Annotated in this window: 45 protein-coding genes, 3 tRNA genes, 1 pseudogene and 1 riboswitch (2 of these 50 running past the window's edge); of the genes and pseudogenes, 20 read left to right on the forward strand and 29 right to left on the reverse strand. The window is 66.0% G+C overall.

Annotation, left to right across the window (positions count from 1 at the left end):
• Window positions 1-9, reverse strand: a riboswitch (TPP riboswitch) (it extends 92 nt beyond the left edge of the window).
• A gap of 119 nt (window positions 10-128) precedes the next feature.
• Window positions 129-3,461 (reverse strand): Rne/Rng family ribonuclease, encoded by a 3,333-nt coding sequence (locus ACQCSX_RS05960; protein ID WP_427018136.1) that lies wholly within the window; start codon window positions 3,459-3,461, stop codon window positions 129-131.
• 407 nt (window positions 3,462-3,868) lie between these two features.
• Here ACQCSX_RS05960 and ACQCSX_RS05965 point away from each other — a divergent pair, with 407 nt between their 5' ends.
• Window positions 3,869-4,558 (forward strand): vitamin K epoxide reductase family protein, encoded by a 690-nt coding sequence (locus ACQCSX_RS05965; protein ID WP_427018137.1) that lies wholly within the window; start codon window positions 3,869-3,871, stop codon window positions 4,556-4,558.
• A gap of 93 nt (window positions 4,559-4,651) precedes the next feature.
• Here the strand turns inward: ACQCSX_RS05965 and ndk are convergent, their stop codons facing one another.
• The 6 genes from ndk to ACQCSX_RS05995 all read right to left on the reverse strand — a co-directional run bounded on the left by ndk (window position 4,652) and on the right by ACQCSX_RS05995 (window position 11,667).
• Entirely contained in the window at window positions 4,652-5,068 is a 417-nt protein-coding gene (ndk, locus tag ACQCSX_RS05970; RefSeq protein ID WP_427018138.1) for a nucleoside-diphosphate kinase, read from the reverse strand.
• Between the two features lie 53 nt (window positions 5,069-5,121).
• On the reverse strand, window positions 5,122-5,559 hold the full coding sequence (locus tag ACQCSX_RS05975; protein WP_427018139.1) for a DUF4233 domain-containing protein: 438 nt from the start codon (window positions 5,557-5,559) through the stop codon (window positions 5,122-5,124).
• Window positions 5,559-6,941 (reverse strand): bifunctional folylpolyglutamate synthase/dihydrofolate synthase, encoded by a 1,383-nt coding sequence (locus ACQCSX_RS05980; protein WP_427018140.1) that lies wholly within the window; start codon window positions 6,939-6,941, stop codon window positions 5,559-5,561. The genes ACQCSX_RS05975 and ACQCSX_RS05980 overlap by 1 nt, the downstream gene beginning before the upstream one ends.
• Window positions 6,941-10,222 carry an isoleucine--tRNA ligase gene (gene ileS / locus ACQCSX_RS05985; RefSeq protein ID WP_427018141.1) on the reverse strand — a complete coding sequence of 1,094 codons (3,282 nt, stop codon included), beginning with the start codon at window positions 10,220-10,222 and terminating at the stop codon, window positions 6,941-6,943. Before ileS ends, ACQCSX_RS05980 begins: the two co-directional genes overlap by 1 nt.
• 308 nt (window positions 10,223-10,530) lie before the next feature.
• Entirely contained in the window at window positions 10,531-11,307 is a 777-nt protein-coding gene (locus ACQCSX_RS05990) for an SDR family oxidoreductase (RefSeq protein ID WP_427018142.1), read from the reverse strand.
• Between the two features lie 9 nt (window positions 11,308-11,316).
• Window positions 11,317-11,667, reverse strand: a complete 351-nt coding sequence (locus tag ACQCSX_RS05995; protein ID WP_427018143.1) for a DUF488 domain-containing protein — start codon at window positions 11,665-11,667, stop codon at window positions 11,317-11,319.
• Window positions 11,668-11,734: 67 nt separating this feature from the next.
• Between ACQCSX_RS05995 and valS the strand changes: the two genes are divergently transcribed.
• A complete protein-coding gene (gene valS, locus ACQCSX_RS06000; RefSeq protein ID WP_427018144.1) occupies window positions 11,735-14,356 on the forward strand; it encodes a valine--tRNA ligase in 2,622 nt (873 codons plus the stop codon).
• A 364-nt stretch (window positions 14,357-14,720) separates the two neighbouring features.
• Here valS and ACQCSX_RS06005 read toward each other — a convergent pair whose 3' ends face one another.
• The 6 genes from ACQCSX_RS06005 to ACQCSX_RS06030 all read right to left on the reverse strand — a co-directional run bounded on the left by ACQCSX_RS06005 (window position 14,721) and on the right by ACQCSX_RS06030 (window position 20,048).
• Window positions 14,721-15,356 (reverse strand): DsbA family protein, encoded by a 636-nt coding sequence (locus ACQCSX_RS06005; protein WP_427018145.1) that lies wholly within the window; start codon window positions 15,354-15,356, stop codon window positions 14,721-14,723.
• A 129-nt stretch (window positions 15,357-15,485) separates the two neighbouring features.
• Window positions 15,486-16,769 carry an ATP-dependent Clp protease ATP-binding subunit ClpX gene (clpX, locus tag ACQCSX_RS06010; RefSeq protein ID WP_427018146.1) on the reverse strand — a complete coding sequence of 428 codons (1,284 nt, stop codon included), beginning with the start codon at window positions 16,767-16,769 and terminating at the stop codon, window positions 15,486-15,488.
• Window positions 16,770-16,960: 191 nt separating this feature from the next.
• Window positions 16,961-17,620, reverse strand: a complete 660-nt coding sequence (locus tag ACQCSX_RS06015; RefSeq protein WP_427018980.1) for an ATP-dependent Clp protease proteolytic subunit — start codon at window positions 17,618-17,620, stop codon at window positions 16,961-16,963.
• A gap of 33 nt (window positions 17,621-17,653) precedes the next feature.
• A complete protein-coding gene (locus ACQCSX_RS06020) occupies window positions 17,654-18,250 on the reverse strand; it encodes an ATP-dependent Clp protease proteolytic subunit (RefSeq protein ID WP_427018981.1) in 597 nt (198 codons plus the stop codon).
• A gap of 277 nt (window positions 18,251-18,527) precedes the next feature.
• Window positions 18,528-19,886: a trigger factor gene (gene tig, locus ACQCSX_RS06025; protein WP_427018147.1), complete on the reverse strand. Its 1,359-nt coding sequence runs from the start codon at window positions 19,884-19,886 to the stop codon at window positions 18,528-18,530.
• An 89-nt stretch (window positions 19,887-19,975) separates the two neighbouring features.
• Window positions 19,976-20,048 (reverse strand) — tRNA-Pro (locus ACQCSX_RS06030).
• 170 nt (window positions 20,049-20,218) lie between these two features.
• Between ACQCSX_RS06030 and ACQCSX_RS06035 the strand changes: the two genes are divergently transcribed.
• Window positions 20,219-20,289 (forward strand) — tRNA-Gly (locus tag ACQCSX_RS06035).
• A gap of 163 nt (window positions 20,290-20,452) precedes the next feature.
• Here the strand turns inward: ACQCSX_RS06035 and ACQCSX_RS06040 are convergent.
• The 4 genes from ACQCSX_RS06040 to ACQCSX_RS06055 all read right to left on the reverse strand — a co-directional run bounded on the left by ACQCSX_RS06040 (window position 20,453) and on the right by ACQCSX_RS06055 (window position 23,928).
• Window positions 20,453-21,361, reverse strand: coding sequence for an Fpg/Nei family DNA glycosylase (locus tag ACQCSX_RS06040; protein ID WP_427018148.1), 909 nt, complete (start codon window positions 21,359-21,361; stop codon window positions 20,453-20,455).
• 3 nt (window positions 21,362-21,364) lie between these two features.
• Window positions 21,365-21,838 carry a ribose-5-phosphate isomerase gene (locus tag ACQCSX_RS06045; RefSeq protein ID WP_427018149.1) on the reverse strand — a complete coding sequence of 158 codons (474 nt, stop codon included), beginning with the start codon at window positions 21,836-21,838 and terminating at the stop codon, window positions 21,365-21,367.
• Between the two features lie 65 nt (window positions 21,839-21,903).
• The gene (locus ACQCSX_RS06050) at window positions 21,904-22,863 is read right to left on the reverse strand and encodes a hypothetical protein (RefSeq protein ID WP_427018150.1); all 960 of its coding nucleotides are present in this window, start codon (window positions 22,861-22,863) and stop codon (window positions 21,904-21,906) included.
• A gap of 12 nt (window positions 22,864-22,875) precedes the next feature.
• Entirely contained in the window at window positions 22,876-23,928 is a 1,053-nt protein-coding gene (locus tag ACQCSX_RS06055; protein ID WP_427018151.1) for a hypothetical protein, read from the reverse strand.
• A gap of 206 nt (window positions 23,929-24,134) precedes the next feature.
• On the opposite strand from ACQCSX_RS06055, the gene pepN reads away from it, so the two are divergent.
• From pepN to ACQCSX_RS06075, 4 genes are all read left to right on the forward strand, one after another.
• The gene (pepN, locus tag ACQCSX_RS06060) at window positions 24,135-26,696 is read left to right on the forward strand and encodes an aminopeptidase N (RefSeq protein ID WP_427018152.1); all 2,562 of its coding nucleotides are present in this window, start codon (window positions 24,135-24,137) and stop codon (window positions 26,694-26,696) included.
• Between the two features lie 83 nt (window positions 26,697-26,779).
• A complete protein-coding gene (locus ACQCSX_RS06065; protein WP_427018153.1) occupies window positions 26,780-27,250 on the forward strand; it encodes an OsmC family protein in 471 nt (156 codons plus the stop codon).
• 155 nt (window positions 27,251-27,405) lie between these two features.
• Window positions 27,406-28,029 (forward strand): mechanosensitive ion channel family protein, encoded by a 624-nt coding sequence (locus ACQCSX_RS06070; protein ID WP_427018982.1) that lies wholly within the window; start codon window positions 27,406-27,408, stop codon window positions 28,027-28,029.
• Window positions 28,030-28,034: 5 nt separating this feature from the next.
• Window positions 28,035-28,544 carry a globin gene (locus tag ACQCSX_RS06075; protein ID WP_427018154.1) on the forward strand — a complete coding sequence of 170 codons (510 nt, stop codon included), beginning with the start codon at window positions 28,035-28,037 and terminating at the stop codon, window positions 28,542-28,544.
• A gap of 74 nt (window positions 28,545-28,618) precedes the next feature.
• Here ACQCSX_RS06075 and ACQCSX_RS06080 read toward each other — a convergent pair whose 3' ends face one another.
• From ACQCSX_RS06080 to ACQCSX_RS06090, 3 genes are all read right to left on the reverse strand, one after another.
• Window positions 28,619-29,287 (reverse strand): hypothetical protein, encoded by a 669-nt coding sequence (locus ACQCSX_RS06080; protein ID WP_427018155.1) that lies wholly within the window; start codon window positions 29,285-29,287, stop codon window positions 28,619-28,621.
• Window positions 29,288-29,799: 512 nt separating this feature from the next.
• The gene (locus tag ACQCSX_RS06085; RefSeq protein ID WP_427018156.1) at window positions 29,800-30,471 is read right to left on the reverse strand and encodes a hypothetical protein; all 672 of its coding nucleotides are present in this window, start codon (window positions 30,469-30,471) and stop codon (window positions 29,800-29,802) included.
• Complete coding sequence (locus ACQCSX_RS06090; protein WP_427018157.1) at window positions 30,468-30,974, reverse strand: acyl-CoA thioesterase; 507 nt, start codon at window positions 30,972-30,974, stop codon at window positions 30,468-30,470. The genes ACQCSX_RS06085 and ACQCSX_RS06090 overlap by 4 nt, the downstream gene beginning before the upstream one ends.
• A 104-nt stretch (window positions 30,975-31,078) precedes the next feature.
• On the opposite strand from ACQCSX_RS06090, the gene ACQCSX_RS06095 reads away from it, so the two are divergent.
• From ACQCSX_RS06095 to ACQCSX_RS06110, 4 genes are all read left to right on the forward strand, one after another.
• Window positions 31,079-31,987 (forward strand): acyl-CoA thioesterase, encoded by a 909-nt coding sequence (locus tag ACQCSX_RS06095; RefSeq protein WP_427018158.1) that lies wholly within the window; start codon window positions 31,079-31,081, stop codon window positions 31,985-31,987.
• 96 nt (window positions 31,988-32,083) lie between these two features.
• Window positions 32,084-32,758 carry a DUF2278 family protein gene (locus ACQCSX_RS06100; RefSeq protein ID WP_427018159.1) on the forward strand — a complete coding sequence of 225 codons (675 nt, stop codon included), beginning with the start codon at window positions 32,084-32,086 and terminating at the stop codon, window positions 32,756-32,758.
• A 137-nt stretch (window positions 32,759-32,895) separates the two neighbouring features.
• Window positions 32,896-33,273 (forward strand): YciI family protein, encoded by a 378-nt coding sequence (locus tag ACQCSX_RS06105; protein WP_427018160.1) that lies wholly within the window; start codon window positions 32,896-32,898, stop codon window positions 33,271-33,273.
• A 162-nt stretch (window positions 33,274-33,435) separates the two neighbouring features.
• A complete protein-coding gene (locus tag ACQCSX_RS06110) occupies window positions 33,436-34,647 on the forward strand; it encodes an RNA polymerase sigma factor (protein WP_427018161.1) in 1,212 nt (403 codons plus the stop codon).
• A 195-nt stretch (window positions 34,648-34,842) separates the two neighbouring features.
• Here ACQCSX_RS06110 and ettA read toward each other — a convergent pair whose 3' ends face one another.
• From ettA to ssb, 3 genes are all read right to left on the reverse strand, one after another.
• Complete coding sequence (ettA, locus tag ACQCSX_RS06115; RefSeq protein WP_427018162.1) at window positions 34,843-36,525, reverse strand: energy-dependent translational throttle protein EttA; 1,683 nt, start codon at window positions 36,523-36,525, stop codon at window positions 34,843-34,845.
• 75 nt (window positions 36,526-36,600) lie between these two features.
• Window positions 36,601-37,140 carry a DUF6993 domain-containing protein gene (locus ACQCSX_RS06120; RefSeq protein WP_427018163.1) on the reverse strand — a complete coding sequence of 180 codons (540 nt, stop codon included), beginning with the start codon at window positions 37,138-37,140 and terminating at the stop codon, window positions 36,601-36,603.
• Window positions 37,141-37,158: 18 nt separating this feature from the next.
• Window positions 37,159-37,794: a single-stranded DNA-binding protein gene (gene ssb, locus ACQCSX_RS06125; RefSeq protein ID WP_427018164.1), complete on the reverse strand. Its 636-nt coding sequence runs from the start codon at window positions 37,792-37,794 to the stop codon at window positions 37,159-37,161.
• A gap of 269 nt (window positions 37,795-38,063) precedes the next feature.
• Here ssb and ACQCSX_RS06130 point away from each other — a divergent pair.
• A tRNA-Arg gene (locus ACQCSX_RS06130) sits at window positions 38,064-38,139 on the forward strand.
• A 286-nt stretch (window positions 38,140-38,425) separates the two neighbouring features.
• Here the strand turns inward: ACQCSX_RS06130 and ACQCSX_RS06135 are convergent.
• A complete protein-coding gene (locus ACQCSX_RS06135) occupies window positions 38,426-40,417 on the reverse strand; it encodes a putative transposase (RefSeq protein ID WP_427018165.1) in 1,992 nt (663 codons plus the stop codon).
• 682 nt (window positions 40,418-41,099) lie between these two features.
• Window positions 41,100-41,459, reverse strand: coding sequence for an alanine:cation symporter family protein (locus ACQCSX_RS06140; protein ID WP_427018166.1), 360 nt, complete (start codon window positions 41,457-41,459; stop codon window positions 41,100-41,102).
• 128 nt (window positions 41,460-41,587) lie between these two features.
• Between ACQCSX_RS06140 and ACQCSX_RS06145 the strand changes: the two genes are divergently transcribed.
• The gene (locus ACQCSX_RS06145; RefSeq protein WP_427015697.1) at window positions 41,588-43,030 is read left to right on the forward strand and encodes an IS1380 family transposase; all 1,443 of its coding nucleotides are present in this window, start codon (window positions 41,588-41,590) and stop codon (window positions 43,028-43,030) included.
• Between the two features lie 15 nt (window positions 43,031-43,045).
• On the opposite strand, the gene ACQCSX_RS06150 is transcribed toward ACQCSX_RS06145, so the two are convergent.
• From ACQCSX_RS06150 to ACQCSX_RS06160, 3 genes are read right to left on the reverse strand one after another with little or no spacing between them, the layout of a single operon-like run.
• Complete coding sequence (locus ACQCSX_RS06150) at window positions 43,046-44,308, reverse strand: alanine/glycine:cation symporter family protein (protein ID WP_427018167.1); 1,263 nt, start codon at window positions 44,306-44,308, stop codon at window positions 43,046-43,048.
• Window positions 44,308-45,138 (reverse strand): maleate cis-trans isomerase family protein, encoded by an 831-nt coding sequence (locus tag ACQCSX_RS06155; protein WP_427018168.1) that lies wholly within the window; start codon window positions 45,136-45,138, stop codon window positions 44,308-44,310. The genes ACQCSX_RS06150 and ACQCSX_RS06155 overlap by 1 nt, the downstream gene beginning before the upstream one ends.
• 1 nt (window position 45,139) lies before the next feature.
• Window positions 45,140-46,387, reverse strand: a complete 1,248-nt coding sequence (locus ACQCSX_RS06160; RefSeq protein WP_427018169.1) for a M24 family metallopeptidase — start codon at window positions 46,385-46,387, stop codon at window positions 45,140-45,142.
• A 292-nt stretch (window positions 46,388-46,679) separates the two neighbouring features.
• Here ACQCSX_RS06160 and ACQCSX_RS06165 point away from each other — a divergent pair, with 292 nt between their 5' ends.
• From ACQCSX_RS06165 to ACQCSX_RS06195, 7 genes and pseudogenes are all read left to right on the forward strand, one after another.
• Complete coding sequence (locus tag ACQCSX_RS06165; RefSeq protein WP_427018170.1) at window positions 46,680-47,816, forward strand: diaminopropionate ammonia-lyase; 1,137 nt, start codon at window positions 46,680-46,682, stop codon at window positions 47,814-47,816.
• Between the two features lie 14 nt (window positions 47,817-47,830).
• A complete protein-coding gene (locus ACQCSX_RS06170; RefSeq protein ID WP_427018171.1) occupies window positions 47,831-49,012 on the forward strand; it encodes an ArgE/DapE family deacylase in 1,182 nt (393 codons plus the stop codon).
• Window positions 49,013-49,032: 20 nt separating this feature from the next.
• Entirely contained in the window at window positions 49,033-49,515 is a 483-nt protein-coding gene (locus ACQCSX_RS06175; RefSeq protein ID WP_427018172.1) for a RidA family protein, read from the forward strand.
• A gap of 42 nt (window positions 49,516-49,557) precedes the next feature.
• Complete coding sequence (locus tag ACQCSX_RS06180) at window positions 49,558-50,484, forward strand: LysR substrate-binding domain-containing protein (RefSeq protein WP_427018173.1); 927 nt, start codon at window positions 49,558-49,560, stop codon at window positions 50,482-50,484.
• 306 nt (window positions 50,485-50,790) lie between these two features.
• Window positions 50,791-51,552, forward strand: a pseudogene (locus ACQCSX_RS06185) (DDE-type integrase/transposase/recombinase); the annotation flags it as partial.
• A gap of 144 nt (window positions 51,553-51,696) precedes the next feature.
• Window positions 51,697-53,949, forward strand: coding sequence for a putative transposase (locus ACQCSX_RS06190; protein WP_427016419.1), 2,253 nt, complete (start codon window positions 51,697-51,699; stop codon window positions 53,947-53,949).
• 622 nt (window positions 53,950-54,571) lie between these two features.
• The gene (locus ACQCSX_RS06195) at window positions 54,572-55,606 is read left to right on the forward strand and encodes a tyrosine-type recombinase/integrase (RefSeq protein ID WP_427018174.1); all 1,035 of its coding nucleotides are present in this window, start codon (window positions 54,572-54,574) and stop codon (window positions 55,604-55,606) included.
• An 817-nt stretch (window positions 55,607-56,423) separates the two neighbouring features.
• Here the strand turns inward: ACQCSX_RS06195 and ACQCSX_RS06200 are convergent.
• Window positions 56,424-57,671, reverse strand: partial view of an ISKra4 family transposase gene (locus ACQCSX_RS06200; RefSeq protein ID WP_427018175.1) — the 3' portion only. 216 nt of this gene lie beyond the right edge of the window; only the last 1,248 of its 1,464 coding nucleotides appear in the window; its start codon lies beyond the right edge, outside the window; its stop codon occupies window positions 56,424-56,426.

Here is a 57,671-nt window from a genome sequence, read left to right on the forward strand (position 1 = left end):
GTCTGCTGCCAGCCTACCCGCAGCGCAGCCGCGAGTTAAAAAGTGAACCCGCTTGCCGCAACCAACCATGTGCAAACACGGTCGGTAGCGGCAAGCGGGTTCACTCGTTGCCTGTGGGCCGAAAAGCCCTAGAGCTCCGAGGCCGGCACGCCGACACCCAGAATGATGGGCTCGCTGGCGGGCTTGGCCTTGGCCGGCGCCGCCTTGGGCGCCTCCTGTGCCGGGGCCGCAGCCAGGGCTGCAGGTGCCGCTGCCGGCGTGTCCTGGCCATGGGTGACCTCGTTGGCATTGGCGGCACCCTGGGCGCGGCTGGCGCTGCGGCGGCGTCCACGGCGGCTCCGCGAGGAGCGCTGCGGGGCACCGTCCTGGGCCTCGTGGTCGCCACCATCAGCCTCGACGCCGGAGAGCTGGTCCAGTGCCTGGGCCAGGTCGGCCAGCACGGCGGAACGGTCCGCCACGGCCTCGCTGGACTGGCGGTCGCCGCGGGGCAGCTCGACAGCCTCGTCGCCAAACGTCAGCATCGGCGTGCCGTCGGCAGCCGGCGCGTGCGCCTGGACAGCGTGCGTACCGTTGGCAGCCGGCGCCTGGACGGCGTGCGCGGCGTCGTGGTGGTCCTCATGGTGCGAGGCAGCTGTCGCGGCGGCGACGGCGGCCAGGGCGGCACGGGCGGCATTGGCCTTGGTGGCCTTCTCCGCATCCGTGGGCTCCTCATGCACTGCGGGAGCAGCCTCCACCTCCGCAACCGGCTGGCGGCCGCGGCTGCGCTTGCGCTCGTTGCGTGACCCACGGCCCGCGTCGCCGCGGTTCTCGTTGCGGTTCTCTGTCCGGTTGCCCTCGGAGCGGCCGGCCGGCTCACTGCGGCCGTGGTCGCCACGGACGTTCGGGTGGTGGGCCTCGGCGGCCACCGTGTGGGCGCGGCGGTGCTCGACGGGAACCTCGTGGGTCACCATGCCCCGTCCCGCACAGGTCTCGCACTGCTCGCCGAAGACCTCCAGCAGGCCGGTGCCCATGCGCTTGCGCGTCATCTGCACCAGACCCAGCGAGGTCACCTCGGCCACCTGGTGCTTGGTGCGGTCGCGGCCCAGGCACTCCACCAGACGGCGCAGCACCAGGTCGCGGTTGGATTCCAGGACCATGTCGATGAAGTCGATCACGATGATGCCGCCGATGTCGCGCAGGCGCAGCTGGCGCACCACTTCCTCGGCCGCTTCCAGGTTGTTCTTGGTGACCGTCTCTTCCAGGTTTCCACCGGAACCGGTGAACTTGCCGGTGTTGACGTCAACCACCGTCATGGCCTCGGTGCGGTCGATGACCAGCGAACCGCCGGAGGGCAGGAACACCTTGCGCTCCAGCGCCTTGTTGATCTGCTCATCGATGCGGTGCGCCGCGAAGATGTCCTCGGGCTTGGTCCACTTTTCCAGACGGTCCACCAGGTCCGGGGCCACATAGGTCACATAGGCCTCGATGGTGTCCCAGGCGTCGTCGCCGGAGACGATCAGCTTGGTGAAGTCCTCGTTGAACACGTCACGGACCACCTTGATGGTCAGGTCCGGTTCGCCGTACAGCATCTCCGGGGCCAGCATCTTGGTGGAGTTGGTCTGGGACTGGATGCCCTCCCACTGCGCCCGCAGGCGGTTGATGTCGTGCGTCAGCTCTTCCTCGCTGGCACCCTCGGCGGCGGTGCGCACAATGACGCCCGCACTTTCGGGCAGGTGGTCCTTTAGGATGCGCTTGAGCCGGTTGCGCTCGACGTCGGGCAGCTTGCGGGAGATGCCGGTCATGGAGCCGCCGGGCACGTAGACCAGGTACCGGCCGGGCAGGGAGATCTGGCTGGTCAGGCGGGCACCCTTGTGGCCCACCGGATCCTTGCTGACCTGGACCAGGACGGAGTCGCCGGACTTGAGCGCGTTCTCGATGCGGCGCGGCTGGCCGTTGAGCTTGGTGGCATCCCAGTTGACCTCGCCGGCGTAGAGCACGGCGTTGCGGCCGCGGCCAATGTCAACGAACGCGGCTTCCATGCTGGGCAGCACGTTCTGGACCTTGCCCAGGTACACATTGCCGATGAGGGAATCCTGCAGGGTCTTGGAGACGAAGTGCTCCGCCAGGATGCCATCCTCGAGGACGCCAATCTGGATGCGGTCGGCGCCCTGTCGGACCACCATGGTGCGGTCGACGGACTCGCGGCGGGCCAGGAACTCGGCCTCGGTGATGACCTGGCGGCGGCGGCCGGAATCGCGGGACTCGCGGCGGCGCTGCTTCTTGGCCTCCAGACGGGTGGAGCCGCGCAGGCTCGTGACGCGGTTGTTCACGGGGGCCTCGGCCAGCTGGCGCGGGGCGCGGACCTTGGTGATCGTGTTGGGCGGATCCTCGTCGCTGCCGCCGGTCAGTTCCAGATCGGCATCCCCACGGCGGCGGCGACGGCGGCGGCGCGACGTCACGCCGTCGTCGGCGGCACCTGCTTCCTCAGTCTCGTCCTCCTCGGACTCCGTCTCGGTGCCGGGTTCGACGGCCTCGTCGCCGGCGGCACGGCCGCGGCCCTTGCGGGAACGGCTGCGGCTGCTGCGGCGACGGGCGCCCTCCTCGGATTCCTCGTCTTCTTCCTCGGCCACGGCCGGAACCGGTACGGCCAGGCTCAGGTCCGGCACCTGGAACAGCAGGGAGGGTGCCAGAAACAGGGAGTCCTGTGCCGGGGCACCGGCCTCTGCGGCGGCAACCACCGCAGGCGCGGCCACGGCTGCGGTGTCAACGGCCGGAGCCTCGTTGGCGGCGGCTTCCTCGGCTGCGTGCTCGGCGGCGGCGGCCTCGGCGGCAGCTTGGACGGCCTCGGCGGCGGCCTCGGCGGCACGGTCGGCGGCCGACAGGCGGCGCGAGCGGCTGCGGGCGGGTGCCTTGGCCGGCTTCCCGTCCTCGACGGCCTCGACGGCGGCTTCGGCCTCGGCCGGAACCTCGACTGCGGCCTCCTCGGCGGGGGCAGCCTTCTTGGCGCGGCTGCGGGTGGGGCGCTTGGCCGGAGCCTTCGCGGCGGCGTCCTCGGCCGGTGCGGCCGCGTCGACGACGGCGGCATCGGCAGCGGCGGGTGCCGTCTCCGCGGGAGCCTCGGCCGGGCTGGCCACGGGGGCCGTGGCGCGGCGGCGCGGGGCGCGCTTGGCGGGGGCCTTGGCGGCAGGTGCCTCAACGGCTGCTTCGGCGGCGGGCGTTTCGGCGGCCTCGGGCTCGGCCACCTTCTTGGCACGGGAGCGGCGCACCGGCGCCTTCTTGGCCGGAGCCTGCGCAACCGGTTCGGTGGCCGGCGCCTCGGTGGCAGCAGCCTCCGTGCCGGCCTGCGCGGCGGCGGCCGTGTCGGTGGCCTGGGTGGTCTTGCGGCGCGTGCGCGTGGCCCTCTTGGGTGCTGCCTCTGCGGCCGCCCCCGGGGTTTCCTGCACTGCTGCTGATGAATCCTGTGAAGAAATTTCGTTATCCATTTATGGCGCTACTCCGGCCCCGCCTGCGCCGCCACATCCGGTGCCGGGAGGGCAAAAACGTCGGCACCCGCGGGGGCCGACAGAAGTCGATTAAATTCCTGCCAGGCGGCACCATCACTCGGGTGCGGCTTCACTGGCAGGCCCGTGGTTCGCTTTGTCTCCGCCGGTGGTTCCGGCGTGGCCGCCCGGTGGACCGTCCCCGCGCCGGATATCTTCACCCCGTGCGCACTGCGATCGTCACCGGCGAGCCGTGAAGCTTGCCACAGGACCGGAACCCGCATGTGGATCGGTTTCCAGCCGCAACCATTGTCTCACATCGTGTGCCAGCACCGCCTGAGGGGCACACCGAACGCCAAGTTTCGGTGAGTAGAATCGGGGCACGTACACGTTCAAGGAGTTAGGCAACCATGGCCCGGTCCAAGATTTCCCCCAGAGGAACGGTGGCGGCACGTGCTGCCGCCGCCTCGCCCGCCCGCCCCACGGCCGACGACGGCGAGTCCCGGCTACCCTTGTTCGCCCGGCGTGCGGCGTTCGGCTGGCTGCTGGTGGTCACGGGCGCCGTCTCTTGGCTGGCGTCCGGCATCCTGGTGCTGGAACGCCTTGAGCTGTACAAGAACCCCGATGCCATCACCAGCTGCGACATCAACCCGTGGATCGCCTGCGGCACCGTCATGAAGACGCCCCAGGCGGCGCTCTTCGGCTTCCCGAACCCGCTGATCGGCGTCGCCGCCTTCGCCGTCATCATCACCACCGGCATGGTGCTGCTCTCCGGGGCCAAGCTGGGCCGCGCCTACTGGCTGGGGCTGCAGACAGGCGTCACGCTCGGCATGGTGATGATCGTGTGGCTCTGGTCCCAGGCGCTGTACGTCATCGGCGTCCTGTGCCCGTACTGCATGGTGGTGTGGGCCATGATGATCCCTATGTTCGTCTGGGTGACGGTCCGCAACGTGTTCCACGGGGTGATCCCCGCTCCGGAGGGACTGAAGAAGTTCCTCGCCGAGTGGGCCTGGATCATCGTCGGCCTGCTCTACGTGGCCGTGATCGCCAGCATCTTCTTCCGCTTCATCAACATCTTCCTCGGCGGCGGCGTCGGGTAGCTGGGACCCCGCCCGCTTAACCAACTGAGGCGCAGCAACTGCACAGAATCCACGGATTCCCTGCAGTTGCTGCGCCTCAGTTGTATTTGCGGTTTAGGCGAACCAGATGGCGATCTCGCGCTCGGCGGACTCCACGGAGTCGGAACCGTGCACCAGGTTCTGCTGGACCTTCAGGCCCCAGTCGCGGCCGAAGTCGCCGCGGATGGTGCCCGGGGCCGCCGTCGTCGGGTCCGTGGTGCCGGCCAGCACACGGAAGCCTTCGATGACGCGCTGGCCCTCGAAGATGGCCGCAACAACCGGGCCGGAGAGCATGAACTCGACCAGCGGCTCGTAGAACGGCTTGCCCACGTGCTCGGCGTAGTGCTGCTCCAGCATTTCGCGCGTCGCGGTGGTCTTCTTCAGCTCGGCCAGGCTGTAGCCCTTGGCCTCGATGCGGGCCAGGATGGCACCGGAAAGGTTGCGGGCCACGCCGTCGGGCTTGACCAGTACAAGGGTGCGCTCAATGCTCACAGTTGCTCCACTTCAGTAGTTGGGGGTGCTGGTTCCAGTTTACGGGCAGCAGGTTAGGCGGCCGGTCCCTCGGCGGGGTGGGCGGCATTCCACTCGGCCTGCTCGCGGTCACGCTGGGCGTTCTCGCGGTCGAGGCGCGATCCGGCCCGCAACGCGTACCACCAGGAGACGGCGAACAGCACGCCAATGACAAACATGAGGGGCTCCAGGAAGCCGGTGGCAATGAGGACAAGCTGCAGGATCCAGCCCAGGGCCGGCCCCCACTTCTTGCCCATGAACGCGCACGAGAAGATCAGCACTACGGCCAGGGCCACGGACGCCCACAAGATGCCGGTGTCCTTGTTCCGCAGGCCAAACAGTGCCAACCCGGCAAAGAGCGCCACGAAGGCCTCCAGGCTCAGCACCACGGAGGCAAACATCACCTTGGTGGAACGGCGCTTCCTGGGCATGCCCGGGCGCCATTCGCGCTGGGCCTTGGTCTGGCGCGCCATCAGGGGCGTTCCTTTTCGCCCGGCCGGCCCAGCAGGATGCGAGCCTCCGCCACGAGGGTGATGGAGCCGGTGACCAGCACGCCGCCGGCGAGGTCGTTGTTGCTCTCGGCACGCTCCACGGCCCACTCGATGGCATCGTCCAGCTGCTCGGCAATGTGGATGTTCTCGTCCTCCCAGCCCAGGTCCGCGGCCAGCTCGGCCAGCTCGGCGGCCGGAATGGCGCGCGGCGAGTTGGACTGCGTCAGGCAGATTTCATCGGCCTCGTCGCCGTAGGACTCGCGCAGCTGGCGCAGGATCTCCTCGGCGTCCTTTTCCTGGAGCACGCCCAGGATGACGACCAGCTTGGAGAAGGCGAAGGCCTCCTGCAGCGCCTCGGCGGCGGCCTTGATGCCGGCGGGGTTGTGTGCGGCGTCCACCACGATGGTGGGCGAGGTGCGCAGAACCTCCAGCCGGCCCGGCGAACTGGCGTTGCCGAAGCCCTCTCGGACCAGCTCGAGGTCCAGCTCGCGGGTGCCGCCGCCGAAGAAGGCCTCAAGGGCTGCCAGCGCGACGGCGGCGTTCTCGGCCTGGTGTGCGCCATGGAGGGGAAGCAGGATGTCCGGGTAGCGGGCGGCCAGGCCCTGCAGGGTGATCAGCTGTCCCCCGACTGCCACGCTGCGCGATTCCACGCCGAACTCGATGCCCTCGAAGCGGAACTCCGCGTTCTTCTCCCGGGCCGCCTCCAGCAGCACCTGGGCGGCATCGGTGGGCTGGGCGGCGCTCACCAGGAACGCGCCCTCCTTGATGATGCCGGCCTTCTCGCGGGCGATGTCGCCGGTGGTGTCGCCAAGGAGGTCGGTGTGGTCCAGCGAAATGGGGGTCACCACTGCCACCTGGCCGTCGCCCACGTTGGTGGCGTCGGTGATCCCACCCAGGCCCACCTCCATGACCGCAACCTCCACGGGCTGGTCCGCGAAGATGGCGAAGGCCAGGATGGTCAGGCACTCGAAGTAGGTCAGCCGGGGCTCGCCCGCGGCCACCAATTCGGCGTCGACAATCTCCAGGTACGGGTGGATTTCGTCCCAGTTCCGCACAAATACGTCATCCGGCACCGGGGTGCCGTCAATGCTGATCCGTTCGGTGACCTTGGTCAGGTGCGGGCTGGTGTAGCGGCCGGTGCGCAGGCCATGGGCCATCAGCCCCGCCTCGATCATCCGGGCCGTGGAGGTCTTGCCGTTGGTGCCGGTGATGTGGATGATCGGGAAGGCCTTGTTCGGCTCCCCCAGCACATCCATCGCCCGGTACAGCGGCGCCAGGCGCGGCTCCATCTTGTTTTCCGGGGCGCGGCCGAGCAGCTCGGCGTAGACGCTCTCCACCGAGAACGCGTCGTGTTCGGGGTTCATCAGGCACTCTTCCTGTCCACAGTGATGGTGGTCTCGAAATCGCCGGGGACCAGTTCCAGGTCCACGGTAAGGGTTTCAGCCTTGACCAGCTCGGCGTTGGCGTGCAGCGCGTCGATGGTCTCCTGCGGCGCGCTGACCACGGTGCGGATGCGGTCGCTGACGTTCAGATCGGCCTCCTTGCGGGCCGACTGGATGGCACGGATCATGTCGCGGGCAATGCCCTCGGCCTCCAGCTCGGGCGTGAGCTCGGTGTTGAGCACCACGAATCCCCCGCCGGGCAGCACGGCGACTGCCGCCGTCGCACCGTTCCCGGAGTCGGCAACCACCGTCTCCAGCGTGTATTCGCTGGGCTCCAGCGCCAGGCCGCCGGCCGTGACGACGCCGTCGACGACGGACCAGTCCCCGCCCTTGGCGCCCTTGATGGCCAACTGGACGTTCTTGCCCAGGCGCGGACCGGCGGCGCGGGCGTTGACCACCAGCTTCTGCTCGATGCCGAACTCCTCCGGCGAGGCCGTGGCGGCGTCCACCAGGCGGACGGAGCGGATGTTCAGCTCGTCGGCCACGACGGCGGCGGCGCTGGTGAGCGCGACGGCGTTCGGTGCCACAACGGTGAGCTCCTGCAGCGGCAGGCGCACGCGCAGCTTGGCGGCCTTGCGCAGGCTGGAGCCGGTGGAGCAGATCTGCTGGATGCGGTTCATCTGTTCCACCAGGGCCGGGTTGGCGGCGAACAGCGATGCCTCGGGCCAGTCCGTCAGGTGCACGGAGCGGCCGCCCGTGAGTCCGCGCCAGATTTCCTCGGTGACCAGCGGCAGCAGCGGGGCCGAAACCCGGCTGACCGTCTCCAGCGCCGTGTAGAGGGCGTCAAAGGCATCGTGGTTCTCGTCGAAGAAGCGCTGGCGGCTGCGGCGGACGTACCAATTGGTCAGCATGTCCAGGTAGCTGCGCAGCGAGTCGCAAGCGCCGGAGACGTCGTAGTCGTCAAGCTGGTCGCGCATGGTGCGCACCAGATCGCCGGTGTTGGCCATCAGGTACTCATCCAAGGTGTCCGCGTAGCCGTCGTAGCGCAGCTGGGCATCGTAGCCGGCCCCGCCATTGGCGGTGTTCGTGTAGAGCGTGAAGAAGCTGTACACGTTCCACAGCGGCAGGATGACCTGGCGGACGCCCTCGCGGATGCCCTGCTCGGTCACCACCAGGTTGCCGCCGCGCAGGATCGGGCTGGACATCAGGAACCAGCGCATGGCGTCGGAGCCGTCGCGGTCCAGGACCTCGGAGACGTCCGGGTAGTTGCGCAGGCTCTTGGACATCTTCTGCCCGTCGGAGCCGAGCACGATGCCGTGGCTGATCACATTGCGGAAGGCCGGACGGTCAAAGAGCGCCGTCGAGAGGATGTGCAGCATGTAGAACCAGCCGCGCGTCTGGCCGATGTACTCCACGATGAAGTCGGCCGGGTTGTGGGTGTTGAACCACTCCTCGTTCTGGAACGGGTAGTGCGCCTGTCCATAGGGCATGGAGCCGGAATCGAACCAGACATCGAGCACATCCTCCACGCGACGCATGGTCGACTGGCCCTCTTCGGGAGTGCGCGGATCGTCCGGGTTGGGGCGGGTCAGCTCATCGATGAACGGGCGGTGCAGGTCCGGCTCGCCCGCGGCGTTCAGCGGGAGCCGGCCAAAGTCGGCCTCGATCTCGGCCAGCGAGCCGTAGACATCCGTGCGCGGGTACTCGGCGTCGTCGGACTGCCAGACCGGGATGGGGCTGCCCCAGAAGCGGTTGCGGCTGATGGACCAGTCGCGGGCGTTGGCCAGCCACTTGCCGAACTGGCCGTCCTTGACGTTCTCGGGGATCCAGTTGATCTCCTGGTTCAGGGAGACCATGCGTTCCTTGATCTTGGTCACCTCGACGTACCAGGAGGAGATGGCGCGGTAGATCAGGGGCGTGCGGCAGCGCCAGCAGTGCGGGTAGCTGTGCTCGTAGCTGGCCTGGCGCAGGAGACGGCCGCCGGCCTTGAGCACACGGGTGATGGCCTTGTTGGCGTCAAAGACCTGTACGCCGGCAATCTCGGCCAGCTCGCCGGTGGCGAAGAGCGGCAGGAAGCGCGCGCCCTCGTCCACGGACAGCACCACGGGGATGGAGTACTGCTCGCAGATCTTCTGGTCTTCCTCACCATAGGCGGGTGCCTGGTGGACGATGCCGGTGCCGTCGGTGGTGGTGACGTAGTCGGCCACCAGGATCTGCCAGGCGTTGGCCGTGCCGTAGGTTTCCTCGTCGGCGAAGTAGTCCCAGAGGCGCTGGTAGCGCAGGCCCTCAAGCTCGGACCCCAGGTAGGTGGCGGTGACGGCCTCGGCGGCGGAAGCGCCGTCGTCGTAGCCCAGATCCTTGGCGTGGGCTCCCACCAGGTCGCTGGCGAGCAGAAAGCGCCCCCCCGCCGCGGCGGAGCCGTTGGGGCCCGCGGGCACGATGGCGTAGGCGACGTTGGGTCCGACGGCGAGCGCCTGGTTGGTGGGCAGGGTCCACGGGGTGGTGGTCCAGGCCAGGGCATTCACACCAGCCAGTTCCTTGGACAGCTCGGACTCGCCGGCCAGCAGCGGGAACGTGACAGTGACCGTCTGGTCCTGGCGCATCTTGTAGACGTCGTCGTCCATCCGCAGCTCATGGTTGGAGAGCGGCGTCTCGTCCTTCCAGCAGTACGGCAGCACGCGGAAGCCCTGGTAGGTCAGGCCCTTTTCGTGGAGCTGTTTGAAGGCCCAGATGACGGACTCCATGTACTCCACGTTGAGGGTTTTGTAGTCGTTCTTGAAGTCCACCCACCGCGCCTGGCGGTTGACGTAGTTCTGCCATTCGCCGGCGTACTTCATCACGGAGGAGCGGCAGGCGTCGTTGAACTTGTCGATGCCCATGGCCTCGATCTGCTTCTTGTCCGTCATGCCCAGCTGCTTCATGGCTTCAAGCTCGGCCGGCAGGCCGTGCGTGTCCCAGCCGAAGCGGCGCTCGACCCGGCGCCCGCGCTGGGTCTGGTAGCGGGCCACGAGGTCCTTGACGTAGCCCGTCAGCAGGTGGCCGTAGTGCGGCAGGCCGTTGGCAAAGGGCGGGCCATCGTAGAAGACAAACTCGTTGCTGCCGTCGTGGCCGGCGTCGCGGGCGTCAATGCTCGCCTGGAAGGTGCCGTCCTCATCCCAGTACTTCAGGATGCGCTCTTCCACCTCCGGGAAACGCACGGAGGCGGGGACATGGCGGTTTTCAGCGGAGCTGCCAGCGGCAGCGGCCTTCGGGTAATGGGTCATCTCATCATCCTGGTCGGAGCGAACAGATCATTCAGGATGCAAGGACGCTGCCCGGCCGACCCGGGATCGGGGCGGCAGGCACCGTGGTACCACCTCGCTTACCGCCCTGTTATCCGTTGCCGGGGCCTGGACGGCCGCTCATTGACTGCTGTGACGGGCTTACCCGTCCGGTTCTACTGGCGTCCCGGGCCCAGAGGGCCGCGGACGTGTTCTTCCGGAAGCTCACCGGTGATGGCCGGGTCAACGCTTTTGTCCCCATTCTAGGGGACGTTGCACCGCGCCACGGCAACGCTGCGGCGCGTTCTTCCTTACAGTTTGCGGATCAGCTTGTGGTTGGCGGCCTGGGCCACGGGGCGAACCACTATCTGGTCCAGGTTGATGTGGTGCGGCAGCGAGACGGCGTAGCCCACGACATCGGCGACGTCCTCGGCCACCAGCGGCTCGGCCACGCCGTCGTACACCTTCGCCGCCGCGTCCGGATCCCCGCCCAGGCGGTTCAGAGCGAACTCGTCCGTGCGCACCAGTCCCGGGACCACCTCGATCACCCGGATGTTGTGCTCGGCCTCTTCGAGCCGGAGCGCACCGGTGAGGGCGTGCTGGCCGAATTTGGCTGCGTTGTAGCCTCCACCACCCTCATAGGGGGCCAGCGCCGCCGACGAGGTCAGGTTCAGGATGGTGCCGTGGCCATGGGCGCGCAGGGCCGGCAGGAAGGCCCGCACCATCTTCATGGTGCCGAGCACGTTGACCTGGAACATCCATTCCCAGTCGTCGTTGACGGCCGTTGCCATCGGGTCCGCGCCGCGGGCGCCGCCGGCGATGTTGACCAGGGTGTCCAGTCCGCCGCGCTCCGCCACGAAGGCCGCCAGGTCCGCCACGTCGTCGTCGCTGGTGACATCGGCGGCGAAGGCGAGTGCGCCCGTCTCCTTGGCCAGCTGCTCCAGGCGGTCGGCCCGGCGGGCGACGGCGACCACATGCCAGCCGTCGGCGCGCAGCTTGCGGACCGTGGCCGCGCCAATGCCGGAGCTGGCTCCTGTGACGACGGCGTGCTTGGACGGGACGGTGGGTGCGGGGATGTTCTCAGCCATGGAACAAATCTAGCGCGTCTGCTGCTGCCCTTGGATCGCCGCCAGCAGGACCACCGCATGGTTGATGGCCGGGTCCTTGGCCCCATAGAGCAGCGCCACATCCTGTTCCCGGGCCAGCGCGCGGAGCTGGTCGACGGCGGGGTTGCCCGCCAGCTCTGCCCGGTAGGCCGCGGCGAACTCCTCGAAGCGCTCGGCACGGTGGTCGAAGAAGATCCGCAGCTCCGGGCTGGGCGCGGCGTCCTTGAGCCACAGGTCCACGCGCTCCTTCTTCACGCCGCGGGGCCACAGCCTGTCCACCAGGACGCGCAGCTCCCCCGGTCCGCCGTCGTCGTACACCCGCAGTATCCGCACTGTGCCCATGGCCGCATCCTAGTCCCCACCCGCCGCGGCATCCCGGCGTGCGACCAAAGCATGAAAGAATTGACCCATGGCTGAACTTATCCCGGGCACAGACACGCCCGCAATCACCCCGTCCAACGTCCCCGACAAGCCCGCCCTCGAAGGCCTTGAGGCCAAGTTCACCGAGCGCTGGGGCCTTGAGGGCACCTACAAGTTCGATCCGAACACCACGCGGGAGCAGGTGTACTCGATCGACACCCCGCCGCCCACGGCCTCGGGTTCGCTCCACGTTGGACATATGTTCTCCTACACCCAGACCGATGTGTTGGCCCGCTACCAGCGGATGAACGGCAAGAACGTCTTCTACCCGATGGGTTGGGACGACAACGGCCTGCCCACCGAGCGCCGCGTGCAGAACTACTTTGGCGTGCGCTGCGATCCGGCCATCGCCTACAACGCCGACTACCGTCCGCCGGCCACGCCCGCGAAGAACCAGCGCGATTTCGACGTCGTCTCGCGCCGGAACTTCATCGAGCTCTGCGAGGAACTGGCCGTCGAGGACGAGAAGGTCTTCGAGCACCTGTTCCAGACGCTGGGCCTGTCCGTCGACTGGAAGCTGACCTACCGCACCATCGACGACAACTCCCGCGCCGTGTCCCAGCGCGCCTTCCTGGCCAACCTGGCCGCCGGCGACGCCTACATGGCCGAGGCCCCCACGCTGTGGGACGTCACGTTCCGCACGGCCGTGGCCCAGGCGGAGCTGGAGGACCGGGACATGCCCGGCGCCTACTACCGCTACCCGTTCTTCACCGAAGACGGCACCAAGATCTACATCGAGACCACCCGCCCCGAGCTGCTGGCCGCCTGTGCCGCCCTGGTGGCCAACCCCGACGACGAGCGCTACCAGCCGCTGTTCGGCAAGAAGGTCACCTCCCCGTTGTTCGGCGTCGAGGTTGAGGTCATGCCGCACCCGCTGGCCAAGGCCGACAAGGGCTCCGGCATCGCCATGGTCTGCACCTTCGGCGATTTGACCGACGTCACCTGGTGGCGCGAACTGCAGCTGCCCACCCGCGCCATCGTGGGCCGCGACGGCCGCATCGTGGGCGAGACGCCGTCGTGGATCACCACCGACGAGGGCAAGGCCCACTACGCCGCCATCGCCGGCAAGACGGTCTTCAGCGCCAAGGAGGCAGTGGTTGAACTGCTCACCGCCGCGGACCTGCTGGACGGCGAGCCGAAGAAGATCATGCACCCGGTCAACTTCTTCGAAAAGGGCGACAAGCCCCTCGAGGTTGTCACCTCCCGCCAGTGGTACATCCGCAACGGTGGCCGCGACGAGGACCGCCGCGAACGCCTGATCGGCCGCGGCAAGGAAATCGACTTCCACCCCGCCTTTATGCGCTCGCGCTACGAGAACTGGATCTCGGGCCTGAACGGCGACTGGCTGGTGTCCCGCCAGCGCTTCTTCGGTGTGCCGGTGCCCGTCTGGTACCCGCTGGATGCCGACGGCAACCCGGACTACGAGAACCCGCTCCTGCCCACGGATGCCCAGCTGCCCGTGGACCCGGCCGCCGATACCCCCACCGGCTTCAATGAGGCCCAGCGCGACGTTCCCGGTGGCTTCGCCGGCGACGCCGACGTGCTGGACACCTGGGCCACCTCCTCGCTGACCCCGCAGATCGTGGGCGGCTGGAGCCGGGACGAGGACCTTTTCGCCAAGGTCTACCCCTTCGACCTGCGTCCGCAGGGCCATGACATCATCCGCACCTGGCTGTTCTCCTCCGCCGTGCGCGCCGATGCCCTGCAGAACATCGCCCCGTGGAAGCACGCGGCCATCTCCGGCTGGATCCTGGACCCGGACCGGAAGAAGATGTCCAAGTCCAAGGGCAACGTGGTGGTCCCCACCGACGTGCTGGAGGAGTTCGGGTCCGACGCCGTCCGCTACTGGGCCGCCTCGGCCAAGCTGGGCGCCGACACCGCGTACGAGATTGCACAGATGAAGATCGGCCGCCGCCTGGCCATCAAGCTGCTCAACGCCTCCAAGTTTGTGCTGAACCTCGGCACCACGGAGGATTCGGTGGTCTCCACCGACCTCTCCGTGGTCACCAACCCGCTGGACCGCGCCCTGCTGGCCCAGCTGGCCGGCGTCGTGGATGCCTCCGGCGCCGCGTTCGCCAACTACGACTACGCCCGTGCCCTGCAGATCAGCGAGAGCTTCTTCTGGCAGTTCACCGACGACTACGTCGAATTGATCAAGGACCGCGCCTACGGTGCGGCCGGCGACGACGAGCAGGCCAGCGTCCTGGCAGCACTGGCCACCACACTGGATGCCCTGCTGCGCCTGTTCGCACCGTTCCTGCCCTTCGCCACCGAAGAGGTCTGGAGCTGGTGGCGTGCGGGCTCCGTGCACCGCGCTGCCTGGCCCACCGCCGTGGAGGTCGCCGACGGCGACACCACCATGCTGGCCACCGTGGGCTCCGCACTGAGCGGCATCCGCAAGGCCAAGTCCGAGGCCAAGGTCAAGCAGCGCACCGAGGTCCTCACCGCCACCATCACGGCCCCCGAGGCCCAGGCAGCCCAGCTGACCGCCGGCCTGGGTGACCTGAAGGCCGCGGCCAACGCCCGCGAACTGACGGTTGCCACCGGCGAGGGCGAACTGCTGGTGTCCGGCGTCGAGCTGGCCCCCGCCGAGGAGCCCGCCCAGGCCTAGCCCCACCCGTGCAACGGAAAACGCCGCCATGGTCAGCCCTGGCGGCGTTTTCCGTCTCTGGTGCCCGGGCCAAGGGCCGGAGCAATTTTGGGCAAAGGGGAAGCCCCATCAGCGTTTTGCGGTTGGTGGGGCTTCGACTTCGGCCGCTTGGTGACGCTTTGCGGTCTGGGGGACTCCTCGGACCTTCAGGTCCTATTGCCTCGTCACTGGCAACCATTCCCGGACTTTGCCTCAAGAGCTGCGCCCGGTTCTGTCACTGAATCTTTGGTGTCCCTAAACCCACCGTGTCAATAAGTGGGTAGAAAGAATCTTCCTCCGGTGCCCCGAACACGTCAAGGGTTTGGGGAGAACTACAACGAAGTAATTAGTTGAAGCTGGGGTGCTCGGTGCGGGTGCGCTTGATCTCGAAGAACGAGGGGAAGCTGGCCAGGGTCACTGTGGCGTCCCACATGCGGCCGGCCTCCTCGCCGCGCGGGATCTGGGTGATGACCGGGCCAAAGAAGGCGGTGCCGTTGACGGCCACGATCGGCGTGCCGACGTCCTGGCCCACCTTGGCGATGCCCTCGGCGTGGCTGGCGCGCAGGGCCTCATCGTGCGCGTCGGTACCGGCAGCGGCAGCCAGCTCGGCCGGCAGGCCAACCTCGGCCAGCGCCTTGACGACAACCTCGCCCAGGTCGGCCACGCCGTCGTGGTGGATCAGGGTGCCCATGGCGTCATAGAGCGGCTTGATGACTCCGGTGCCGTGGGCGGCAGCGGCGGCGGTGATCACACGGACAGGGCCCCAGCCCTTGGCGATCTTCTCGCGGTACACCTCGGGCAGGTCTTCCTTGTGCTCGTTCAGCACGGACAGGCTCATCACGTGCCAGTCGACGGTGATGTCGCGGACGTCGGACACCTCGCCCATCCAGCGGGACGTGGCCCAGGCGAACGGGCAGATCGGATCGAACCAGAAATCGGCCTGTGCGGGCAGGGCTGCGGTGGAAAGGGTGGCGTCGGTCATGGATGTCTCCTGGTCGCATGGGGATGGACAAAACAGATGGCGCCCGCGGGCGCCGCTATCAGAGCCAACAACGCCGCCGCCGGGAGCATTCCCCGGCGGCGGCGTTGGGCAGATCGTAGTGCCTGGGGCTCAGGCGGACTTGTTGCGGCGCTTGGCCACGACGTCGTGGGCAATCAGCGTCGGCGTGGCGACCTTGGCCACGACGTCGGCCGTGATCACCACCGTGGCGATGTCCTCGCGGCTGGGCAGCTCGAACATGACCGGCAGCAGGACCTCCTCCATGATGGCGCGCAGCCCGCGGGCACCTGTCCCCCGCACCAGGGCGAGGTCGGCAATCGCGTTCAGGGCGTCGTCCTCGAACGCCAGCTCCACGCCGTCGAGCTGGAACATCTTCTGGTACTGCTTGACCAGGGCGTTCTTCGGCTCGGAGAGGATCTGGATCAGCGCCGGGCGGTCCAGGTGCGTGACGGTGGTGATGACTGGCAGGCGGCCGATGAACTCGGGGATCAGCCCAAACTTGAGCAGGTCCTCGGGCATGACGTCGGCGTAGCTGGCGTCCTCCTGCTTGAGCGCGCTCAGCGGGGCACCGAAGCCGATGCCCTTCTTGCCGGCACGGGAACCAATGATTTCCTCCAGCCCAGCGAAGGCGCCGGCCACGATGAAGAGGACATTGGTGGTGTCGATCTGGATGAATTCCTGGTGCGGATGCTTGCGCCCGCCCTGCGGCGGCACGGAGGCGACGGTGCCCTCGAGGATCTTCAGCAGCGCCTGCTGGACGCCTTCGCCGGAGACGTCCCGGGTGATGGAGGGGTTTTCGCTCTTGCGCGAGATCTTGTCGATCTCGTCAATGTAAATGATGCCCTGCTCGGCCTTTTTGACATCGTAGTCGGCGGCCTGGATGAGCTTGAGCAGGATGTTCTCCACGTCCTCGCCCACGTAGCCGGCCTCGGTCAGGGCCGTGGCATCGGCGACGGCGAACGGCACGTTCAGCCGACGGGCCAGGGTCTGGGCCAGGTACGTCTTGCCGCAGCCGGTGGGGCCGATCAGCAGGATGTTGGACTTGGAGATCTCAACTTCGTCATGCTTGCCGCCGCCCAGCGTGCCCTTGACGGCATGGCCGGACTGGATCCGCTTGTAGTGGTTGTAGACGGCAACGGCGAGGGAGCGCTTCGCGGGCTCCTGGCCGATGACGTATTCCTGCAGGAAATCGAAGATCTCCCGCGGCTTGGGCAGCTCGAAGCTCTCAAGGTCCGCGACCTCGGCCAGCTCCTCGTCAATGATCTCGTTGCACAGCTCGATGCACTCGTCGCAGATGTAGACACCGGGACCGGCAATCAGCTTGCGGACCTGCTTTTGGCTCTTCCCACAAAAGGAGCACTTGAGTAGATCGGTGCTCTCGCCCATTCGAGCCATCAACGGCTCCTTCCGTGTGTCCTTCTTATCCAACCTGATCCGCCGCAGGTGCAGCGGTCGAACCACCGGCGGAGTCCGCCGGTGCACTCTTCATGCCTCCACTTTAGGCCACGGCGGCGACAATCGGCGGAAGCCAAACGCCGGAGCACCCCACTTTCGCGGAATACCCCGGCGTCGGGTGGGTGCTGTTGCTAGCGGGTGATGGCCACCGGCTTGATCTTGCGCGGCTCCAAAACCTCGTCGATCAGTCCGTAGTCCTTGGCCTCGGCCGCGGTCAGGATCTTGTCGCGCTCGATGTCGTTGTTCAGCTGCTCCGGCGTGCGGCCGGAGTGCTTGGCCAAGGTGTCCTCCAGCCAGGAGCGCATCCGCATGACCTCGTTGGCCTGGATCTCCAGGTCGGAGGCCTGGCCGCCCTGGCCGCCGGAGAGGGCGGGCTGGTGGATCAGCACACGCGCGTTCGGCAGGGCCAGACGCTTGCCGGGCGCACCGGCGGCCAGCAGCACGGCCGCGGCACTGGCAGCCTGGCCCAGGCAGACCGTCTGGACTTCCGGGCGGATGAACTGCATGGTGTCGTAGATGGCCGTCATGGCCGTGAACGAGCCACCCGGGGAGTTGATGTACAGCGTGATGTCGCGGTCCGGGTCGGTGGACTCGAGCACCAGCAGCTGGGCCATCACGTCGTCGGCGGAGGCATCGTCCACCTGCACGCCGAGGAAGATGATGCGGTCCTCAAAGAGCTTGGTGTACGGGTCCTGGCGCTTGAAACCGTACGGCGTGCGCTCCTCGAACTGCGGGAGGACGTAGCGGCTGTTCGGCAGGTTGCCGGCAGTTGAGCCAAAGTTGTAGTTCATCATCGTTGCTCCTGGAATCGTCTCTTTGGCCAATTACTTCGCGTTGGTTCCGCCGCCGCCGGCAACGGAGCCGGCGTGGGCGCTGATCTTGTCAAAGAAGCCGTACTCGAGGGCTTCCTCGGCCGTGAACCACTTGTCGCGGTCATTGTCCTTGAGGATCTTCTCCACGGTCTGGCCGGTCTGGTCGGCGGTGAGCTCGGCCATGACCTTCTTCATGTGCAGGATCAACTCGGCCTGGATCTTGATGTCCGAGGCCGTGCCGCCGATGCCGCCGGAAGGCTGGTGCATCAGGATGCGGGCGTTGGGGGTCGCGTAGCGCTTGCCCTTGGTGCCCGAGGACAGCAGGAACTGGCCCATCGAGGCGGCCAGGCCGGTGGCAACGGTGACGACGTCGTTCGAGATGAACTGCATCGTGTCGTAGATCGCCATACCGGCCGTCACGGAACCGCCGGGAGAGTTGATGTAAAGGTAGATGTCCTTGTCCGGGTCCTCCGCGGAGAGCAGCAGGAGCTGGGAGCAGATCGCATTCGCGTTCTCATCCCGGACCTCGGAGCCCAGCCAGATGATGCGCTCTTTGAGCAGGCGGTTGTAGATGTAGTCGTCCCGGCTGGCCGGGTCCACTGTTGCCATCGTCGGTGTGGTGTTCTGTGCCATGGTGGAATTACCTCTCCCTCGTGGCCGCCGGCCTGTGCCGGCCGGCCACTAATCTTCACTACTTGGACAGTAGCCGTTTCGGGCCGGATTTTGTTTCGCAAATCGGTGCTGTTCGCTGTGGGCGCATGCCCCGGCGGGCGTTGCCTGGGGCAAACGTACGACGGCGTTAAACGGCACCGCCGCCGGTCCCCTTGCGGGGGCCGGCGGCGGCTCGAAGCAACCAGTCCGCAGTGCGGAACCGGTGGCATTGGAATTAGAAGCGGGCTTCGCCCGGGTCCGTGGTGGCTTCCTCGGCGGCGGCCTCGGCGGCCTCGTCGTCGCTGGCAACGCTGACGAAGTCCGTCAGGTCAACCTCGACACCCTTGGTGTCGACGACCTTGGCCTGGGCCAGAACGGCGGCCAGTGCCTTGCGGCGGCGGACCTCGCCGACGACCATGGGAACCTGGCCGGAGGAGTCCAGCATCTGGGCGAACTGGTTCGGGTCCATGCCGTACTGGCTGGCGGAGTTGACGATGTAGTCGATCAGCTCAGCCTGGCTGACACCGATCTCTTCCTTGTCGGCAACGGCGTCCAGGATGATCTCGTTCTGGAAGGCACGCTCGGAGTTGGCCTTGATCTCGGCGCGGTGCTCCTCGGTGTCGTGGTCCTCGCCACCGTGGTTGGCGGAGCCATCGAAGTGCTGCTCGATCTGCTCTTCGATCACGGAGGCCGGAACCGGAACCTCAATGAGGGCAACCAGCTTGTCCAGGACCTTGTCGCGGGCCTCAACACCCTGCTCCAGGGTCTTGGACGAGGCAACCTGCTTGGCGAGGTCCTCGCGCAGCTCGGCGATGGTGTCGAACTCGCTGGCCAGCTGTGCGAAGTCGTCGTTCGCCTCGGGCAGCTCGCGGACCTTGACGGACTTGACCGTCACGGTGACCTGGGAGTCGGCACCGGCGTGCTCGCCGCCAACCAGCTTGGTGTCGAAGATGGCCTCTTCGCCGACGCTCAGGCCGGTGGCTGCCTCATCCAGGCCGTCCAGCATGGTGCCGGCGCCAACCTGGTAGGAGAGGTCGGAAGCGGAGTCGATCTCGACGCCGTCAACCTTGGCGGCGATGTCGATGGAGAGGAAGTCGCCATCGGCGGCGGGGCGCTCAACGGCCTTCAGCGTGCCGAAGCGGCCGCGCAGCTCGTCGAGAGCCTTCTCGATGTCGGTGTCGGCGATCTCTGCGGCCTCAACCTCAACCTCGATGCCGGCGTAGTCGGGCAGCTCGATCTCGGGACGGATGTCGACCTCAACGTGGAACTTGAGCTCGCCGTCGGTGGACTTGGGGTCCGGAACCTCGGTGATCTCAACCTCGGGGCGGCTCAGCGGGCGGATGCCGGACTCGGCAACGGCGCTCTGGTACCAGCCGTTGAGGCCGTCGTTGATGGCCGTCTCCAGGACGTAGCCGCGGCCCACGCGCTGGTCGATCAGTGCGTTGGGCACCTTGCCCTTGCGGAACCCAGGAACCTGGACCTGCGTAGCAATCGTCTTGTAAGCCTCGTCAATGCTGGGCTTCAATTCCTCAAACGGAACCTCAACATTGAGCTTTACCCGAGTGGGCGTGAGGTTTTCGACAGCGCTCTTCACAGCGTGGTACTCCTGATGGTCTGTTGACAAATGGTCGGCACCAGCACACATCCGCCCCGGCATCGCTGCCGGAGTGAAAGGGTGCTGAGTCGGGGCGACAGGACTCGAACCTGCGGTCTCCTGCTCCCAAAGCAGGCGCGCTAGCCACTACGCTACGCCCCGTAGTGCCCGGGACAGTCTATGGCCTAACGATGGGTGATGCACAATTGGGCCGTTGTTTACCCTCGTGTGGTCCGCGTGCGGGTTGCCGGCGGCGTTCCCGGGGCGGATTTGCGAGCCGCCACCACCGTTGCTAGTATCGAGGAGTTGTCCGGCCGCTGGCCGAGATTTCCGGGGGCGTAGCTTAATGGTAAAGCCTCAGTCTTCCAAACTGATTACGCGGGTTCGATTCCCGTCGCCCCCTCCGAACCAAACCTGATTCAAAAGCCCTCCGGCCCCGCGCCGGAGGGCTTTTGCGTTTAACCCGCTTCTATCCCCTCACCGCGCCGGGAGATGGGCCCACGGCCGCGAGGGCCCCGGAGCGAGCGTGCGAGCTCTGGGAGCGGCTGGGGAGCAGTTGCTGCGCCTCAGTTGGGTCCGGGGCACTGGCAGGCGGGGCACCAATAAAGTTTGCGGGCGCCGAGTTCGGCCAGGGCAATGGGTGTGCCGCAGATCCGGCAGGGCAGGCCGGTGCGTTTGTAGACGTAGTGTGCCGCCTCCACCGGAACGGGCACGACGGCGGAGGGCCTCTCGTGCGGGCGGGTGGTGATGATGCGCCCGTCGCGGACGCCGTCGGCCATGATGTCCACCAGATCCAGCCAAAGGGCATCCGCCTGTGCCGGCGGAAGGGACTTGCCGGGCAGCCAGGGGTCCAGCCGCTGGCGGAACAGGGCCTCGGCCCGGTAGACATTGCCGACGCCGGCCAGCACCTCCTGCTTCATCAGCAGCAGGGCCACGTGGGTGCCGCTGGCCGTGATGCGGCGGCGGAATTCGGCCAGGTCCCCCGGCGCGTTGTGCAGCGGATCGGGGCCCAGTTTGGCCTTGGCGGCCGCCGCCTCGGCGGGCGTGAGCACCTCGCAGGCGGTCGGGCCGCGAAGGTCGGCCCAGCCGTGCGCGGAGACAATGCGCACCCGGACGGCTCCCTTGGGCTCCGGCGGGCCGGAATACTCCGGATCCGCGGCCTCCGGCGCGCCGGACGGCAGCTCGCGCTCGCCGATCCGCCGCGGGGCGCCGATGCTGGAGGCCCCGGTGAAGGTGGCGTCGCCGCCAAAGTCCCAGGCCCCGTAGAGCCCCAGATGCACGCGCATCACCAGGTCGTGCGAAAAGTGCAGGAACAGCTGCTTGCCGTGCGCCTGGGCGCGCTCAAGCACCTGGCCGTCCAGTGCCGCCGCGCCGGCGGCGAACTTGCCCTGCGGGCTGCTCAGCGCCACGGACTGACCGGCAAAAACATCCTGGAATTGCCGGGCCAGCCTGTGGACGGAATGTCCTTCGGGCACCGCTTAGGCAACAACCTCGCCGGTGGTCTCGTACGTCGCGATCTTGGCGATGCGGCGGACGTGGCGCTCGGCGTTGCTGAAGGGCTCGGCCAGGAAGGCCTCGATGATCTCGGTGGCCTCCTCGACGCTGTGCTGGCGGCCACCGACGGCCACCACATTGGCGTCGTTGTGCTCACGGGCCAGCGTGGCGGTGCTCAGGTTCCAGGCCAGGGCCGCGCGGATGCCCGCCACCTTGTTGGCGGCGATCTGCTCGCCGTTGCCGGAGCCGCCCAGCACGATGCCCAGCGCGTCCACGCCGGCCTTCTGGTCGGCCACCACGGCAAGGGCCGCGTTGATGCAGAAGCTCGGGTAATCGTCCTCGGCGTCGTACTCGGTGGGGCCGTGGTCAACCATCTCGTAGCCCTTGGCGCTCAGGGCGGTGATGAGGTGGGCACTGAGTTCCAGGCCGGCGTGGTCGGTGGCAATGTGAACGCGCATGGATTGTCCTAAAAAGTCGTGAATCGTCATCCGGTGAATACCGCTTCCAAGCCTACCGGCACCGGTCAGGGCCGTTTGCCTGCGCGACGGTTCAGCAGCGCCTCCAGCACGTCCGCCGTGTCAAGGTTGGGGGCGCCAATGACCAGGCTGGTGCTGTCGTTGAGCCGGACGACGACGGCGGCCCCCGAGGCGGCCAGGAACGAGGCGGAGCCGCTGTGGTGGCGCAGCCCCCAGCCGCCATGCCTGCCGGCCGAGACATTGAGCGCGACGGCGGCGTCCATGTCCACGCAGGCCGCGCCCATGACGGGCAGCAGCCCGGCCAGCCGGACCTTCACGCCGGAGCGGTCTGCGGTGACCAGCGCACTCAGCGCACCGATGGCAATGAGTGCGGCGGCCACGCTGGCCACCCCGAGCCACGGACTGAGCAGCCCCAGGAACATGGCGGGCAGGATGCCCAGCAGCAGGATCATGATGACCACCGAACTGCGCGGATGCACCCAGTACTCCACGCTGTCGGCCGCCAGCGCCGGATCCAGGACGCGGCCCAGCTCGGCGTCGTCGGCCCGGGTCCACTGTTCATCGGGCTTGAAGCTCATGGCCAGCGTCACGCCCAGGGCAACCGCCGCACCGCTGCCCATCGCCAGCACCGTGGCGTCCAGGCGCTGGCTGGGGGCCTCGGACGTGCCGGCCTGCGCGGCCAGGGCCGAGGCAAACAGGGCGGCAATCGTGAGCTGGATGGACATGCCCGCGCCCATGACGATCCGCCGCAGCAGCCGCGGCAGCACGGTGCGGGCCCCCTGGCTGGAGATCCCCACACCTGCGAGCGCGATGGCCCCGGCCCCCACGGCCAGGTAGGCGGGCAGAGCCAGCGGGTAGCCGCCGGTGGGCAGGACCACCCCCTGCGGCACCTCGTTGTGGAAGGTGAAGCCCGCGGCGAAGAAGGCCAGCGCGAGCGCCAGCGGGAAGCCGATGGCAAAGCGCAGGGCCCGTTTGTCCAGCGGGCTGCGCAGCGGTTGGTCCAACACCCTTCGCTCCCCTCAGGCACCCCCGCCATGCCGCGTCCCCGCCGAGGCATGGGCGGCGCCGGCGTAGAACTCCAGCAGCGCGGCCATCGTGGCGGCGTCGGCGGGGCTGGGGGCGGAGACCACCACACGCTGGGCAAAGGGCAAGAGGACCGACACGGCGGGGCCGGCGGCGGTGAGAAAGGCGACGGCGCCCCCGGTGGTCCGGTAGCCCCAGCCACCGTAGTCAAGGGGGCGGACCATCAGCGATTCCGCGCCGCGGACGTCGGCCGTCTTGACGGTGATGACCCGCCAAAAGCCGCTGGCCAGCACGGTCATCCCCTCGGGGCCGATGCGCACGGTGCCGCGGGAAAAGACCAGGACCAGGCCTGCCACCGGGATGGCGGCCACGGCCAGCCACAGCTCGACGGCGGCCAGGCTGAGTCCCACGGCCAGCCCCACCAGCACCGCCAGCAGGCGCATGCCGCCCCCGCCTTGCAGTTGGACCACCAGCTCAGTGCCGGCGGCGGCCAGTGACTTGGCCCGGGCCAGCTCGGCGGGCCCCGCCTCAATGGACTGGACGGTGCGTGTGGGGGTGTCCGGCCGGAAGCCAACGGCAACAAGCACAGTGGCCAGTGCGGCGGCGCTGAGCCAGCCCAGCAGGGTGGGGGCATCGATCACGGCGGCGGAGCCCGAGGACAGATCCTGCTGTCCGGCGATCGCCGCGGCGCACACGCCCGTGACGGCCAGGCCGAATCCCATGCCTCCCGCTGCGCCCGCCCGGGCCATCGTGCGGCTCTGCCCGGCAGAGGCCACCGCCAGGGACACGATCATGGTGCCGGAACCGCCCGCCAGGACAACGGTGATCAGCACGAACAGCCACAGCGGGCTGTAGCCGTCCACGCCGTCGTGCCCCCAGTGCGTGGCCAAGGGATCGGGCAGCCGGGAGCTGATGGCCAGCGCCCACCCGGCCACCCCCAGTGCAGCCAGCACGGGGACGGCGGCCAGCACTGCCAACCACCGCCGGTCCCGTGGTCCCAGATCCAGCCAGGGTCCGCCGCCATTGTCCATCCGGCTCTTCATGCCCACTGCCACTTCCTGCCATCGATCCCGGTGACTGCTGTACGCCTCCAGCCTCTCGCAAGCCGGGGACAACATCAACCGGCTGCGCGGGCTGTGTGGACACCGGTGTAACGTGGACCACGCCAAGACGTGAAAGAATGCTTTCACGTTGCCGCGGGGCCCTCCCGCACCCTTCATCCGACACTTCCACCGGAGGAAATACCTTGCCAGGCATGAACCTGACGCGCGCCGAAGCCGCCGAGCGCGCCGCCCTGATCGGCGTCGAATCCTACGACGTCACCCTGAACCTCACGCCGTCGGAGAAGACCTTTCGGTCCACCACCACCGTGGCCTTCACCGCCACCCAGGGGTCGTCGTCGTTCATTGACGCCGTCACCGCCGCCGTGCACTCGGTGACCCTCAACGGCGCCGCGCTGGATCCCGCCGAGGTGTCCGACGGCGTCCGCATCCAGCTGCCCAACCTCGCCGCACACAACGTCCTCACCGTCGTCGCCGATGCCCTGTTCATGAACACCGGGGAGGGCCTGCACCGCTTTGTGGACCCGGTGGACAACGAGGTCTACCTCTACACCCAGTTTGAGGTGCCCGACAGCCGGCGCATGTTTGCCGTCTTCGAGCAGCCCGATCTGAAGGCTCCGTTCACCTTCCACGTCACCGCGCCCTCGCACTGGGATGTCATCTCCAACTCCGCCACGCCGGCCCCGGAGTCCGCCGACAGCGTCGACGGCACGGCCCGCTCCACCTGGCACTTTGAGCCCACGGCGCCGATCTCCAGCTACATCACCGCCCTGGTCGCCGGTCCGTACCAGAGCGTCCGCAGCGAGCTCACCAGCTCCGACGGGCGCACCATCCCGTTGGGCGTCTTTGCCCGCAAGTCGCTGATGCAGTACATGGACGCGGAGAACGTCTTTGAGCTGACCCGCCAGGGCTTTGGGTTCTTCGAGGCCCAGTTCGGCACCCCGTACCCGTTCAGCAAGTATGACCAGCTCTTCGTCCCGGAGTTCAACGCGGGCGCCATGGAGAACGCCGGCGCGGTGACCTTCCTGGAGAGCTATGTGTTCCGCTCCAAGGTCACCGAGGCCACCGTTGAGCGCCGCGCCATCACCATCCTGCACGAGCTGGCCCACATGTGGTTTGGCGACCTGGTGACCATGCGCTGGTGGAACGACCTCTGGCTCAACGAGTCCTTCGCCGAGTTCATGTCGCATCTGGCCGCGGCGGAGAACACCCGCTTCACGAGCGCCTGGACCACCTTCTCCTCGCTGGAGAAGGGCTGGGCCTACCGGCAGGACCAGCTCCCGACCACGCACCCCATCACCGCCGAGATCCGCGACCTCGAGGACGTCCAGGTCAACTTCGACGGCATCACCTACGCCAAGGGCGCCTCGGTGCTGCGCCAGCTGGTGGCCTGGGTGGGCCAGGCGGAGTTCATGGCCGGCGTGCGCACCTACTTCGCCAAGCACTCCTGGGGGAACACGGAGCTGGTGGACCTGCTCGTTGAGCTGGAGGCCGCCAGCGGCCGCGACTTGAAGGCGTGGTCGGCCCTCTGGCTGGAGACCGCCGGTGTGAACACCTTCACGCCGGAGATTGCCGTGGACGACGACGGCGCCATCACCTCCTTTGCCGTCCACCAGTCCGCCGTGACCGAGTACCCCACCCTCCGCCCGCACCGCGCGGCGATCGGCTTCTACAACCTGGCCGCCGACGGCGAGAACGCCGGCCGCCTGGTCCGCACGCACCGCGTGGAGCTGGACATCGACGGCGCCGTGACCGACGTGCCGGCGCTGGTGGGCCTCCCCCGGCCGGCGCTGGTGCTGCTGAACGACGACGACCTCGCCTACGCCAAGATCCGCCTGGACGAGGTGTCGCTGGCCACCGCCACGGCGCACCTGAAGGACATTGCCGGGTCGCTGCCGCGCACGCTGGTCTGGGCCTCGGCCTGGGATGCCGCCCGCGACGGCGAGACCCCTGCCCGCGCGTACGTGGATCTGGTTCTGGCGCACATTGCCACCGAATCCGATTCCACGGTGGTCACGGTGCTGCTGCGCCAGCTGGCCGCCGCGCTGTCGTTCTATGTGGCGCCCGAGCACCAGAAGGCCACGGGCATCGGCGCCGCCGATTCGCTGTGGACGCTGGCCAAGGCCGCCGACGCCGGCTCGGACAACCAGCTGCAGTTCCTGAAGTCTTTTGCGGCCCTGGCCCAGACGGACGGCCAGCTGGACGACGTCGCTGCCCTGCTGGGCGGCACCGCTGAACTCGACGGCCTGGCCGTGGACCAGGACCTGCGCTGGGAGCTGCTGGCCTCGCTGGTGGCCGGTGGCCGCCTCGCGCAGCCGGCCATCGACGACGAGCTGGCCCGCGACCGCACGCAGACCGGCCAGCTCGCCGCGGCGGCAGCATCGGCGGCCATCCCCACGGCCGAGGCGAAGGCGGCCGTCTGGGACGCCGTCGTCGTTGGTGGCGACATGCCCAACGCCGCCCAGCGTGCGGCCATCACCGGCTTCACCCGCGTCTGGGACACCGGGCTGCTGGAACCCTATGTGGCCAAGTATTTCGGCTCCATCCGCACGGTCTGGGCCGAGAAGTCGCACGAGACCAGCGCGTCCATCGTCACGGGCCTCTACCCGGTGCTGCTGGTCGCGCAAAGCACCGTTGACGCCACGGATGCCTTCCTGGCCGAGCTGGGCGATGAGACCCCCGCGCTGCGGCGCCTGGTGCTCGAAAGCCGCGACGGCGTGGTCCGCGCCCTGAAGGCCCAGGCCGCCGACGCCTAGCGAACCCGGCCCCGGGTCTCGGCGGGCTCGTCTCCAGTGAACGAGCCCGTCGAGACCCCCGGACGTCCCGCTAAGCTGGCGCCATGCGCATCAACGAACACCACTATGACGTCACAGTGTTCTGGACCGGCAACCGCGGCACCGGAACCTCCAGCTACAAGGCCTACGGGCGCGACCACTCCGTCACGGCCATCGGCCTGCCGACCCTGCTGGGCTCCGCCGACCCCACCTTCCACGGCGACCGGGACCGCTGGAACCCGGAGCAGCTGCTGCTCACGGCCCTGGCGCAGTGCCACATGCTCTCCTACCTGCACGTGGCCGTGAACCACGGCATCACCGTCACCAAGTACCAGGACAGCGCCAGCGCCACCATGGTGCTCAATCCGGATGGCAGCGGGCAGTTCAGCAGCGCCACCCTGCGCCCGCAGCTGACCATCACCGACCCGTCCCAGCTGGAGCTGGCCGCCAGCCTGCACCACGAGGCCTCGCAGATGTGCTTCATCGCCCGCTCGGTCAACTTCCCCGTGCTGCACGAGCCGCAGGTGTCCGTCTAAGCGGGATCGGCCCAAAACCAGCTCTGAGCGGGCCTTCAGGAAGCGGCGCTAGGGTTGATGGCGTGATGGCCCTACAAAACACCCTCTTTCAACTGCCCCTCAAGACTGACCTGGCCGTGGACGTTCCCGACGCCCTGGATTATTTCTGGCAGCACATGCTCGATGCGGCCATCATCATGGTCATCGGATTCGTCATCTGGCTGGTGCTCCACCAATTGATCGCCCGTGTGGTCAAACGCGCCCAGAACGGCACGCCCCTCACCCAGAATTCATACTTCAAGTGGGCCCACCCCGTGCTGCGGACCCTGGAGACCGAACGCCGGGTCCAACGCGCCGAAACCATCGGCTCACTGCTGAACTCCGTGGTGAGCGTCGGTGTGGTTGTGGTGGTGGGCTTCTACGTCCTGCTCGCCTTTGAGTTCAACGTTGCCCCGCTGCTGACCAGCATCGGAATCTTGGGTATCGCCATCGGTTTCGGCTGCCAGCAGCTGATCCGCGATTTCCTGGCTGGCATCTTCATCACCATCGAGGACCAGTACGGCATCGGCGACATCATCGAGACCAGCGATGTGGTCGGCGTGGTGGAATCCGTGGGCCTGCGCATCACGCGCGTCCGCGCCAACGACGGTGCCATCTGGTACCTGCGCAACGGTGAGATCCTGCGCGTGGGCAACCGTTCGCAAGGCAACTACGTGGACCCGGAGGCCGACACCGAGCCCGACGACGACGCCGGCACCGAGGGCGAGCGCCGCCCCGTCCTGCAGGAAGCTGGAGAATAGTATTTATGACCCAGACCAACCAGACTCCCCCGGCCGAGGACGGCACGCCCATTCCGTCCCGCTTTGGCGCACCGCTGGCCCGGCTGATCCCCGTGGCCCAGGCCGCTGCACCGGCAGCCGCACCCGAGTCAACAGGCATCACCGAAACGTTCTACGACGCCGTCGGCGGGCACGGGACCTTTGCCAAGCTGGTGCACGTCTTCTACGAGGGCATCGCGACCGATGAGATCCTGCGCCCGATGTACCCCGACGAGGACCTGGCCCCGGCCGAGCGCCGGATGACCATGTTCCTGGAGCAGTACTGGGGCGGACCACGCACCTACCTGGAGGAACGCGGCCACCCGCGCCTGCGCATGCGGCACATGCCCTTTGCCGTCACGCCCGCGGCCCGCGACCGCTGGCTGGTGCACATGCGTGCCGCCGTCGACGCCGTGGAGCTCTCGCCGCTGCATGAGGCCACGCTGTGGGACTATCTGGAGCGCGCCGCCCACTCGCTGGTGAATTCCGGCGGCTAGTTTTTCACTTTCGAAGACGATCCCCGCCTGGGAACATGCGACCATATGTTCCCAGGCGGGGATCGTCTTCATTTCTACCTGAGGGGTCGACGGCGATGCTCGGGCATGAGGCCTGCCTCCCGCAGGATGGCCTCGATGGCGCCCGTTGCCATCAGGTCCTTCCAATCCCACCGCGCAAAGGAGACGCCCTGCGCGCGGATGGCATTCTCCCGCTTCTTTTCGGCCAGAACACGCTGCGCCACATCCAGGCCCTTGCCCCAGTCCTTCCGAAGGTACTTGCCCTCGCCGTCGAATTCCCCGGCGATCCGCTGGGCAGGAAACCAGAAGTCCGCCAATGCGGTGCTGCCGTCGCGAAGATCGAAGCTATGCTGCAGCTCCGGCGCCGGGAATCCCGCCAGGTGCATCTTGGCCCGGCTGATTGACTCTCCGGCCGACCCCGACTTGTCAGAGCTGAAATCAATGATCCCGAGGGCCCGGTTCCGCTTCGCCTGGGACGGCAGTTCCATGGCCTCCGATTCCAGTTCCGCCACCGTCAAGGGGCGGCCCAGCGGCACATCGTGGCTCCATCGCGGTTCCGTGCCCGGGCTTGGATCCACCGCGGGTTTTCCCTGCGGCGGCTTCCGCCTGGCCGAATCGCAGACAGCCACCGCATACATGAACGGCAGCGTGGAGATGAGCTCGATGGTGGTCCTGAGCTTGCCCGTGCCCAGCAGGGTGCCGAACTGGGCCACATGGGTGGACACGTCGCCGGCATGGACGCGGACGTCGTTCCAACTCCTACCACCGCCACGGTAGTCCAAGGCAATGTGCACGGTGGACGGCGTTCCAACCGTCCACAGCCCCCAGAGCAGCGCCGCGGTTCCCGGCAGAACACCGGGGCGGCCGCCGTCGAGCGGTCGAAGGCCATAACGCGCAGGCCGTACCGCTCGCGCGGCCCCAACGGCTCCCACGCTCGGGAGGAGGCTACATAGGCGCCCGACTGCACCCGCGTGAGTTCGCGCGTTCGCTCCCGCCGCGCCAGGGAGCGGGGATCCTGGCCAATACCGGCACGATCGCTGCACATGATCAGAGGAGGAAGTCCCATGGTCCGAGACTTCCACCACTTGGTCGGCCGGGGGCGGGCGCATCGCCAGCGTGTGGACAACGTCCGGCCTAGGGCGCCGGTGCAGGGACGCACCCCGCGAATACGATTGCCGCCGGGGACCATGTGGTCGCATGTTCACCGGCGGCAATCGTGTTCATTTCTACCCGAAGGCTAGAGGATCGACGGCGGACGGACCAGGATGTGCCCGCGCGCGGTGCTCAGGCGCAGCCAGCGGTGCGAGCCAAACAGCACGGCGTCCTCCCCCGGGGCCACAAAGCCCAGCGCATAGGCCGCAAACGCCGCACCGGCGGGCAGGCTGCCCGGCAGGTCCGCCATCGGGCGGCCCCAGACGGCGGCTCGGGCATTGTTGACGATCATCTGGCCCGGATTGACCGGAATGATCTGCGCCACCTCGCGCACGCCGTCCTTGGCGGCGGCGATCAGCGTCTCGGCGCTGACCTCGGCCAGCCGCTCCCAGCCGCCGCGCGGTGCACCGATGCCGGCCCAGGACTCGTTGACGGTCATCGGCGGAACGGGCAGGTCGACGTCGTCCGGCGCCATGCGCGCCAGCCGGTCGGCCACGGAGGCCAGGCTGACGGTGACGTCCAGGTCCGACGGCACCGCCAGGCCCATGGTGCGCAGGCCCAGGATCGTGGGGGTCCCCTCGCCCAACAACTTGGGGCGCATCACGCAGACATAGGCGGCGAGCACGGTGCCGGAGCCCTGGAGCCGGATGGCGCCGTCGTCGGCGGTCCGGGCCCGGGTGACAAAGGTGCGCAGATCGGCCGCGGTGCCGGGATCGGCAAGAGTCAGGACGGCCGCCGCCGTTGCGGGCCCGTTCACAGGGCACCGGCCAGGGAGGCGTCGGCCGCGGCGCGGCGCCGGAAGGGCACCGGCTCGCCCGACCACGTTTCCAGGGCATGCCGCTGCGCCTGGGTCAGCCGGACCGGGCGGCCCGAGCTGCGGTTGACCAGCACCATGGATGTCGCGGCCAGCGCGTACACTTTTCCGCCGTCGGCCTCGGCCACCGAGTAGCCAAATTCGAAGCTGGAACCGCCCACCTTGGTGACCCAGATGTTGACGAACACCGGCGTGGGGCGGAATTCCAGCGGCAGCAGGTACTCGATCTCGTTGCGGCCCACCAGCGTGAAGAGCTCCGGACCAACCAAGTCATGGAAGGTTTCCAGTGCATTGGCCCCTGCCCCCGCGGCACCGGCCAGCGGCGTGTGCGTGAGCTGGACGCGGGCATCCTCCAGATACTGCAGATAGACCACGTTGTTCACGTGCCTGTAGGAGTCAATGTCGCCGAAGCGGATCTGCAAGGGAATTTGGATCACTGTTGCCATGGCCCCATCCTCTCAAAGCCGCGGTGGGCCACCAAGCCGGGAGCTGTGCGCCGGCGTCTGGCCCACTGTTTGAACCATGGCTCCGGGCCACATAGAGTCACATCATGAACGATTTATCCGCACGGCGGGACCCCATGGAATCGCTGCTCTCGCTGCTGGACCTCAGCGATGCGGACGGCGCGCAGACCGATGAAGATCTGTACGTGGGCACGTCCGAGCCGAACCCGGGCAGCAACCGGGTGTTCGGCGGCCAGGTCTTGGCGCAGGCCCTGATCGCCGCCATCCGGACCGTCGAGCCAGACAGGCCGGTGCATTCAATGCACGGCTATTTCCTGCGGCCGGGCGACGCGCGCGAACCCATCACCTTTGGTGTCCAGCGGCTGCGCGACGGCCGGTCCTTCTCGGCCCGGCGCAGCCACGCCTACCAGGACGGCGCTCCGATCCTGTCCATGATTGCCTCGTTCCAAACGCCCGACATCGGCATTGAGCACCAGGACCCGATGCCGATGGATGTCCCCGACCCCGAGTCCGTGCCGAGTGCGGCCGAGGTGCTGGGCGGGTTGGACCACCCCGTGGCGCAGGCGTGGGCGTTCGGGCGGCCCTTCGACATCCGGCACATTTCCAGCAGCATCTACCTGACCGTAGACGGAACCCACACCGCCCACCAGGCCGTGTGGATCAAAACCGTCGGGCCGATGCCGGCGGACCAGAACCTGCACCGTGCCGCCCTGGCCTACGCCAGCGACTACACCCTGCTGGAGCCCTCGCTGCGCCGCCACGGCATCAGCTGGACCACGCCCGGGTTGAGCATTGCCAGCCTGGACCACGCCATGTGGTGGCACCGCCCGGTGCGCGTGGACGAGTGGCTGCTGTATGTGGCGGAGTCGCCCAGCGCCTCCGGCGCCCGCGGCCTGAACACCGGCCGGTTCTTTGACCGCGAGGGCAACCTGGTGGCGTCCGTGGCGCAGGAGGGCATGATCCGCATCCCCGAGGGGACCCCGGGGGTCAGCTGAGGCCCGCGGCCTTCCGGCCATGGACGCCCCCGCGGGGCGGGCGTAGCATTTAGGCAGTCGCGCCCCGGGCCGGGACGCCATCGCAGGGGGTGCATCATGCCGCTGAACTATGGCTACGGGGTGGTGGCCGGGACACGCCAGAGCTACTACCGCGACCCGGTCAACAACTATGGGCAGTACTACCATGCCAATCTGATGGTCGCGACCCCGGCCGGCACCTACCACTGCGCCATCGACGTCGACAGCAAACATACGGCCAACGGCGTGCAGTGGCGGGTAGTCACGTTGCAGCCTGCCATGCTCAAGGGAGTGGAGTCCTTGGCCGATGGCTGGCACGTCCTGGTGCCGAATGCCGCCTCGGGCGCCCTGGACTACATCCGCAACCCCGACCTGCGGCGGCGGCGCTGGTGTCGGCCTCCTGGCTGGTTCCACCGCTTCCTGCCGCCCTTCCCCAACATCCACTGGCCCTTCTTGGATCTGCCCTGGAAGTCGGGCGTGAGCACGGATGCGCTGGCGGACCTTGAACCGCTGATCGCGCAGGCCCAAAGGGTCTTTGTCTTTGGGGAACCCTTCCACGACGGGAATCTGGGGGTCCACAACGTCCACCAGAACCAGGGCGATCCCGTGGGGTCGGAATGGTCCGCCGAGGACGGCATCTGGCAGGACGGCGGAACCATCCTCCAGCTCGCGGACGGCTCCTACCGGGCGTTCTGCAACAAGTTCGCGACGCAGTCGAACACCACGGACAATATGGGCAGACCGATTCCCTAGCTCTTTGATTCCCATCCGGGCCGGGTGTCGATTTCCGGCCCTCCCGTTCGTCGTAGTGGTGCAACGCCAACCAGGCGGGACGGCTTTGGCGCATTCCACCAGCCCTTGCCGGCCGCCGCTCCCAAGGAGTGAACATCATGACCAAGCACTACGTCGCCGTGATCCGCGAGTCCGAGTTTGACCCCGCGCTGGTCACGGAGCAGATGTGGACCGACACCATGGCCGCCCACGCCGCCTTCGCCGCCGCCGTCGAAGCCGCCGGGGGGCGGGTTGTTTTCACCGGCGGGCTCGATGCCAGCCGCGCCGTCGCCATCACCCCCGGCCCGGACGGCGGGCCGGCCACCTTCACCGACGGCCCCTTCGCCGAGGCCAAGGAGGTCAACCACGGCTTCTACCTGCTGGAACTGCCCGACGACGCCGAGGTCCGCGGGCTGGCCGCGATGATCCCCAGCGGCGGACATGTGGAGCTGTACCCGGTCATGACCGAAGCGGACTACCCCGACGCCGCTGGTTGAGCGCAGCGAAGGGGAGCCGAACCCCCCGCTGGTTGAGCCTGCCGAAACCGCCCAGCCCACGGCACCGGGTCTCGGCTTCGCTCGACCAACGCACCCGGTGGTTGAGCCTGTCGAAACCGCCCGCTGGTTGAACCCGCCGAAACCCCGGTGTACCAATGGAGCATGGACCCCACCATCGAGGACGTGTACCGGCGCGACTGGCCGCTCATCGTGGGCGCCGTCGCGCGGTACACCTCCAACTTGGCCTTGGCCGAGGACAGCGTCCAGGAGGCCTTTGCCCGGGCCCTGGCCTTCAAGGGCCCCATCTACAACCCGGATGCCTGGATCACCACCACCGCTCGCCGGATCGCCGTCGATGCCCTGCGCCGAACCCAGGTCCAGACGCGGCTGCTGCCCCGTTTGGCACACGAAGCCGTTGAAAGGAATGCGATTGAGATGGTATCGGAGGAGGCACCCTTTGCCGGCGACGAGCGCCTGCTGCTGATCTCGCTGGCGGCCCAGCCACAGCTGCGCGAGGCGGACCGCATAGCCGTCGCCCTGCGGTTCGTGTGCGGCGAAAGCACCGCCGACATCGCGCGCGTCCTGCTCATCCCCGAGGCCACGCTGGCCGCCCGGCTCACCCGGGCCAAGAAACGCATCGCCGCTACGGGACTGGCCACATCGTCGCCGGCCGGGCTGCTGCCGCGGATCGACACCATCCTCACCACGGTGTATCTGCTGTTCACCCTCGGCCATGGTGTCGCCGGGCCCGTGGAATCCGGCCGCCGGGCGAGCGCCATGGCGCTGGGCAGGGATTTGGCGCGCCTGCTGCCCAGCCATCTGGAGACCCAGGGCCTGCTGGCCCTGATGCTGCTCACCCAGGCGCGCCAAGGTGCCGCAGCGGACGACGACGGCGGTCCCGTCGGGCTGGAGGACGCGGACCGGACGTTGTGGGACCGGGACCTCATCGCCGAGGGCATGGCCCTGGCTGCGGCGGCGCTTCCAGGTGGCGGACGGTTCGCGCTGCAGGCGGGCATCTCGGGGCTGCACGACGCCGCTGTGACATGGGAAGCCACCGATTGGAATGCCATCGCCCGGCTCTACGTGCGCCTGTACGCCGTATGGCCGGCACCGGCCGTGGCACTGAACCGCGCCATCGCGCGCGGTCTGAGCCCCGACGTCGGCCCCGAGGCCGCGCTGGCGGAGCTGGACGGCGCATTTCCCGCGCCGTCGGGACCATTGGCCGGCCAGGTCTGGGCCGCCCGGGCGGAGCTGCTGCGGCGGATCGATAGGACCGCAGAGGCGGCCGATGACTACCGGAAGGCCTTGGCGTCTGCGCTGCCGGAGGGCGACAAGCGCTTCCTCCAACGACGGCTGTCTGCCATCGGCGGCTAAGTCCACCCCAAACGCCGGATGGCCGGCCCCAGAAGGGACCGGCCATCCGGCACTGCAAATGAGGCCCGACGATGGGCCCACGCTTGCCAGGTTCCCGGAAAATCGCGCCAGCGATTATCCGGGCCGGCAAGTGGGCGGGCCCACGCCCGCGAGGGACCCTGACCGAGCGGAGCGACGCCAGGGAGCGGGTGGGGACTAGTCGCGCGTCAGGCGGCGGTGCGTGACGCGGTGCGGACGGGCCGCATCGGCACCCAGGCGGGCCACCTTGTTCTCCTCGTAGGACTCGAAGTTGCCCTCGAACCAGTACCAGTTCGCCGGGTTCTCCTCGGTGCCTTCATAGGCCAGGATGTGCGTGGACACCCGGTCCAGGAACCACCTATCGTGCGAGACCACCACGGCACAGCCCGGGAACTCGAGCAGCGCGTTCTCCAGGCTGCTGAGGGTTTCGACGTCGAGGTCGTTGGTGGGCTCATCAAGGAGCAGGAGGTTTCCACCCTGCTTCAGGGTCAGTGCCAGGTTCAGCCGGTTGCGCTCACCACCGGAGAGCACGCCCGCCTTCTTCTGCTGGTCCGGCCCCTTGAAGCCGAAGGCGGCAACATAGGCGCGGGACGGCATTTCAACGTGGCCCACCTGGATGTAGTCCAGACCGTCGGAGACTACCTCCCAGAGGGTCTTGTTCGGGTCGATGCCACCACGGCTCTGGTCCGCGTAGGAGATCTTGACCGAGTCACCGATCTTGAGGTCACCGCCGTCGAGCGGCTCAAGGCCCACGATGGTCTTGAACAGCGTGGTCTTACCCACACCGTTCGGACCGATGACGCCCACGATGCCGTTGCGCGGCAGGGTGAAGCTCAGTCCGTCGATCAGCGTGCGGTCGTCGAAGCTCTTCTGCAGGTTCGTGGCCTCCAGAACGACGCCACCCAGGCGCGGTCCCGGCGGGATCTGGATCTCTTCGAAGTCAAGCTTGCGGGTCCGGTCTGCCTCGGCAGCCATCTCCTCGTAGCGGGCCAGACGGGCCTTGGACTTGGTCTGGCGGCCCTTGGCGTTGGAGCGGACCCAGTCCAGTTCCTCGGTCAGACGCTTGGCCATCTTGGCGTCCTTCTTGCCCTGGACCTCCAGACGGGCGCGCTTCTTCTCCAGGTAGGTGGAGTAGTTGCCCTCGTACGGGTACAGGTGGCCGCGGTCGACCTCGGCGATCCACTCGGCCACGTGGTCGAGGAAGTACCGGTCGTGGGTGACGGCCAGGACGGCGCCGGCGTAGCTCTTCAGGTGCTGCTCCAGCCACAGCACGCTTTCGGCGTCCAAGTGGTTGGTGGGCTCATCGAGCAGCAGCAGGTCGGGCTTCTGCAGCAGCAGCTTGCACAGTGCCACGCGGCGGCGCTCACCACCGGAGAGGACAGTGACGTCGGAGTCGCCCGGAGGGCAACGCAGTGCGTCCATGGCCTGCTCGAGCTGGGAGTCAAGGTCCCAGGCATCGGCGGCGTCGATGGCCTCCTGCAGCTTGCCCATTTCCTCGAGCAGTGCGTCGAAGTCGGCGTCGGGGCTGGCCATTTCCTCGGAGATGGCGTTGAAACGCTCAATCTTGCCGTGGATCTCGGCAACACCCTCCTGGACGTTGCCCAGAACGGTCTTCTCCTCGTTCAGCGGCGGCTCCTGCAGCAGGATGCCGACACTGTAGCCCGGGCTCAGCCGCGCCTCACCGTTGGAGGGAGTGTCGAGGCCAGCCATGATCTTCAAGATGGTGGACTTACCGGCACCGTTAGGGCCAACGACACCAATCTTGGCACCAGGGAAGAACGACATGCTGACGTCGTCAAGGATTAGTTTTTCGCCAACGGCCTTGCGAGCCTTGGTCATCGTATAGATAAATTCCGCCATGCTTCAAGGCTAGTGGGTGGCAGTGCATATCTCATACTCGCCAGAGGTACCATCCGCCACAGTGGGCAGGTGGAACTAGTGTTGGTCCCCCACAAAGCACCTGCCGCTGGCCAGCACAGCCATAACGACGACGGTAGGCTGGCCATCACGCACCTGGCCCACCACGCAATCATTGTCCAGCCTGCCAGCTGCTTCTATGGCATCCACGGCCAGGCCCGTGGGGGTCTGGCCGATGGAGATTTCCAGGTTTTCCGGCACCACGCCGGCAGCCAGCATGGCCTGCTTCATTTGCTCGCGCGTGGGCTTGGGACTGGCCGAGGCCAGGTTGCTGAGCTCCTCCCGGACGGTCCCCGCGAGCTTGCCCGTTGGGGTGTCCTGGTCAGCAGGCGTGACAGGTGTGGTGCTGTCCGCAGCAGCGGCAGTGCCCAATGCCGGCAGGGTGGTCGACGAGTCCTGTGCGGCGGCCCCGGGCTTGGGTCCGCCGCCTTGGCCCGGGAGGAGGGAACATCCGCCAAGGCCCACCACCGCGGCGACAGCCACGGCGGCGATCGCGGCACGCATCGACAAGCGGGCCATGGGCTTCCGCGCGGGGGCGGGGAGGAGTTCCGAGGTCACCTCGCCATTCTGCCACGGCTAGAACACGGGTTTGGCGGAGATGAGCTCCCCGGTAAGGGGGTCGGCTTCCTCGTCGCCCTCGTCCGCCTCGTCCGCGGCAGAGGCCTCTTCGCCTCCGCCGGTCCCCGCCGACGCATCCTCGCGGCCGTCGCCGGCGTAGCCGCCGTCGAACGCTTCATCCAGGTCAGGCTCCGAATTGCCGCCGTCGTACTGCGAAGCGTCGCCGGCCATGAACCTTGGATAGTTCTGGCCCTGGCCTGCCAACGCCAACCGGGCCGCTTCCTCCCGGCGCTGGGTGTTCTGCCGCTGGTACACAGCGGTGCCGAAGTTGAGATCGTGGCCCACCGACTCGGCTGTCAGGTCAAGCGATGCCGCAGGAGTACCGTCGCTCTTGGTCCAGTGCCGCAGCTTGAGCCGGCCCGTCACCAGAACCCTTTCCCCCTTCTTGATGCTGAATGCCGTGTTCTGGGCCAAGTAGCGGAACGTGGACACGTGGTACCAGCTGATGTCGCCGTCCACCCACTGGCCCGACGCCTTGTCCTGCCTCCGTTCCGTCGATCCCAGCTCGAACGAAGCGATCGGAACCCCCTGATCGCTGGTGAGCAGTTTGACTTCGCTGGCCACAAAGCCGCGGAGCGTGATGCTGTCTGACATGTGCTTGCCTTCCCTGGAGCCGCTTGCGCGGTGTCGAATGGATGGTTCAAGCAAAGCGCTGATTCGGTGCGCTGTGTCTTCGTCGAGGGCCGAATGTGGACCCCTCGACCGCTCCCGGTGGCTGTGGAGGACACCGTGCCGACGCCGCTATTCCCGCCGCACGCTCAAATGTTTTGAGTGCCCTGCCGAGTTGATAGAGTGAATGCCGGTTCGGCAACTCATGCTGCTTGCCGTTTTGGCAAGTGGCACTTGCTTGCGGTCGGACCGATGCCTCGGTAGCTCAGCGGATAGAGCAGGAGCCTTCTAATCTCTTGGTCGTGGGTTCGATTCCCGCCCGGGGCACCAAATATGGCTCTGACCTGCGGCGATGTCCCGCAGGTCAGAGCTGGCAAGGGTCCAAATGGGGCCAAGTCACGTTTTACTCACGTTTTTCAGCAAAAACTTGGTCACGTTTTTCATTGACAGCTCACCCAGTTTCATCGCTTGTCACCGCAACCACAGGTAATTGATTCTCCCCGCAGTGCCCAGACTCGTCACGGGCGCCTGGCTCCACGTGCCCCATATCATGCCTTCTTCTAGATGGCCAGGCACATGAAGGTCCCAGGACTCCCGACATGGCGATTTAATGGTTTTAGGGTTGGGTCGTGTTTTTGAGGGCGTAGCGCAGGATGAGCCCGGTGCCGGGGTAGCGGGTCTTGGTGGCGCTGAGGTGGTCGCAGAGTTCGGCGATGGCGTTGGTGGCCCGCTTCGTTGGCAGCGGGTCCAGGCGAATCGTCAGGTGGCCGGGAACGGTCGGGTCGATGTCCCCGGACTGGTGGAAGGCCTGGCGGATGAGCGCGTGGGCTTCGTTGGTGGCTTTGGCGTAGCCGGTGTTGGTGCGTATTTCCCTCGCGAGGGTCATCGCGGCATTGTAGGCGGCCATTCGGATGGCGTGGGTGATGAGTTTGGTTTCGGTGTCCGCCACTTGCTGGCCGGGGGCCAGGTCCCCGAGCCGGACCCTTTGCGGGAGGCGCTGGTGGGCTGCCTCCGCGGTGGTCAGGGCAGTTTCGGCCCCCCAGAGGGGTGCCTTGGCCTGGTTGATCATGGCATTGGTGACCGTGACCTCGTTCGTCCCTGCCGGCGGGTTTTTCAGGGCCAGCAGAGCAGCGTCGGCCTCGGCTGCTGCCTCGGCATGGTGCTTTCTGGCGGCGAGGACTTTTTGGTAGGCCCGGGCCCTGGCGGGGTTGGGGACCATCCGCTCCGGGTCATCGTCCGTGCCGGCGTAGGAGTCGTGGGAGTCAAGGTCGAAGTGCATGCGGGCGTAGCGGAACTGGTTTTCCTGCCGCCACCTGGCCCCGAGCCGGTGGATCGCCTCCCCGGCGTTCAGGTTCAGGTCGGTGGTCAGGAGGTGGATTTGCCGGGTCCCGCCACCTTTGGTGGGCACGATCCGGCTGATCTGACGCATTTGGAAGACCTCCCCGGTCGTCTTCGTGGCGGCCAGGGGCAGGTCCACGAGCGTGTCCGCCGCGAACCAGGTCCTCGTTTCCCCGTGTTCGTCGGTGTGGGCGACCCCGGTGAACAGGGCCTCCCCAAGGTCGGGTGTCGCGCCCTTGCGCCAGGTCAGCACGTCGAAGCCGGCCCCGGCCATGTGCGCGAAGAGGGCCGGTGACCAGCCGCCCTGGTCAAAACCCACCAGCACCCGCCGCCCGTCGCCGACGGCGGTGCGCAGTTCGGGCAGGAGGGCTCGGAGTTCCCCGGCCAGGGACGCGCCGGGTTCGGCCATGACCACGAACACGGGTGAGCCGTGGGCGTCGGCGACCCAGGTTTCCTCGGTCGCCGGGACCGGGAACTTCAACCGGGTCGAGTACAGCTTCCCGATCTTCTTCGTGCCCTGGTAGGCGCGCACGTGCCCGTCAACGTAGAGGACCGCGGCGAGGTTTTCCCCGCCCGGGCCGGTGGATGTGAGGTGGTGGGCAGCCAGGGCGGCGATCAGCTCCTGTGCCTTGCCGGTCTCGGCGAGCTGGCCGAGGCGCCGGCGGATGGTCTTCACTTCCGGGGCGCGGTCCAGGCCCAGAACCCGTCCCAGGTCCGCCGGGTTGAAGCGGGTTGCGCCCTCGGCCCGCGCTTCCCCGGCCAGGGCGCGGAGCACCGCATCCACCAGGATGCTCTCCAGGCCGTAGAAGCCGTTGGGCAACGACCCGTAGACGGCTTTCGCACCTTCGAGCAGGCCGCTTGCTTCCAGGGCGGGGAAGGCCAGGAACAACCCGGCATGGGGAACCCGGGCGGCCGCGGCAAACACCGGGGACGCGGCCTCCAGCTCTCCGGCGGCGGCGCGTTCGGCGGCGCGGGCCACAGGTGCCGGCAGGATCGGCAATTCCGGCTGTCGGGCATCCGGCGCCGGCGCGGCTGGTTCCGCAGCCGCTGGTGCCCCGGCCGTCCCGGCCGTTTCCGCTGCGCCCCGGTCCGCGGCGAGTTTCAGGGCGCGGCGGACACTGAATTCCGAGACCCCCACCTCCGCGCCGATGGCACGCAGCGACCGATGCTGCGCACGCAGGGCCACTATCCGGCCGACCACCTCCCGGCCGAGCCGGGACGGGCCCTTCGGGCCCTTCGGTCCCTTCTTCCCCTGGGCCACGGCCGCCACGCCTCCCTCGGCCGCCAGCTGGCCCCACTGCCACACCGTTGCCGGGGGAAACCCTGAACGCCGCGGCAATCTCCGCCACGGAAGCGGCCCGCATGCCGGCAAGCTTTACCGCCGCCCACCGGCGCGCCGCCACATCCGGTGCGTCCCAGGAAAACGTCAACTGCCCACGAATATAGACTTCCCCGCCCTGGTCGTCCTCCACCAGGGACACCGCCAATCCCACCGGTACGGCAGCCGGGACCATCACCGTGGGCAGGGGCGGTTGGGCGGTCATGACAGCCATCATTCCACCCTTCCAAACGCAATGGATTCTCATGTCTATTTTATCGTTAAATGGGCAAAATTAACAGCCGTGCATCGACGGGAGACCCCGGAAAATCAACGAACACCCCAGGTCTTCACCCAGCCAGTCCAGAGCCCTGAGTCCGGCGTCCTGGGAATACGAGCAGACCTATTATGATCTACAAATCGGCTCGTTACCCGACGACGCCGCCAACAAAACGGCGGCATGATTCCCGGGATGCTTCAGGGAGACGACTGGGCTGCTTAGTTTCCCCAATGAATGGCCCAACGAAGGGCCTTCCAACACTACGTTTCCGCAGCGTTGGAAGGCCCTTCGTTTGGGTGGTCCACACCCGCTCACAACAATGTATGGGGGATGCACGCACAACTGCTTCGCTTCTTATCGTAGTTCTTCCACTGGAGTCGAAACCGAGTCCTGGACCCAGAAATCAGCCCCGTCGACTTTGGCAGTAACTGCATCAAAGACAGGGTCAAGACCGGCTTTACGTTGCTTTTCGTAGTCTCGCAATACCCGCAGTGCGGGTTTGGCCAGGAGGACAATTACCACTACGTTGATCCACGCCATGGCTCCGTACCCCAAATCTCCAAGAGACCAGGCAAACGAGGCGGAGGTGACACTGCCAACGTATACACAAGCAAGGAAGCCCAACTTCAGCACTACGCCGGGCCATTTCCACGTGATGCCGAAGCAGCGCTTGATGTAAGCCAGTCCTGTATCAGCCATGTACATGTAGAACATCACACTAGCCCGGGGTTTTCATCAGGGTTGGGCTGAGGGGTGTGTTTAAGACACGAAAAGGTGCTCTGACAAGGGAAAATAGGGGTGTCTACGCCGTTATTTCCGTGTCTTGAAGGAGCACCTTTTCGATGCATCAGCCTACCAAGGTCTTCCCGTCCCTCCCGGTCACTTTCACCGGCCAGTCGCTGGTCTCCCATGCCGGGGGACGGATCCTGACCTCATTCATCGACGCCCTCGGGTTCCGGGACCTGTGCGAGGACCGGCTCGGGCAGTTCGTCCCCGCGATGGCCTCACACCGGCCCGGGAGGCTGCTCGGGTCGCTGGCGGTGATGCTCGCCGCCGGCGGCGAGCACGCCTCGGACCTGGACATCCTGCGCGCCCAGCCCGGCGTGTTCGGCAACGTGCCCTCGAACGCAACAGTCTCCCGGTTCTTCGAACGCACCGTGAAGAACCCGGACGTCTTCGATTACGGCTTTTCGACCCTGGCCAAGGAACTGCGGACCCGGGCATGGGAAGCCGCAGGAGACCGCAGCCCGGCGGTGAAGGCGACGGCCGCGGACCCGCTGCTCATCGACCTCGACGCCACCTTGGTGACCTCGCACTCGGACAAGGAACAGGCCACCGGAAACTACAAGGGCGGGTTCGGATTCGCCCCGTTCACCGCCAGCCTCGATTACGGTGCCGGCAGCGGCACCGGGGAGGAACTCGCGGTACTGTTGCGTCACGGCGGGGCCACGGCGAACAACGCCGAGGACCACATCCGCATCTTCGAGGCCGCCATCGCCGTCCTGCCCGACTCCCTCTACGGTGGGACCGGGGAACTGGACGGGGAGAAGATCCTGGTCCGCACCGACAGCGCCGGCGCGTCCCGGAAGTTCCTCTGGTACCTGCATTCGCGGGGCGTGCAGTTCTCCGCCTCGTACCCGGTGCCGGTCGGCAAGGCCCACATGATCGACTGGATCAACGACAAGAAATACTGGCAACCGGCCCTGGACCAGGACGGGGTCGAACGCGATGACGCCTGGGTCATCAACGCCACGCAGGTGATCCCGCTCGATGACTACCCGCCGGGGACGAAGATCTTCCTGCGCGCCGAACCGCTGCACCCCGGCGCGACACCGACCCTGCTCGACATCGACGGTCACCGTGTGACAGCGTTTCTGACGAACTCCCCGCGCTGGCACGGACCTTTTCTGGATGCCCGGCACCGGGCCCGCGGCCGGGCCGAGAACCGCATCAAAACCCTAAAGAACACCGGGCTCGGAAAGCTCCCCTTCTTCGATTTCGCTGCCAACCAGGCCTGGGCCAACCTCGCGGTCCTGGCCGCGAACCTGGTCTCCTGGCTCCAGCTCACCGCCCTGCCCGACGGCCACAAAGCACGGGGCTGGGACATCAAACGCTGGCGCTACCGGCTCTTCGCCACCGCCGGGAAAATCATCACCCGCGCCCGCCGGAACCACCTGCTGCTGCCCGCCGCCGCGCCGGAGCAACCCCTGATCAGCGCCCTGCTCGAAGCCATTGAACGGATCGCCGCAGCCGCGAACCGCCCCGCGGTCCTCCTGCGGGCCTGACACCGCAACCCCCCGTCAACCAACGAGCAGGAAAGAAGAACACCAACGGGAACAGTGGAAGCCCGCGCACAGCCCGGCGCCCCCGGGTCCATCAGCCACACCCGAAATCCGATTCAGCCCGCCGGGACGGCAAAACCCGCACCCAACGCCCCGACCGCCGTCCGATGAAAAATCCGGGCTAGTGAAGGCAAAGAAGAGAATGGCAATCGAAAGGGTTCCCGAACCCCACCCCGGCAGGACTGACTCGATGGCCGCTTGAGTGTAAAGAGGACCGGGTTCAACGCCGTCAAGGTGATTGGCCAGTGGCGCACCCGCTGCAGGAATGACGTTGTAGGACTTGGTAATGAGAATCATGAAGGCAGTAATGGAGCAGACGGCCAGCGTATCTATGAAGGTCGCAAATGACTGAACGAGTCCTTGTTTGGCCGGGTGTGAGACCTCAGCAGCAGCTGGGGCATACGTCTCGCTTCCGAATCCTGCTCCGTTCGAGAATGCCCCGCGCTTGACTCCCCAAGCAATCGCAGCACCAATCATCCCGCCGAATGTCGCATTCGTGCCGAAGGCGCTGGAGAGGATCAAGGCAAAAAGCCCGGGGATCGCTCCGGCGTTCACCACCATGATCATCAGGCCCACCAGGATGTATCCGGCTGCCATGAAAGGAACCACAAACTCGGCAGTGCGGGCAATGCGCTTGATGCCGCCGAAGATGATGAGAGCCAGAACTACCATCAGGGCAATCCCTGTTACGTGGGTATTGACGGAGAACGCTGAATTCAGTGATGCAGAGATGGCGTTGACTTGAACGTTCGGCAGCAGGAATGCGCCCGTGATCATGGTCATGATCGCAAAGATAATGGCGAGCGGTCGCAGTTTCAGTGCCTTTTCGATGTAATACGGAGTTCCTCCGCGGTACTCTCCGTCTTGCTTGCTCTTATAGACCTGAGCCAGTGTCGTTTCAATGAATGACGTGGCCATTCCGAGGAAACCTGTCACCCACATCCAGAAAACGGCGCCAGGACCGCCGTAGGCGATTGCTGTGGCAACACCAGCAATATTGCCAACACCGATCTTGTCGCCCAAGGAGAGGGCGAGCGATTGGAATGAGGAGATTCCGGAGGCGGAACTTTTCCCTTCAAAGGACAGCCGAACCATCTCGATGGCGTGCCTAACTTGGGCGAAGCGTGTGGCTATTGTAAAAAACAGTCCTGCTCCCAGAAGCATAATAACAAGGACAGGACTCCAGACAAGACCGTTGAGCCATGTAACAAAATTTTCCATTACCTTGCACCTCCTTGGGCCGCGGCGGTGCCGGCCCCTACTGTTTCAGTGCTGGGGCTCAGAGGTAGTCGCAGTAGCTGCCCGTATCCTGGCAGCGCGTCGTCGATGCCTGAGAGCCGGAGCATGTGCCAGGCGAGCGCCTGATTGCTGCTGATAACTGGCTTGCCGAGACTGGCTTCAGCTCGTTCAAGGATGTCCAGGGTCCGTACGTTGGTGCAGGAGACAAAGACCGCATCGCATGGGGAGGACTGTCCCACTTTGAGGATCGCTTCGTAGACCGATTCGGGGGCGATCCGCGCCACCTTGCATTCCTCGGATTCCTCAAAGGAACCGAATCCGGTGATGGTTGGGCCGTCTTCTTCCAACGCGGACCGGAGCTTTTCGGACACTTCCGCAACGTAGGGGGTGACAAATCCCAGCTGTTGGACGCCCAGGGCTCTGCAAGCTGCCCGAACTGCTGTCAAAGGATCAGTGACAGTTGGCATCGCTGAGGAGTTCTGGACCTCGGCGGGGTAGGCGGAGCGGACGGCCTTGGCCACGTTTTCCGCTCCGATGACGCTGGCACCGGAGGTACACGCGTAGCCAATAGTGTCGAAGGAACCCCCGGTGGGAAGCAAGCTCACAGCCATGGGGATGTGAGCTTCCATGGCCGCCAAGGTTTCCTCGGTGACGTCCAGCCCGCTGGGTACCCGAGTGTGGTGAAGGGCGACGCCGGGTAGCTTCAGTAAGGTTTGAAATTCGTATTCGAGCGTTTCATCAACCTGCAGGACAATAACGCCCAAGCGGGCGCGGGTGGCAACACCCGCATCTGATTCGTAGGACAGTTTCATCTCAGTGCACCTCTGGGAGTTGTTCGGGGGCGCGGCGGCTCAAAAGCTGAGGGCCATTGTTGCGAAGCACAAAGTTTTCTTCGTGCACCATGCCCTGACCGGGTTTCATATCGAGGGAGGGTTCAAGGGTAAGGACCATGCCGGGAACCAGGATGGTCTCATCCGCATTGGTGTGCGAGGGCCATTCGGTCAGCTGCATGCCCAGTCCGTGGCCCAACCGGCCAACATTGCCGCAGGCGTAGCCGTTGCCAACAATCACTTTTTGCATGGCTCGGAAAAGGTCGCCCGCCGTAGCTCCAGGCCGGGCGATCTCCAGTGCGGCGTTGGTGGCCTCGAAGAGTGTGGCGTAACCATGCTTGGCTGCGCGGTCCGCAGTTCCGATGGCCCAGTTGCGGTCGAAGTCGCAAAAGTAGCCGTCGTAGACGGTGCCCGTATCAATCATCAGCACATCCCCATCGGTCAAGGGGCGGTTGCCTGGGGGAGAAATGACATTGTCATACCCACCTGGAGCTGATGCGCCAACAAGGTAGGAAACATCGTCGGCTCCGTGCTTGAGGAGTTCGATCTTGACCGCACGGAAGGTTTCCACCAGAGGTTGGCCAGGGGTGGCGATGCTGGGAACCAGATCATAAACGTCGGAGGCGATGCGGCAAATATGCGCAATCTTCTCAATTTCCGCCTCTGACTTGACCATCCGCAAGGTCTTGACCACTTCTGTTGCGTCGTCGAAGCTGAATCCGGGCACCATTGCCCGGAGCCTGCCGTAGTCCGCTAGTGGCATGCGCAGCGTTGTCTCAGGACCCATGGGCACTCCCACCCGGGCCCGATCTCCCAGAATTTCGTGCATTGTCTCGGCCAGCAAGGAAACACCCTCGTCCTCAGGCTGTGGCGAAGTCCAAGTCCGAATGTCTTCGATCCAGGTCTGCGCCAGAGGAGGGTATCCGATACCTGGAATCACGGCAGTCGGCTGACCGCTGGCAGGCACGAGAAGGAACCAAGGGCGGGTTGGGCTTTGCCAGAACTGGGTCAAGAAACCTGTGAAGTAGCGAAACTCAGCTTCCGTGGTGATCAGCAGCGCGTCCAAGCCGGACTCGGCCATCAGCTGTTGTGCGCGTGTCAGCCGGTTCGCGAACTCCGCAATGGGAAAGCCACGCTGCGGGGCAACGTAAGAGCCGGACGACACAGACAGAATCCCGTCCTGCGTGGTGCCGGGCCACGCTGCGTGGTCGGGGATGGTTGTTTCTCGCATCCGTTTGTTACTCCTAGATAGTGTGCTCTCTATGGGCCAAAATTACGCTCAAGTGTTGACGGCGTGGGGTGGGGCTGGATTCGGCGTGGCACCACCAGCTTTTACGAGTTGCCCACCCCGTGTGTCCCCTGTCACAGCATCAAGTCTCCCGCATGATGAAGTAAACAAAAAGCGGTCAAATATGGCCTTTACCTTGAAGTAGATATGGACAATACTACTTGAAGTAAGAGTGGAAGGAATAGACCACAAATAAACACTTTTACTTTCCTTTTCTTTGTTGGACGATGGATACATGCTTCCCACACAGACCGCCTTTTGGTACTCAAATCCCACCTCCCGCTCATGGCAGACAGCAGCGCCTGAATCCGCTCTGCCCTTTCACCGCAGTCTTGATGGCTACACCCCTACACCGTTGGTTAGTCTGCCTTCCATTGCCGCTGAGCTGGGTGTCAGCCAGGTCTTGGTAAAAGATGAATCGAACCGCTTGGGCTTGCCTGCCTTCAAAATCCTCGGCGCCTCATGGGCCGTATGCAGGGCGCTGTGCCAGCGCTACGATCTGGACCCCGAGGGAATGACTGTTCCCCGGCTCAAGGAATTTATCCGCACCAACGTAGACGTTGCGCAAACTCCCGTACTGGTCACGGCAACCGATGGCAACCATGGCCGCGCAATAGCCAGAATGGCGGCATTGCTGGGCATCACTGCCCGCATCTACATTCCGGCAGGCCTGAGCTCCTCTGCAATTGCGGGAATCACTAGCGAAGGCGCTGAACTGATCGAAACCGAAAACATCTACGACGATGTGGTCATGCTCGCCGCGAAATCCACGGAGGGCCAAGCCTGCGATGTTTTGATTCAGGACACGGCGTGGGAAGGGTACATGCAGGCTCCGCAATGGATTGTGGACGGTTACGGCACCTTGTTTGGCGAGATTGATGATGCACTTCGAGAAATGAACGCACCCGGCCCGGACCTGGTGGCCTGCCCTGTTGGTGTTGGTTCACTCGCCCAAGCACTGGTAGAGCACTACCGGACAGCGGGCAATGCCGCTCCTGTCCTTTTGAGCACTGAACCGGAAACCGCAGCGTGCATTGCGCGGTCCTTGTTGGCCGGAACACCGGTAGTGGTGGATACCTCCTACCCGTCCATCATGTCAGGACTCAATTGCGGCACACCCTCAGAGCTGGGCTGGCCAGCGCTGCTGGCAGGTCTCGATGCCGCGGTGAGCGTTTCTGAGTCCGACTGCCGCCAAGCAGTCTTGGATCTCCAGGACCTAGGCTTGGATGTGGGCCCTTGTGGCGCAGCCACCCTGGCCGGCGTTCGGGCAGCCCTATCAATCCCTGAGCGGAGGGAGTCGTTGGGACTCGATGCATCGTCCGTGATCGTCTTGGTCAGCTCCGAGGGCCTGGCAGCAAACCCGCTACGATGAAAGGCTCTTTCCCCATGGAAATCACCGAAAATTTAGTACCCGACGCCATCATTAGCCTGTTAGAAGATCCTATGGCGCTTTTGAAAGACCTGGTCAGGATCGATTCCGTCAACCCTGACCTTGTGCCTGGCGCAGCCGGAGAAAGTGCAATTGCGGACTTCACAGCGACGTGGCTGGAACAGCGGGGATTCACCATTTCCCGGCTCGAAGCCGTGCCTGGCCGCCCGTCCATTGTTGGCGTCGCAGCTGGTTCCGGGCAAGGCAAGGCCTTGATGTTCAACGGACATTTGGATACCGTCACCCTCGCAGGCTTCGACGGGGAACCACTCGAGCCTCGAGTGGAGGACGGGCGCATGTACGGCCGAGGCACTTTCGATATGAAGGCTGGCATCGCCGCGATGATGGTCGCCGCAGCAGCGGCAGCATCCCAGCCCCATGCTGGCGACATCATCGTGGCACTTGTCGCGGATGAGGAATTTGCCAGCGCTGGGACGGAGGAGGTCCTGCGGCATTTCACCGCTGACGCGGCAATCGTCTCGGAACCAACGCATGAGGACATCGTCATCTCACACCGTGGCTTTGTATGGTTTGACGTGACCATCCACGGTACCGCGGCCCACGGATCCCGCCCTGACCTGGGGATCGATGCCATTGCAAAGACCGGGAAGTTCCTCACTGGCCTCGATGACCTCAGCCGTTCGCTACCCCTCGGCGCCGCCCATGAAATGTTGGGAACAGGAAGCATCCATGCATCCCTTATTCGCGGCGGAGAGGAACTCTCCAGCTACCCCGCCTCCTGCACCGTCTCCCTTGAACGGCGCACGGTCCCTGGCGAGAACTCAGCAACGGTGGAGGCTGAGCTACGTAAAGTTCTAGATGCCATCGCCAGCTCGGACCCCGATTTCAGCTACACGGTAACCGAGATCTTGGAACGTCACGCCTTTGAAGTCTCTGCCGAGGAGCCTATTGTCCAAGCCCTCGAAGCCGCCGCTGCCGCAGTCACCGGGAAGCCCGCCACCGTCCGCGGTGAAGCTTTCTGGACTGACGCATCCCTAATGCTCGAGGCAGGTATCCCCGGGCTGCTCTTCGGCGTTGACGGCGGCGGAGCCCACGCAGCCACCGAATGGGTAGAAATTGACTCAGTGATTCGAGTCACTCACATCCTTGCCACCACCGTTTCCAACTTCTGCCGCTAAACACACTTCGAAGGATCACCATGACTGTCAACCCCACCACACTCTCCCACCCGGTTCTTCGTGAACGCCTCGCCCAGCTGGGCCTGACTCTGCCGGAAACCTCCTCTGCCTTGGCTGCTTACGTTCCCGCCATCCGGACAGGCAACACGGTCTACACCTCCGGTCAGCTGCCCCTGCATGAGGGCAACATGGGAGCGCTGGGCAAGGTTGGAGCTGATGTCTCCCCCAAGGTGGCCAAAGATTTGGCCAGGACATGCGTTCTGAACGCACTGGCCGCCGCTGGCACATTGGGAGATCTGGACACTGTACGGATCCTTAAAGTCACCGGCTTCGTAGCATCAGCAGCCGGTTTCAATGGCCAGCCCGCGGTTATCAACGGAGCCAGCGAGCTGCTCGTGGAATTGTTCGGCAGCCGTGGAGAGCATGCCCGCTCAGCTGTCGGAGTTGCCGAGCTTCCGCTGAACGCACCCGTCGAGGTTGAGATTATCGTAGAGTTTGCGTAGCGGCGCACCGGCCGCCCACGCCACACAGCAGAAGGAAAAGATGTGCTGAACATCGTCCGGCTCAGGGTCTTGCGGGAGCTCTACCACCGCAAGACCCTCTCAGCCGTGGCCACTGCCTTGTCCTACAGCACCTCGGCAGTGTCGCAGCAGGTACGGCTGCTTGAAAAGGAAGTCGGCGTCCCCCTGGTTGAGCCTTCGGGGCGCCGCCTGCAGCTCACCCCTCAAGGTTTAATCCTGGTAGCCCACGCCGAGCAAATCCTGGACTTAGTGGAACGTGCCGAGGCTGATGTCTCCATGTCAGTGTCACAGCCGCGCGGGGTGGTCAAGGTTGCAGCTTTTCAATCCGCGGCTCTGACAATTATTCCCGATGCTATAGCAGAGCTTCGCCGGCTATATCCGGAGCTTTCGGTGGAATTCGAGCAAGGTGAACCTGAATCCACTATTCCCTCTCTTGCCTCCTCGGAATATGACCTTGTTATCGCCGAGTCATTCCCCGGAATTCCCCTGCCGACGCAGCCTGGCATTGCAGTCACCACGATAATGGAGGACCCTCTGTGGCTGGTCATGGATGCAACCATCGCGGACGGCCTAAACCCGAGCAAAGACCTCATCGCGCAGCTCGCTGAAGCTCACTGGGCGGTGGAAACCGCTTCCTCTGCTTCCCGGACATGGCTGACTAACCAGTGCCGCAAGGCAGGCTTCGAGCCTAAGGTCATTTGTTCCTCGGAAGACGTTTCAGTCCACTTGCGATTTGTTGAAGCAGGACTGGCTGTGGCTGTTCTACCAGGTCTCTCGCTCGTAGGAGCGTCGACTACGACTCGCCGGTTTCCCACATCCGGAATGCAGAACCGGCAAATTCTACTCACGACCAGAGAAGCCTCAAGCCTGCGTCCCGCCATAGCAGCCGTTTCCGCCGCAATTCACCGTGCAGCCATCTCCTACGCAACCGGACGATACAGCGAAAATTGACATCTTGGGACCGGCAGCCCCGTCCACCTAACCTAGATCTCTAATTGTTCCTGGCAGCTCCACTACTCGCTTACCCGATGGCATGGCCTACTTACGGCAATCCATCGACACCGATTCTCAGTGGCCACAAAATGGCGCATAGCCCATGGTGGTAGCGCGTGTCTGGGTAGTTGGTATGTGATCTCTCAGGACATCGCTTACAACCTCTCTCAAGACATCGCTTACAGGATCTCTCAGGACATCGTTGACAGGTTGCAGGCGTCGTGGCCGGCACGGGGTTGACCGTGGACTTTTTGATAATAGGGGGTGTCAAATACGTTATCGGCGTCGATACGCCGCCAGATCATTGAGTTCAATCCGGACCTGCCAGACGCTGTGAGCATCTCGGCGTTGTGCATGCAATTGGGCATCAGCAGGCCCTCCTATTACAAGGTGAAGAAACGCTATATCGCTGAGGGAAACAAGGCCTTGAATCCTCATTCGCGGGCCCCGAAAACACCGGCGAGGGTACACGGGGACCAGACCAAGGCGGTGGTCCTGCGCATCCGTGAACGGTTGCGGAAGTCTGGGTGGGACAACGGTCCGCAGTCGATCTGGTTCGAGGGCGTGGATACCGAGGAGTTTGGCGCGACGCTGCCCTCTGTGGCAACGATCGGCCGGATCCTTGCCGAGGCTGGCGTCACGAAAACCAATCCCCGTAAGCGTCCCCGTGGCGCCTGGATGCGGTTCGCCCGGTCCTTTCCGATGGAGATGTGGCAGCTTGACGGGATGGAATACCGCCTGTTCGACCCAGACGGCACAAAGGCCTTGATCTACCAGATGATCGATGACGGAACCCGCTTCGATGTCGGTACGCAGTGTTTCACCCAGTTGGAAAACGGTGACGACGCCATTGCTGCATTGCAGGCCGCGTTTGATGCTTATGGGGTGCCCCAGCAACTCCTTTCCGACAACGGAGTGGCCTTTAACCAGGCCCGTCGTGGAATCATTGGCCAAACCGAAACTTTCCTGGCTGAGAGGGGATGCCACGGAATTACCGGGCGTGTGAGGCATCCCCAGACTCCAGGGCTCCGGTCATGGTCTGGTGGCGGGTTTGGAAGTTCGTTGACTTTCGGGGGTTTTGAGCGGCTTGGGGGATGTTAATTTTACCTGTTTTGCGATAAAACAGAGTTAGTATTTTATCGTCTATCGAGGGGTGAAATGATGGTTTTCATGACTGCTCAACGTCCCCTGCCGGTGGCGATGGATCCTGTTGCCGTGCCGGTGGGCTTGGCGGTGTCCTTGGTGGAGAACGACCGGGGCGGGGAAGTCTATATCCGCGGGCAGCTCTGTGACGTGTGGGATGCCGAAGATGCTGCGGCACGCCGGTGGGCGGCAGTGAAATTGGTGCGTCTGGGCGCGGCCTCGCAGGCGCAGATCGCGGCAGCTTTCGGAGTTTCCTCGGTGGCGGTGTGGAAATGGGTCCAGCTGGCAGCCACCGGTGGTGTTACCGCCCTGGTGGCGGAGAAGAAAGGCCCCAAGCGCCCCTCCCAGCTGGTCACTGCCACGATCGAGCGCATCGTGGCCCTACGCGCACAAAACCAGTCACTGCGGACCATCGGCGAGACGGTGGGAGTCTCCGAGTTCAGTGTCCGCCGCGCCCTGAAACTCGTTGCCGGGCAGGGCGCCAACGCCGCGGAAACACCCGCCGCCGGTGAACCTGAAACCCAGGAACCAACACCAGCACAGCAGCCTGAACTGCCGCTCCGGCCGGCCCCGGCACCCCGCGCTGCGGAGCGTGCCGCCGCCGGCTTGCCCGGGTGCGCGGTCCCGGTGTTTGCCCCGGCAGCACACATCCGGCATGCCGGGCTGTTCTTGGCCTTCCCCGCCTTGGAAACCACCGGCCTGCTCTCCTGCGCGAAGGATGTCTACGGGTCCTTGCCGAATGGTTTCTACGGCCTGGAAACGATCCTGATCGATAGCGTGCTCCGGGCCTTGGCCGGGGAAGCCCGGGCCGAGGGCGCGACGCGTTTTGACCCGGAAGAACTTGGGCGGGTGTTGGGATTGGACCGGGCCCCGGAAGTGAAAACCATCCGCCGCCGGATCAGCCACCTCGCCGAGACGGGCAAAGCCGCCGAACTGATCGCCGCCCTGGCCGCCCACCACCTGGCCGGCACGGGCCCGGGCGGGGACAACCTGGCCGCGGTCCTCTATGTTGACGGGCATGTGCGCGCCTACCAGGGACGCAAGAAGATCGGAAAGCGGTACTCCACGAGGTTGAAGTTCCCGGTCCCTGCGACCGAGGAAACCTGGGTCACCGGCGCCCACGGCGCCCCCGTGTTCGTCGTCATGGCCGCCCCCGGTGCATCCCTTGCCGCGGAACTGCGCGACCTCCTACCCGAACTACGTATAGCGGTGGGTGACGAGCGGCGGGTGCTGGTTGGTTTTGACCGCGGCGGCCGGTCACCGGCCTTGTTCAAACACATGGACGCTTCGGGTTTTGATGTGCTGACCTGGCGCAAAGGCGCCACGGAAGACATCAAGGAAGAGCTGTTCGCCGAGGTGTCCCACACCCACGATCATGGTGAAGAGAAGACCTGGAAAGTGGCTGACACGCTCGTTGACCTTCCCCTGAACGCCACCAGGACGACCGGGGAGGTCTTCCAGATCCGCCAGCTCAGCCGGGTTGTGGCCACCACCGGCGGGGGCACGAGGCAAATCCACATCCTCACCACCGATCGCGGCCTTCCCGCCGGGGAGGTGGTGTATCGGATGGGGAACCGGTGGCGGCAGGAGAACCAGTTCCGTTACGCCCGCATGCACTTCGACCTTGACTCCCACGACTCCTACGCCAGCACCGAGGACGACGAGGACCGGATGGTGCCGAACCTGGCCAAGGCCAAGGCGTACCAAAAAGTCGTTGCCGCCAGGAATGCCCATGCCGAGGCCGCCGCCATCGCCGATATCAACCTGTTGGAGCTGAAAACCCCGCCAGAAGGAAGCAAGGAACTGATCGTCACGGTCACCAGTGCCATGCACAACCAGGCCATGGCACCGCTCCGGGAAGCGGAGAACGCGCTGATCGCCGCCGAGAAGGCCCACAAGGGAATCCCTGCCACGCTCCGCCTCGGAGAACTGAACCCGGGCCAGCAGGTCCTGGATACCGAGGTGAAGCTGATCCATACCGGCATCCGGATGGCCGCCTACAACACCGCGATGACCATCGCGAGGGAGATCCGCACCAACACCGGCTACCGGCGCGCCACCCAGGAAGCCCACACCCTCATGCGCCAACTGTTCAACCAGTCCGGCGACATCGACCCCACCACCCCCGGCCACCTCACCATCAGACTGGATCCGCTGCCAACCAAGGCCAAGACCGCGGCCGCCGCCGAGTTGTGCGAGCACCTCACCGCCACCGAAACCCGCTACCCCGGCACCGATCTCATCCTCAAATACACCATCAAAAACCGGGCTCAATCCTAAAAGCATTAAATCGCCATGACCGGAGTCCTGATCCACCACTCGGATTAAGCCGAGGAAAACGTTAAGCCGAGCACCCGACTGCTCACCGCGTCATTCCGGGGATCATGAACAGATTCCTCGGCTTAATGTTCAGGCTCTCTTTGGTCCCACAGGCAACGGATCCGACACGAAGGTATGACCGCTGCCCTGGGCCTCAACGCCGACGTCCCGCTGGGCATAGCGAAACCAGCACTGAATGCCGCCGTGCCCACCAGCTGACGGGTTCACACATAAGGATTGACCTGACCGCTACCAACCATAAAGGGTTGCGAGCCCCAATAATCCACGGAAAATTAAGCCGAGAAAAAGAACGCGAAACCCCGGAAAAACGGGCCCATCGGGTCAACTCTCGGCTTAGCGTTTTCCTCGGCTTAATCCGAGTTAAGCCGAATTCGGCTTAACTCGGACGCCGGCAGCCAGTACACCTCGGTGATGCTCACCGACCAGCTCGTGGCCGCCGGCATGGACGGTTCCATCGGCACCGTCGGCGACTCCCCGTTAACCGGCTAATCCAGTTATTCATCCCCGGAAAACCGCGGGAAAACCTTGACTTTGGTTCGAACGAGGCGGACGCTGTTGTTCCATGGAGACCGGCCCGGAATTGAGGTTGGAGGCCTCCGGCGGAGGGTGGCAGATCGCCGGGGCGGGTTCGGCCGCGTTCATGACCGTCAACGAGTATCTGGGTTATCTGGCCGACCGGAACTACTCGCCGGCGACGGTGCGGGCCTACGGATTTGATCTGCTGGCCTTCTGCCGCTGGCTGGCCTCCGAAGGACTCGGTCTGGGCGTGGTAAACACCGACGTGTTGCTGCGTTACCTCACCGCCTGCCGCCATGCTTCGGTCCCGGGCCGTCCCGGACCCAACGTCCTGACCCTGCAAGGACAGCGAACCGACGGCTACGCCCCGGCCACGGTGAACCGGCGCCTGGCCGCCGTGTCGGGGCTTTTCACGTTCATGGTGATGCGCGACCCGGCGTTGAAGAACCCGGTCCCGCGGGGAGCGGAAACCAGATGGCACGGGCCAGACCACCGCTCGGGACCGCTCGGGCATCTGGCCCGCCCCCAACCCCGCTCCGCCCTGCGGCTGCGCGAACCCCGCCGGCTTCCCCGAGCCCTGGACCATGCCGAGGTCCTGGCCCTCTTCCAGGGGCTGAAATCCTGGCGGGACCGGGCCATGGCCGGATTGATGCTCTATTGCGGGCTGCGCGCCGGCGAGGTGCTGGCCTTGCGGGTGGGTGATGTGGATATTGGTGCGCGCTGGCTGCTGGTGCACGGCAAGGGAGCCAAGGAACGCCGGGTCCCGTTGGATACCGACGTTGCCGGCACCATCCAAACCTACCTGCTGATCGAACGCCCCGAATCAACGACCCGGATGCTCTTCCTGGTGGCCAAGGGAAAAACCCGCGGCCAACCGCTGACCCCGGCGGGGTTGCGGACCATCTTCCGCTACCACCGGGAAATCTCCGGCGTCGCCGAAGGCCATCCGCACGCGTTGCGCCATACCTTCGGCAGTGCCCTGGCAGAGGCCGGTGTCGATCTGGCCGTCATGCGCGAACTGCTGGGCCATGCCCACGTCAACACCACCGCCCGCTATATCCATCTGGCCCCGTCCACGTGAAAGCCGAATACGATGCAGCCCGCAAACGCCAACAATCCCCAGGCTGAGGACCCCGCCCCGATCGTGGCCGAATACCGGGACTACCTGGCAGCCCGCGGACACGGCTCCACGCCTGTCTTCTCCGCCGCGAGAACATTCATGGCCCGCTGGCCGGTCCCCGAAGACTGGCTGGGAGAACCCCTGAAGACACGTGGGGAAACCAAATACCACACGACGCCCTTCATCCTCTTTTTGATGCTCACCGGAAGGATCCACGGCGACTACGGGTATCTGCTGGAAACCAAACTCACCAATATCCTCAGCGCCTGCGCAGGCCAAGCCCTCGAAACAGACCTGCTCTTCTTCCTGGACCGGGCCCGCACGCTGGGCTTCAGCGAACGCGTCAGCCGTGCCATGACCACCGGGGTCGTGGCTCGGATCCTGCTTCACCGCGGTGGCCCGCTTTCGGCGGTGGGAGCCGGTGACTTGGAGGAAGTGGAGGGCGCCTGCCGGGCACGGGAGCAACGGACCGGCCGCTCCGCCCACCCCTATCTGGTGCTCAGCGCCGACGTCCGCCGGGTCCTCTTCCACGCAGACCTCCTGCCCGAACCCCCTCCACGACCAGGCAATCGCCGCTCCCTCACCCAACGGATGGAAACGGTCCACGGGCCCCTGGGCGGGGCCTTGGTGCGGTATCTGGACCGCAAAACAGTGACCTGCGTACCCCAGACCGTTTCCTCGCTCGCCACCCGGCTGGCGCACTTCGGTGTCTATGTCACCACGCTGGACCCGGACCTTTCCGGACCGGCCGGGGAGAGCGGGAAAAACCGTGGGAGGGCTATGCAGCGTCGGCTAGATCCTCGGCGGGGGGTGGGCAGTGCGCGAATCCGGGGTACCAGCGGTGGAAGTCGGCGTCGAGTCGGCCGTCGAGCACTCGGGTGCGGATCTGTAGTAGGAGGTGGGCGCCGCGGGGGGTCCAGCGCATCTGCTGCTTTTTGACCATGCGTTTGCTGATGACCTGGTTGACGGTGGACTCGGTGAACGCGGTGGAGATCGCCTCTCCGGCGCGGCGGCGTTCGCCGTAGTTGGGGATCCTGTCGGTGTTGGCGCGGATGTAGGAGTCGAACTCGCCGATCGCTTTGGCCATGCGGGCCTGTTCTGGACCGTCGCGGGCGATCTCGGTGCCGACGGTGATCTGGGTGATGGTGATCAGCGCGCGGAAGACGTTGCCGTGCCACAGCAACCATTTGAGCCGTTGAAGGTCTTCGGCGATCTGCCCGGCCAGATCCGGCCGGGGCACTTGGGCGCTGGGGAGGCCGGCACTGTCGGTGTCGCCCGCGGGTGGTGGTGGTTGTAGGGATTTGGCCATGTTGGCCATCACGGTGATTCGCATGGTGATGTGGAACCAGTCCAGCAGGTGCTCGGACTGCGGGTTGAGGTAGCAGGGCAGGTCACGGATGTCCTCCCCGCCGTCGGTGAGGAACGTGACGCACTGGTTGTCCTGCATCCCCTGGGCGCGTAGCGCCTGGTACAGGCGGCGTTTGGGTTTGCTGTCGTAGGTCTGCACGTAGGCGAACCGGGTCGGCTTCCCCTCGGCCGGGACAATCTTGCCGGCGATGACCTCGAACCAGCCGTCGGTGCGGGAACGTTGCGCGGCCGAGTGCACGTAGCCGCCGTCCAGGCCGACGAGGATCGGCAGGTCCGGGCGGGGCAGTTCCTCCTCACGCTCACGCTGGCAGGTGTCAATGAAGCTGAACTGTTCGGCGCCGAGCTCGTCTTCCAGCCGCTGGGCGACGGCCTGCGCGTGCAGGCGGACTGCGGTCGCGTGCAGCCGCCGGCCCAGGGGCAGGACCTCGGCCAGTAGCTTCGCCCCTGCGCCGTAGGGCGCCAGGCCGGCGAACTTCGTCTCCAGATACATCAACTCCGGGGTGGCCCGTTCGGGCAGCAGCTCGGCCAGCGGGCTGAACGTCGCCGCCGTCGCGGGCGTGCACAGACAGTGCCACCAGCGGGGGCTGTCCAGGTGGAGCACGCCGTAGGGGGTGCGGACCACGATCGGGCGGGTGTCCTTGTGACGGTGGGCCGCCCC

The sequence above is a fragment of the Pseudarthrobacter sp. P1 genome (assembly GCF_050156935.1).
Taxonomy (GTDB): domain Bacteria; phylum Actinomycetota; class Actinomycetes; order Actinomycetales; family Micrococcaceae; genus Specibacter.

Bases quoted from the DNA above. Each gene is read 5' to 3' on its own strand.
- ACQCSX_RS05980 (WP_427018140.1), bottom strand. From the start codon at position 6,941: ATGAACCCCGAACACGACGCGTTCTCGGTGGAGAGCGTCTACGCCGAG.
- ACQCSX_RS06160 (WP_427018169.1), bottom strand. From the start codon at position 46,387: ATGCGAGAAACAACCATCCCCGACCACGCAGCGTGGCCCGGCACCACG.
- ACQCSX_RS06005 (WP_427018145.1), bottom strand. From the start codon at position 15,356: ATGACCGACGCCACCCTTTCCACCGCAGCCCTGCCCGCACAGGCCGAT.
- ACQCSX_RS06045 (WP_427018149.1), bottom strand. From the start codon at position 21,838: ATGCGCGTTCACATTGCCACCGACCACGCCGGCCTGGAACTCAGTGCC.
- ACQCSX_RS06065 (WP_427018153.1), top strand. From the start codon at position 26,780: ATGCGCATCAACGAACACCACTATGACGTCACAGTGTTCTGGACCGGC.
- ACQCSX_RS06150 (WP_427018167.1), bottom strand. From the start codon at position 44,308: ATGGAAAATTTTGTTACATGGCTCAACGGTCTTGTCTGGAGTCCTGTC.
- ACQCSX_RS06070 (WP_427018982.1), top strand. From the start codon at position 27,406: ATGCTCGATGCGGCCATCATCATGGTCATCGGATTCGTCATCTGGCTG.
- ACQCSX_RS06095 (WP_427018158.1), top strand. From the start codon at position 31,079: ATGAACGATTTATCCGCACGGCGGGACCCCATGGAATCGCTGCTCTCG.
- valS (WP_427018144.1), top strand. From the start codon at position 11,735: ATGGCTGAACTTATCCCGGGCACAGACACGCCCGCAATCACCCCGTCC.
- ssb (WP_427018164.1), bottom strand. From the start codon at position 37,794: ATGTCAGACAGCATCACGCTCCGCGGCTTTGTGGCCAGCGAAGTCAAA.
- ACQCSX_RS05965 (WP_427018137.1), top strand. From the start codon at position 3,869: ATGGCCCGGTCCAAGATTTCCCCCAGAGGAACGGTGGCGGCACGTGCT.
- ettA (WP_427018162.1), bottom strand. From the start codon at position 36,525: ATGGCGGAATTTATCTATACGATGACCAAGGCTCGCAAGGCCGTTGGC.
- ACQCSX_RS05960 (WP_427018136.1), bottom strand. From the start codon at position 3,461: ATGGATAACGAAATTTCTTCACAGGATTCATCAGCAGCAGTGCAGGAA.
- ACQCSX_RS06100 (WP_427018159.1), top strand. From the start codon at position 32,084: ATGCCGCTGAACTATGGCTACGGGGTGGTGGCCGGGACACGCCAGAGC.
- ACQCSX_RS06075 (WP_427018154.1), top strand. From the start codon at position 28,035: ATGACCCAGACCAACCAGACTCCCCCGGCCGAGGACGGCACGCCCATT.
- ACQCSX_RS06110 (WP_427018161.1), top strand. From the start codon at position 33,436: ATGGACCCCACCATCGAGGACGTGTACCGGCGCGACTGGCCGCTCATC.
- ACQCSX_RS05975 (WP_427018139.1), bottom strand. From the start codon at position 5,559: ATGGCGCGCCAGACCAAGGCCCAGCGCGAATGGCGCCCGGGCATGCCC.
- clpX (WP_427018146.1), bottom strand. From the start codon at position 16,769: ATGGCTCGAATGGGCGAGAGCACCGATCTACTCAAGTGCTCCTTTTGT.
- ACQCSX_RS06190 (WP_427016419.1), top strand. From the start codon at position 51,697: ATGACTGCTCAACGTCCCCTGCCGGTGGCGATGGATCCTGTTGCCGTG.
- ACQCSX_RS06090 (WP_427018157.1), bottom strand. From the start codon at position 30,974: ATGGCAACAGTGATCCAAATTCCCTTGCAGATCCGCTTCGGCGACATT.
- ACQCSX_RS06170 (WP_427018171.1), top strand. From the start codon at position 47,831: ATGGAAATCACCGAAAATTTAGTACCCGACGCCATCATTAGCCTGTTA.
- ACQCSX_RS05990 (WP_427018142.1), bottom strand. From the start codon at position 11,307: ATGGCTGAGAACATCCCCGCACCCACCGTCCCGTCCAAGCACGCCGTC.
- ACQCSX_RS06145 (WP_427015697.1), top strand. From the start codon at position 41,588: ATGCATCAGCCTACCAAGGTCTTCCCGTCCCTCCCGGTCACTTTCACC.
- ACQCSX_RS06140 (WP_427018166.1), bottom strand. From the start codon at position 41,459: ATGTTCTACATGTACATGGCTGATACAGGACTGGCTTACATCAAGCGC.
- ACQCSX_RS06165 (WP_427018170.1), top strand. From the start codon at position 46,680: ATGCTTCCCACACAGACCGCCTTTTGGTACTCAAATCCCACCTCCCGC.
- ACQCSX_RS06105 (WP_427018160.1), top strand. From the start codon at position 32,896: ATGACCAAGCACTACGTCGCCGTGATCCGCGAGTCCGAGTTTGACCCC.
- ACQCSX_RS05995 (WP_427018143.1), bottom strand. From the start codon at position 11,667: ATGGGCACAGTGCGGATACTGCGGGTGTACGACGACGGCGGACCGGGG.
- ACQCSX_RS06020 (WP_427018981.1), bottom strand. From the start codon at position 18,250: ATGGCAACAGTGGACCCGGCCAGCCGGGACGACTACATCTACAACCGC.
- ACQCSX_RS06155 (WP_427018168.1), bottom strand. From the start codon at position 45,138: ATGAAACTGTCCTACGAATCAGATGCGGGTGTTGCCACCCGCGCCCGC.
- ileS (WP_427018141.1), bottom strand. From the start codon at position 10,222: ATGACCCATTACCCGAAGGCCGCTGCCGCTGGCAGCTCCGCTGAAAAC.
- ACQCSX_RS06015 (WP_427018980.1), bottom strand. From the start codon at position 17,620: ATGAACTACAACTTTGGCTCAACTGCCGGCAACCTGCCGAACAGCCGC.
- ACQCSX_RS06175 (WP_427018172.1), top strand. From the start codon at position 49,033: ATGACTGTCAACCCCACCACACTCTCCCACCCGGTTCTTCGTGAACGC.
- pepN (WP_427018152.1), top strand. From the start codon at position 24,135: ATGAACCTGACGCGCGCCGAAGCCGCCGAGCGCGCCGCCCTGATCGGC.
- ACQCSX_RS06195 (WP_427018174.1), top strand. From the start codon at position 54,572: ATGGAGACCGGCCCGGAATTGAGGTTGGAGGCCTCCGGCGGAGGGTGG.